This window comes from Clostridium merdae, from assembly GCF_900176635.1.
Lineage (GTDB): Bacteria > Bacillota > Clostridia > Oscillospirales > Acutalibacteraceae > Faecalispora > Faecalispora merdae.
This window is the reverse complement of the sequence record NZ_FXLN01000004.1, coordinates 1,033,289-1,090,467: the sequence shown is the minus strand read 5'-3', so window position 1 is coordinate 1,090,467 and position 57,179 is coordinate 1,033,289. Positions and strand designations below refer to the sequence as shown.

The following is a 57,179-nucleotide window of genomic DNA, read 5'->3' as shown; positions in this document are numbered from 1 at the left end:
GGTATTGCAGGGCAGTTTTGCAAGCAACCCCATAGCGCCAGAGATTGCGCGCGACTTGGAGCTATACGATTTAAAGCTTGCTGAAATCAGCATACCGGCAGGTACAACAGCAATCACCCCGGCACTGATTACTGACACCCGGCTAGATAAAGCAGTATGTGGCATTGTTACTGGCGTGGTTAATCAGGTTGATACGACCACTTTTTACAATCAGATTGCTGCGGATTTGGCTCAGTTTAAATCTACCCAGCAGACTGACTTCGAGGCGTGGTTTGATAATGTTAAGGATATTCTCGACGAGAGTACGGCAGGAAACCTACTCAACCTGATAAACTCCCACACCGCCGACACCACCGCTCACATGACGCAGGCACAGAAAAACCAGCTTGCAGTAGCCATACAATCTGCAACAATTGGTGGGGCGGCAGTGACCAAAAACGGAACAACATTGCAGTTACCAGCTTACCCTACAACTCTACCAGCTAACGGTGGTCTCTCTGCCAACACTACCTCCATTGCCAGTGCTCTCACTGTATCTACCTCAGCACCGTCCTATTACATCGGTGCGGGTAAGATTTGGGGTGTGTACTAATGCCGGAGTTGTGGATACCAAGCGGTGGCGTGAACCGTAAGCAAAAGGAGTTGTGGCTGCCCCAAGGTAGTGTGAACCGAAAACAGAAAGAGCTGTGGGTAGCAAGTGAGAGTGTAAATAGAAAGATTTTCACTAGCGGAGTAGGTTATACAATTAGTTGGCGTACGGTTCAGAACGATTGGAATCTATATGTAGATGATTATGGAAATTTAGTAATGAGTGTATCTCAATCCAATAAAAACAGTGAGATTGATTTTCAGTGTGCTGTGGATTTTAAACTTGATGCTGCAATTAGCATAGAAAAACTACAAGAAGTTTTTAATTTTTATAATTGCACAGTGGAAAAAGATTATGCTGAAGTAGCTATAGGTTTATCTTTTCCGGATTTTCCTCCAACAAGCCCGCCTTATTGGTATAATGGACGAGTCGTAAGTCGTGCGAACTTATCCAGCTCATTTACTTTTAAGAGTGTAAATTACAATATTTATGGAATAGAAAATATTTCTATTTACATCAGTGCAACTCTCAAATCAACAACGTCCCACGGCTCCAGTTTTTACTTTAAATGTCCAATGTTTTTCTTTTTAAATGAACTTGTTACTGGAATTAGTGGAACATTGCCTATTTATCAAACATAAGGAGACTGATTATGATACAGCAAATCATTTTCGTGGATGGCACAATCATTAAAGTGGCCAATATTAACGCGGACGGAATTTATTATCAAGGCGCACAAAGGGACAGTTTGGAAATCCAGCTTGCTAAAGGTGCAATTGCATTTGATGCTTTAGACGCTTTGACCAGCGATAGTACAAAAACCAACCGTCTTACCATTGTCACGCAGGATGGAGACGCGCAGACGCAGGAGTTTTATGACCATTACGTGCTGCGCACAGCGCTGACGCTCAAGCCGATAACGATTACACCAGCCACGGCAGATGCAGCAGCCGTTACCGAGGACAGGCTTTGTATTACATTGGCGCAGCTTACTTACACAGAGGTGCAGCAAGCAACGCAGGCGGCTGAGATTGCCGATATGCAAGCCGCTATTGCTGCTTTGGCGTTCGGAGGTGAGGCATAATGAGTATTTTACTTAAAATTACTTGTCAAGTAATTGCACGTAGAAGGGCAAACGGGGAAGCTTTTGAGGATATAATTAAGGACTACCCCCGCATGGCTACGGATGATGTAGTCCAATTGAGAAAGGAGCTGGATATAAATGTTTAAAGGTATCGACGTTAGCAACGCCAACGAGCGTGTTGATTGGGACAAGCTCAAGAGTAACATCAATTATGCCATCCTACGCTGCGGGTATGGCAGTGATATGGTTAGTCAAGACGACAAGCAATGGGCGCGGAATGTAGCTGAGTGCAATCGGTTGGGCATTCCGTGGGGTGTGTACCTGTACAGCTATGCTATGTCAACTGCGGATGCAGAGAGCGAGGCGGCACATGCCTTGCGATTACTTAAGGGTTTAAAGCCCGCATACCCGGTGTACATTGATATGGAAGATGCCGACGGTTACAAGGCGAAGCGCGGCGGAATTAGCAAACAGATGGCAACCGATATTTGCCGTATCTTCTGCGAGCGCATCACTGCTGCCGGGTATACTGCTGGGGTGTACGCCAACAAGGATTGGGCGGTCAACCGGCTCGATATGAAGCAGCTTTCTAAGTGGACTTTTTGGTTGGCACAGTACAATAACAAAGTAACTTACGCAGGCAAGTACGATATGTGGCAATATTCAAGCGATGGGAGCATTCCGGGAATCACAGGGCGGGTAGATCTCAATTACTGCTACAAAGATTTTACTGCCCCTGCTCCAACTATTACCGGCCTAACGCTCGACACTAGCAGCAAAGACATGGCAGCCGGCGCAAAATATACAGTTCTAGCAAAGTGCCTAACCGAGCCGGTCATATCCGATGTGGTTGGTAGTGATGTAATCCAAGTGGGGAAGCCGTACAAAGACCCCAAGGGCCGGGGCTGGCTCATCGATGTGCAAGGACTACCACCCGCGCCCAAAGTAAGGCATGCACATATCGAAGTGACTGCTGACGGTGTAACCCAGCAGTGCAATTTTAATGTATTGTGAGGAGGATAACATAATGCTTCTATCAGCAAAATCTATGTACTTTTCGGCGCTGACCGCAATTTCCGCGGCCGGCGCCGCTATTCTTTCTGCTCTGGGTGGCTGGGACGATAGTCTGCAGTTTTTAATCGGTATCATGGCTGTAGATTACCTTCTGGGTATTCTGATTGCTTTAGTTTGGCATAAGAGTCAAAAGACCGCAGATGGCACCTTTGAGAGCAACGCTAGTCTCAAGGGTTTGTTCCGAAAATTTAGTGTACTGCTGATTGTATATGTAGCGGTGCAGCTTGATATCGTAGCCAATACCGGCGGGTATCTGCGCACAGCAGTGATTTTGTTCTTTGTAGCAAATGAGGGATTCAGCATAATAGAGAACTTTGGCATCATGGGTGTACCGATGCCGGAGCAGGTGAAAGATGCTTTTGCGGCGATTAAGAGCAAAGCTGAAAAAACCGAATAAAGATGACTATCCCCCGCTAGAAGAAATCTTCTAGCGGGGGATTCTTATTTTATGCTAAATTATCAACAATACAAACCGATATAAATATAGAACAATTGTTTATATTTAACTAAAAGCATTAATGCTCTATAAAAAGAATGGAGAAATAGAAATGAAATTAAATATGAAAAGAGGCTTAGTGTTTTTGCTGATATTAACACTAATGTCATCCGTTATGCCCTTTGCGTTTGCTGTGGAAAGTGAGAAAGGATGGGAATACGTAGCTGATATGTCAATGATCAGAAATAAATACAGTACTGAAACTGTGAACGGAAAAATTTATGTTTTAGGGGGAAGCGACGATAATTGGGTTAACCTTAATAAGGTAGAAGAGTATAATCCAGAAACTAATATGTGGAAAGTGAAAAAGCCGATGCCCACCGCACGGCAAGCAGCGACTTCAGTAGTATTAAATAATAAAATATATGTGATTGGTGGACAAAAATTAACAAAAACTGGAAGTGCATCCTATGGCGTAACTAATTTAGGTTCAGTTGAAGTATATGATCCACTGACAGATACTTGGGAAACTAAATCGCCATTAAAAACTCCGGCAAGCGACATGCATGCGATTACTTATGGCGGTAAAATATACGCTTTAAAAGAAGATGCCAGCGCTCTAGAAGAATATAATCCTGAAACAGATGTGTGGCAATCCAAAACTCCTTCTCCTTCCCCTGAAAAAAAGTCTAATTTTGAGGTTCAAGTACTAAATGGAGAAATATACGTTATTGGAGGAAGCACCAACAAAGCGTTTTCTACAGTACATAAATATAATATTGCTTCTGATACATGGACTCAAATTTCTGATTTAATTAGTCCTCGAAGTTTTTTTAACACCGTGATTATGAATGGAGAAATATACGCTATTGGTGGTACGCAGGGTCAAAAGAAAATATCCAGCGTAGAATCTTATAATGCCAAAACTGACAAATGGGAAGAAAAACAAGCCATGCAATATGCTAGAAGTGATTTTGGAACAGTTATTTTAGATAACAAAATAATTTCTATTGGAGGCATCAAGGCTGTTGGAGGTAATTATTTATCCTCTGCAGAATCTTATGATCCGCTCAGTAATAAATGGACTAATCTTCCATCTATGCAGTGTGCCCGCCGCTCTTTTGGTACAGTTATTATAAATTCGGAAGTATATGTGGTAGGTGGATACGGTGATAAGGGAAATTTAAAGTCTGTAGAAAAACTAAGTATAGATGAAAATCCGAATCCTAATCTGTCACCCACCCTCACCGCCACCGCTACCCCCAACAAAGTAAAAGTAGGCAATCGTTTTACCACAACCGTTGCTATTCATAACGTCAGTAACATCTATGCAGAGGATATTAAAATCGACTATGATGCAGAACGATTTGAATACCTTGGGGCCTCTGCTAAGGATGGCCTAAAAATCTATAAAGAGGATACTTCGAAGCCCGGGTCCGTAAGATTCATCGTTGCCCACTTAGGAAAAGATAGCGGTGCAACCGGAGACAAAGACTTAATCGAGCTTACGTTTAAAGCAAAGTCTGTGGGAATCGGAAAAGTAGATATTACGAAGGGCCGAATTGCCGATAATGATGTTCTGGAAATGGACGTTGCAGAGGAAAACTGCGGCGAAGATACTATTGAAGTTGAGGCCAATAAGGATGTAAACCGTACGGGAGAGTACACTCTTTTGGACTTAGGTATTGACGCTTATTATTATGGGATGCAGGCAGACCAAACGGATACAACCCGCTTTGACACCGATGTAATTCCAGACGGAGTAATAGACGATAAAGACTTAACGGCAATTACACAGTCAATTTTGGATAATAGCAATTATCCGTTTAACTAAGTAAGAGAAAATCCCGTCCTGTATTAAATACAGGACGGGATTTTGTTACAGTGATATTTTTCTGATACTTACTCTATGTTTACCGTTTTTTAACGATGCTACTTTTATCTTAGTGGGTACAGAAGAACTTATGCATTCAGGATGAGTAAGAATATTATAAACCATTTTATAAAAACTTTTAGCTTTCAGCATTTTCCTTCCCGCTTTAAAAGCACATCTAAATAATATTAAAATTATAAGAAATAATAATAATTGGAAAAGGATATAAATAAGTGCATATCTTTGATCAAACCCACTTATAAGAGTACCTAAGGATATATTTATAGGCAAAATCATAAACATAATTGACCATAACGACTTTTCATATGATACGACATTCTCATTATATTCGATTTTTTCCTGTACTGCTACAAGTAGATCGTTTAATATAGGGCTATCTTTGTAAGGCTTTATTACATTAAATACTTCATCGTACGGGCATATATTATTCTTATAACTCAGATATACAGACTCGAAGCATTTATTAAATTGCACTAATATATTATCTACCTCTAAATCTTCTATCATTGAACGACTTTCCACCTTTCAATAACTTCTTATACAATTATTAATCGTACAAATTAGTGTAAATTTTATCCTTGTTTAATAATTATTAATATGCTCTTTTCTCCGCTTACAGGTCTCTATAACAGAAATGTAAAATCTTTTCACATTTTTCTTTTAGAAATACTTTTTTATGATAATATAAAAGAAAAAGGGGCGATTGTCATGAACAATTTAGACTTGCAGCTTGAGCAAATCAATCAAAACCTTAATACCATTATATCTAATCAGTTGCTAATATATCAAAAGCTCGATGCACTCGAAGAGGCCATCAAAAAAAATACGGACATTTGAAGCAACCCTGCATCTTTAATAGGTGCAGGGTTAATTTTATATTCATTTTGCGAAATAGTATTGAATAATTGGATAATAATGGTTATTCTGTAATAAGGAGGGAAGTATATGAAAAGAAACGGATTTAAAGTACTATTATGTGTCTTATCAGCAATCTTTTTTACATCGTGCTCAGGCGCAAACGCACCGGTAACTTCGTCTGCATCTAGTTCTGTGTCTGTGGCCAGCTCAGAGGTAGCGCAAAAATTAACGGCCGCAAGCAGCGCACCGACGGAGGAATCCGCCCCCATACCAAAGGAAGGCGCAAAGCTTAATGTGCATTACATTGATGTTGGACAAGGTGATTCGGAATTTCTGGAGCTGCCGAACGGTCAGACGATGCTAATCGATGCCGGTAACCCTGAAAACGGCAGCCAGATCGTCACCTACATAAAAAACCTTGGTCATAATAAGATAGATTACCTAATCGCGACTCATCCACACGCAGATCACATCGGAGGAATGGCAACAGTCGTAAATGGCCTTGATATTGGCAAAGTTTATATGCCTAAAGCATCCTCCAACACTAAAACGTTCGAAGACTTGCTTACTGCAATCCAGAAAAAAGGTTTAAAAATTAATACAGCGAAAGCAGGCGTGAATATTCTTAATGCAGGTGCGCTCAATGTTGACGTAGTCGCTCCTGTAAATATTACCGGCGATGATCTTAATCAATATTCTGCAGTGATTAAAGCAACATTCGGTGACAACAAATTCCTTTTTACGGGCGACGCAGGGGTTGAGTCTGAAAAACAAATAACCGCAGACGTAAAAGCCGACGTGTTAAAGGTAGGTCATCACGGCAGCAAAACATCGACATCCCAAGCGTTTCTAAGCAAAGTTAATCCAAAATATGCGGTTATCGAGGTCGGCAAAGATAATTCCTATGGCCATCCTACTGCTGCAGCATTAGAAAAACTTCAAAAAATCGGTGCTACAATATACCGCACTGATAAAGACGGCACTATAATATTTACATCAGACTCAAAAACAATCACTGTAAACAAAAAGTCGTCTAGCATTAAAGAGCAGGCTCCCCCGTCTTCAGCTCCTGTCGCAGCAGCCGTTGCCCCGCAAAAAACAGCCCCTGTGGAAAAAACTCCCGAAGTAACCGCGCCGGCAACGGAAAACAAAAGCTATACAGTATATATAACAAAAACCGGAGGAAAGTATCATACAGGTGGTTGCAGGTATTTAAAAAAGAGCAAAATAGCTATTTCTTTGAGTGACGCACAATCTCAAGGTTATGAGCCTTGTTCTGTCTGCAATCCGTAGAATCAAGGAGATAAAATGAAATACACAATTGATAGATTCGAAGGCAATCTTGCCGTTGTAGAACTGGAAGATAAGAGCTTTGTCAATATACCTGTTCAAGCTTTGCCGTTAGAAGCAAAAGAAGGCGACATTATATCGGTAGCGATAGACACTGAAGGCACTGCTGAAAGACGAAAGAAAATTGAAGGCATGATGAAGGACTTGTGGGCTGATTAAATATTGGCAAAAAACACCTTCATCTCCCGGCCAGGAATGAGGGTGTTTCTGTTTGATTTCTTGGGGTTTATTTGGGGTTTATTTGTGCAAAAACCGGCTTATAATCACGAAACTCTACAAAACTTCAAACCCCAAAAACCCGCATTACATCTAGATTCTTTAGCTATACAAGAATCTACAAAAGTTGCTCGGGCAAGTTCAAGTCTTGTCACCCGTACCAAACACACATTACCCGAACATTCACTTAGTAGGTGAAGCGTTCGGGTTTGTGCTTTTATTAAGCTAAAATAAAACGAGGGATAGCCGTTAGGTTATCTCTCGTTTGTTGTTTTTCGGACAAATAAATCTTATTTTTTGTTGCAGTTTTCTATTAGTTTTGTTACGTCTGAATACCGTTTACTTTTGCTTGCTTTTAGAAGAGTTCCTTTACAGGTAAGGGATAAAAATAGAGTTATCATAGGTAGCTGGAGATTAGTGTATACAACAAGATTAGAAAAGCCATAGAAATTTAGTTAATATCCTATTCCGTTACTGTATTTTCGGTAAATTTAAGGAATGCGGCAAGTATATTTTCTACAGTGTCCTTATTTGCCCAAAATGTTCGTTTGGTAATAAAATCACCATTAGTAAATTGAAATGTATCCTCTCCATTCAGTGCTTTGGGGCGAATATGGAAGCCGATATTGCTACTAGAACGAGGGAATTTGGACTCATCTCCTTCTTTAAATGCAGCCACTGTTAAATCATAGGTTTTCTTTACCTTTTCCTCGTAGTCAGCAAATGTAAAGTTTTCAATAAAACGAGCTTTGATTACTCTATTATCTTCATCTTTATCTATTATAAATACAGGATATGTGCGTTTGATTTCCTTAGCGAAAGCAGAGTGCTCAAACTCTAAATATTCAGAGTTTTCCACTGAAACAAGTTCATTAAATGTGCTGCTAGGGAAAGGGAATGCTTCTTTGCATTTTTGATTAAAGCGGCTAATTACTCGGAAATATGGGATATTTATATCATGTGATAATAAAAATTGATTTATCTTTTTTGAAAATGCATAGGAGCTTGTGCTAACATCAAGTTGTTTTACCAAATCAGTGAGTAAAGAGTCTGTGATTATTTCTTCTGATATTGTGCTATAATCGCTTGAATTTGCGTTCAGACGAGAGATTCGATTTGCTAGCATAGTAGTAGATAAATCATCTTTCTTAAACTCACCAAGGCTTAAATCATATCCAGTGGCAAGTAAATCTTTCTCAAATTCTTCATAGACCATCATCAGTTTCGTATCGTCAATCTCTTGAGCATCAACTAGAAAGTTAAGAGCATAAGTACCAAAATAATTTTTCCCATATTGATAGATTGCTTTTTGATATTTATCTTTGATAGAGTCATTCCGTATGCGCTTAGAGTCTTCCCACCATTGATAGACATCTAAAAGCATTTTAAGTTTTTGGACAAATTCTTCTGAGTTTTTCTTAAGTGATTTTTCAATCAAATCTAAAATTTCCTCTAAATTTTTCTTACTGTAATTTTTGCTTTTGCCAGGTTGGTTCTGAATAGTTAGCCAATGCTTTGTAAAATCTAAAACGCTCATCCCACTTTCGCCACTCCAAACTTCACCCTCTTTTATAATTTTAATATGACTCTTATTTATAATTTTATTAATATTCTCAACAGTTGGTGAATTAGCTAATAAATCTTCTTGTAGAACAGGAATTTGTGTGTTTAGACCGTAAGTTATTGAACGCACATAATTAGCATCACCAACTATTATTATTGTTTTCACGAAAATAGCCTTAATGATTTTGTTGAGCAATTCGTTAGAGTCGACTGTTGGTAAAATATTATTTATATTTTTTAGCGCATTCCTTTTTATGGATTCAACCTCGGCAAAGAAATTAGTAAGTGTCTGTGCACCATTTATTACACTCACATTATTTGGTAGTAATCTTACTCTATTTGCAAAAGTTTTGAGATGTTTTGATTTATAACTAAAAATTGTTACTCCATTATGATAAAACCAAAAGTTTTCAGGTAATGAAGGCGTTTCTTTTGATTCTACTGGATTTACGCCTAGTATTTCGATAATTTGTTCTTCAGTTTCCTCATTTAAAACTTTTCTCTCTTTTAATGCTTTATATATAGCAATGCTAATGTACTCTCGAAATTTAGTTTTTAATAAATCACCTGTTGGATGTTTTTTTCCATAGCGTACATTGTTTTCAAACAAGTACGTACCTGTTACATTAAAAACTTTTTTAATTTCAAAAAAGGATATATTATAAATATGCCCATTTAATCCTGTATCTAAATTATTACTGTATTCAAGATAATTTATGCCATCATCTGTAACTTCTAATTCAACCGGCTCAGAACAATCAATATAAATAGATAGTTTTTTTTCGTACCATTCAGAAAATTCTTTCTTGTCTATACCTTTTTTAAGTTTTTCATATTGTGTCCAATATAGTAAACGCTCATTATCCCAATTATTAAATATCATAACTGGCTGAACATCCACCTTTTGCGAGTTAATTGCCTTGTTAACAGTGTTATAGTCAAAACATGAATCTTTTTGTGTGCAATCATATATCAACAGAACCTCATCATTAAAGGTGTCTGCATTAATGCTTTCGAGGTAAGTACAAATTGTCATAACCATCTAGCGCAATTGGGCTAAAGTTAGGCTCTAAATTTTTTCTAGTAATTAAAATATCTAACCATTTTTTTATTTGCATTTTAAGCCTCCCTATAATTAATACTTAGTATCTTAAAATAATCTTCAATCTTTTTAACTAACATAGCTTCATCAACATCCTTAAATAGAGGCGTCTCCACCAATGATTTGAAGTAATTAGTTATATCTGCTTGCTCTTTACGTAATAAACGAAGTGTTTCTTTTTTATAACCATTCTTTTTGACGGAATTTATAAGTTTCAGTTCATAGCTAATTCGATTAAAATAGGTTTCTATTTCATCTTCAACAGAAACCGCTTTACTTAAATATTGATGATTACCAAACTTCTCCTTTGCAACTTTCGCGATTTTATCCTTTTCCGGAAAAATACTTGCATCATTAATTGAAAATAGCATATCTAAGTCATCCAATAGTTGTTGCTTATCTTGTTGTTTTATACATATTTTACGATAATAGCACTCATTTATTGGATAATAATCCGTGCCTGGAAAAAAATAAAACCTCCCTTTTGGGCTTTAATCCTATCATTTGAGTAACTATGGGAAAAAACTTTAAAGTTCTTTGAATATGGAATGTGTCTTCCATCTAACATGTAGGTGTAGAAATCTTCAATATATTTTGAATGAGGTGAATAATGCTCGGGAAAGGCGAAAATAAAAATATAACCATTATTATTTTCATTAGCCTTATTTTCGCAAGCGAAATATAATGCAACCAAAGAATTAAAAGAAATATCCAACATCCTACTAATTGCCGTATAATGTTGAGCTTCTATAGCTTTTTCAATGTTGCTAGAATTGTTTGATACAAAATTGAAGTCACAGAGCAATTCAAATAGATGATGTTCCTTTTTTAAATATTCTAAATTTCTAAAAAGAGATGGCATTAATTTTTTTTGACCGTAATCGCTTGGTTCACCTCGAAAAGCAACCAATATTCCCGCATCAAAATATTGTGAATGATTAAGCTTTAAACCCTCAATTTCTTTTCTAATAAGATTTATATAACTGGATATAATTTCCATATAATCTAAATTCACACTCCTCTATTCTCACAAAAAAATCGGCTGTTTACGACAAACATTTCCCATTAAATACAGTATATACCAAGCACTTAGCAAAAGCTATTTAGAAATAAAAAAACAGCAGAATATATCATCCTGCTGTTTAAACTATTCATTATCAATGATTTCTTCAAGTTTCCGCGCCATTCTGGTAACCATAGGTACAACCAAAGCGTTACCCATTACAAAATATCTAAACTTTTCTGGCATACCAGTATTCGTCCAGTTATCATCAAATCCTTGAATTCGCTCTGCCTCTATCGGGGTAATAAAACGCAATTTTTTCGTTTGTGGATCTTGAATAATATGGGTGCTTCTATTAACTGAGGATTCAGAGGTCAACATTGTGCGTGCCGGCAAGTCAATCGAATCAGGAAATGCTATTCCACCCTCAGAGAAAATATACTCGTGCCCATCCTTACTTGTGCGGTTGATTTTTTTTGGCCCTTTAAGAAACTTCCACTTTTCAAGCTTGTTGCCAAGGTAATATTTTTCGGTAACGTCCTGTTCAAGCAATGCTCGCAAAGGAATGGCTTCCTCTTGGATGGGGGTAACCCGGGTAGTAGATACAACACCGTCCTTCATATAACCAGCATTTTTAAAGTCGAACTCAAATACAGAAGACAGCCCGGGTATGTCTTGATAGTCCAATGTTATTTGCTTAAATATTTCCTTGCATTGCACTGGAAATGTGGTTGCGAAAAAACCAGTTTCAGCGATGATTTGCTGAGGGCTATCTATTAGTTGCCGTCCGTAGCAGGTATCATTTTTATAAGCAAAGATGAATGTACGACGTCTACGTTGACCTGCTCCATATTCGGCGGCATTTATAACTCTCCACTCAACAGAATATCCCAAAACCGCCAGACAAGCTAACATAACACCAAAATCACGACCACGCTGGGAAGCCGGGGATTTTAGTAGCCGATCCACATTTTCTAAGAGTACGAATGGACTTTCTTTTGCTACTAATATATCTCGAATCTGCCACCACAGAACACCTTTCTTTCCTTCTAAGCCACTACTACCGGGTAAAGGTCTGGCTACAGAGTAGTCCTGACATGGAAATCCACCCACTAATAGATTGTGGTTAGGTATAGAGTTTTTGGGAACAAGAGAAATGTCTACCCCTGTATACTTGTTAATATCTCCCCAATGAGCGACGTAGCAATCGTGTGCCCATTGTTTTGTTCTATTCGGCTCCCATTGTGAAAACCATACTGTATTCCACTCTGGGGAGGATTTTTCAAGTCCAAGCCGAAAACCGCCTACACCAGCAAACAGCTCACAGACTGTTTTTTGCATAAAAATTACTCCTGTCCTTGAGACTATGTGATTAATTGCCGTTCAATATATCATGTGATATAATTATTATCAACACTTTAAAACAACAAAATATATTGTATCATATTTCACCATAAAGATCAACAGTAAAATGGAGGTTTGATTATGGAAAATCGACTATACAAAACAAAAGAAGAAGTATTGATGCGTGGGCGAGAAGTAATTGGTATCCCTCTAAAACAAATAGACATAACCAATCGATTAGAAACAGGAAAAGGTGCAGTTGGTAGTGTATTGGAAGAATCGTGGTTTGGGTACAGTATTAATAGCGAATCTGAACCTGATTTTGTGGAGGCCGGGGTTGAGCTGAAAGTTACTCCTTATATTAAGTCTGCAAAAAAAATACGGGCGAAAGAACGCCTAGTATGTAATATTATAAATTACATGGAAGAATATAAGCATACATTTGATACAAGTAGCTTTTGGAAAAAATGTAACACTATGCTTTTAATGTCCTATGAGTATAGAAAAGATGTACCGAAAGGTGACTTTACTATAAATAAAGTAACTTTATTTAGTTTTCCGGAAGAGGATTTATTAATTATTAAACAGGATTGGAAAACCATTGTCGATAAAATAATAGCTGGAAGAGCACACGAATTATCAGAAAGTGATACCTTGTATTTAGGGGCTTGTACAAAAGGTGCCACAGCTGCATCCGTGCGAAAACAACCGTTTTCGCAGCTTCTGGCTAAACAAAGAGCTTTTTCATTAAAACAATCATATATGACATATATTTTGAATTCGTATATTTTTGGAAGAAAAGTTGATGAACACATTATTAAAGATTCATCAGTACTTAAAGAAGTGTCATTTGAACAATATATTATAAATAAAATTAGCCCATATTTTGGAAAAACAAGAGAAGCCCTTCTTCTCGAGTTCAATCTTGCAACTACTGCTAAAAATGTTAATGCTCTCTTATTGGCTCGCATGTTAGGTCTTACTGGTCGATTATCTTCTACAGAGGAATTTAAAAAAGCAAATATTTTGCCTAAGACTATTTGTGTTACAGCAAAGGGGATAGTTAAAGAAAGCATGTCATTTCCGGTTTTTGATTTTAGAAAAATCATTACTGAGAAATGGGAAACTTGTGAGTTGAAACTCTTGTTCGAGTCTACAAAATTTTTGTTTGTTGTATTTCAATATAATAGTAATCAAGAATTAGTATTTGATAATCTGTTATTTTGGAATATGCCAGAAAAAGATTTAAAAGAGGTTGAAGTCGTTTGGAAGCGTACAGTGGAAATCCTAAATAAAGGTGTTGAATTTCATACCGTTGGAAAGAAAGTCTACAATAATTTACCCAAGGCTAGTGAGAATCAAGTAGCCCATGTTCGTCCACATAGTCGTAATGCAAATGACACTTCACTTTTACCAGATGGAAGGACAATGACAAAGCAGTGTTTTTGGTTAAATAAAAAGTATATACAGAAACAAATAAAATAGATTGAGATATAATAATAGTAACTAGTAAGCAATGCGATTGAATCTTACTAGTTACTATTAATTTTGTGTAAACTTAAACAATAGATTTTCTTGCTCTATTGTTTAAGTGTATTATTACATATAATCTGATTTCTTTCCGGTTTCCATCGATTAAATTCTTCTTTCCCTTCTTCACTTTCATAAAAAGCTAGAATTTCAGGGAGCAGGCAGCGAGCTAGAGCTTCAATTTCATGCTCAGGGATTCGGCTTGTGATTTTTGCTTTCTTTGCCATGAAGTAATACCTTTCTAATCCTCGAAAGGGTTTCATTCCTCAGAAAGTTTAGTGTAAATCCAACTCTTTTTTAAGTAATCCTTTGTATCATATTCTTTAAATTCGTTTATGTTGGTGTAAACTCTTACTTTGTGTATACGTCTGATAAAGGCATCCCAAGTTTCTTTGTTTTCATCATAGATTTTACTATATTGTTCAGTTAGATTGATGTTAGAAATAATATACACTTTTGTAAAACAAGCAACTCTATTTACATAGCGACAGGGGAGCTCTACTGGATAGCCGTCAAGGTAGCATAGCATATCTTGAATTTTTAAGCTGGAGCGGAATTCTTCAAATATAATAACATCTTGTCCATGGTAGCTGTCAAAGCCACCATGCAAATAATTAGTCAATCTGAATACATTCTCGTAGCCATATTGCTCCATGACGCTTCTGGTTTTTCCAGTATTAGTAGTCCCCCAGATATAAGTTACTTCTAGAATTCGGAATGTAGTTTTAAATTGTTCTTCACGGATTGTTTGTCTTGTCTTTTCAACCTTATCTAAAACTAATAGATACTCTGGGTTTTCTTCTATAATCTCATAGTTTGTCATGCCGTTTTTAATCATATCATAAAGGTCTGCTAAATCATTTCTTGCACCTTGACGTTCAGCAGGGAGTTCGCCCCATTCCTCTTGGGTATCAGGAAGTTTTGTTCCTGCCTTTTTATCACTTTCCCATTTGCCTTCTTTAAAAACATAATCACGATTTTGAGATGAAGTACCTTTTGCAATCTCAATATGTGCTTTCGAGAATCTGTTTTTGACTGTGGAAAAGCGAACAGCAGAGGAACATACAAAATACAAATGAGTATGATGCGTTTTCTCCTTACCACCGATTTCGTCGCTGATGCAGTAGTAAATAATAGATTTGATTCTTTGGAGCTCTTCTTTTACTCTGTCATGAGAAATGTCCTTTTCAAGAGGATTGTTAATTGTAATTTGCCACTTGCGTGACTGAGTGTCTTTAGAAATAACAATCACCCTCTTTTGGGTTTTGCGATTATGCGACTTTTTATGTCGCATAGCGTTAAACTTAGTTGTATTGCGGTTGCGACTGTATTTGCGACAGAAGTTGGCTAGGTAATACTAGCTAGCCAACAAAGTGTCGCTACGCTGCGGCGTAGCGCGCCCCGGCGCAGCCGATTGGATGTCTTTTGCTTCGCACGACAACCAATCGCTACACGGGGACTATTTAGCGCATTACACCTTGTCTTATGGTGCGGTGTAGCTTGTCCATGTTGTTAACAGTAGGCACGATAACAGGAGTTAGATTTGTGCCGTTAGTGAGCATATAACCAGTTCCTCGCTCTCGGTCTGATTGCATTTGATTTTTGAAGTCATGAAAAAGCATATTTTTACTCTCTTCGCTTAAATTGCCCAGTCCAATTACAAGATTGAAATTGTCCCTTGCTGTTCCAAAATATTGAGCATCAGCTCGTTGCTGGCTTACAATTACATGTATACGGAAGGAACGACCAAGCATAAGTAATGTGGATAGCTTTTTCTTTTCTTCTTCTACCGCTTTTTTATCAAGACTGTTGCAGTAGCTCGCCCATTCATCGAAAAATAAAACCAGCATATTGCTGCTATTATCTTCACCATTTTGGCGTTTCCGAAGGTGTTCATAGAATTGCTGTAATCCATCTTGACAATCCATAAATCGGTAGAATCGTTGACAACCTTTTAGAAATTCAAAGTCTTTGTCGCTTTTGAAATCAAAAACAAAAAGTTGGGATTTTTCTTCGAATAGTGCCAATTTTCCAAGGAGTAGCTTGGAAAAATACGATTTTCCACTTCCCGTGGCTCCGCATATGATTATATGCGGAGATTTTTCTGGCTGCCAGTTTATAGGTTGTCTGATACCAAACTCTAAATGGTTTTGGTTCAATAAAATATTTTTTACCATGGCACTTTAAAAATCCACATCACGTGGAAACGGAGAGGTATTAACATGGTTTTGTTGCCGAACATACGCCTTATTCTCAAGATATTGGCAGAAGGCATCATTCGATAAGGCAACATTGAGTTGAATATATCCCCCAGTGTTCACCACATCATCAATGTATAAAAGGGGGTAAGCTCGCCCGTTATATACATGATTTCGTCCGCTTAGTTCATGAAATTCTCCAGCATTTAGCTTTTGAGAAATTCTCATTTGCAAGCATTCTTTAACTAACTTCAAATCAACTTCATCGGTTTGTTTCATAGCTACAAACTGGCAGAGCATAAAGCCGTTTTGAGCTATTATTCTACTGGGTGAATTCATTTCAGATAGAGTAGAAGGTTTCACTAGGTTAATTCTTTCTGCTTGTTCAGACAAAACAGAGAACAAGCATTGACGAATAATTGCGTAGTTGTTTTCAGCAACTGCACGCTCAATTTCAGCAGATTGTATTTCTTGCTGCCGTTGTATTTGTATTTGTTTAGCTTTTTTCTCTTCACGTTTGGTGTTCCACATGTAAATAACAACACCAGAAATTGATATGATTGTAATAATCAAATCAAATTTAAGAGCCAAAAAGTTAAATAGCATTTCCAGTAACCAGACCAGCAAAAAGATGACACCAGTAAGAACCACAGTAATCAAGAAAATTTGTAGAATGAAATACCATGTTGATGGCTTTTTGCAATATTTCTTGAGTTTTTCGTAGAAATTTGTTATCATCCTAATACCTCCAAAGTAGTAGCTTTTGCAGTAAACTGATATTCGCCACTACGATCACGATAAAACCGACCTTCAAAGCCCTTCGGCTTTACTTTAATGCTACCTTTAGAAGATAGTTCCTCAGGCGTTAAAATGGCTTCTGTTTGCTCAATGCGAATGGCAATTTGCTCGTATTTGTTCATAGGGCAAACACAAACATAGCGATAAGCAACGATTTTGTCTGTGGACTTTCCATCCACAAATTCTTTTACGGGAAAGAAATCTGTCAGCAACAACGTATCTGAATTAGCAATTTGTTGTAAAGTGAAAATCATTTGATTAATTCTTAGCATTTTTTACCTCTTTCTTTAATTGGAAAAATAGGGTGCTATAAAGTTGCGTCCAACTATATAAGCTATATATAAACAAAAGCGCTTTTGACTTTAATTAAATTCTACAATTGACTTTGTTCTAGCTTGTGATTTATATTATACAGAGGTGTATTTATTGAATAAATAGATAATCAAGAATAATATTGAGTGTTTCGTCTATTGACAAATTTCAATAAAGGTGATGTAGTAATGAAAAAACCAGTTGGGCAAAAAAATAAGAGTAAAAAGAATGTTTTTGGTACTTCGCTTGATTCTACTCGCTTATTGATTAGAGAAAGAAAAAGGAATTTGAATTTATCTTATTCAAAATTGGAAGAACTTGCAGGATTAGGTTCAACAACCCTAAGCAAGCAACTTTCATTAAATGCAGTTGATAATCATAAAAAACCACTTTCTCCACAGATTGTAGAAAAGATTGCTCCACATTTAGGTAAACCAGCATCATATTTTTTCGTAAAAGACAGTAAACGAAGTATAGAGCAGGGTTGCGCTATTGCTTCAGAGTTGATTTTCATTTTATATAATGAAGAGAAAGAGGAGGATGAAGGAGAACTAATAGAGCGTGAAGATAAAAATGAAATAATAGCTCTTGACGATGCAGTACAAAATCTTAAAGAAGTTTATTTCACACTTCAAATTAATCAGTGCTATTTATTAACAAAACATTTTTCAGTATATACACTCTTGCCATCAGAGGCATGGAAATTTCTTTATTATTTCACTGATATAAGCCCACAATCAAAGGTAGCTCTTAAATTAATTTTGCAGGCACACTTAATGATTTGCGATAATACTCTACATAAAGATGAGAATGGAATTCCTATACATACTAGATTTTCTCCTTTGCTTAAAGAATTAAAAAATAGTATCTTAGGTATTGAAATAGCGGAAATACAAACAAAAGAGAGCCTTTGGCTTGAATTAAATAAGCATATAGCGACCGCTAATCCCACCTATTTTTCAAATGATATAGAAGTAGTTACTGGTGGATTAGAGGAATCTCTAACAATAGATGAATATGATATAGATATGCTTTTGCTATTTATACCTTTTTATGGTTCGAACTATAATGAGTTAAATAATATTTTAACAACCATGGAGATGATTCTGCGAAGAGAAAAAAAGCAAGATAGTATTTGGTAATTGGACTTTATATTGTTTATGTAATAATAAAGTTACAAATCGAGACTTTGATTGATACTTATAAAAAAATCAGCACAGCAAAAGCTGTGCTGATTTTTTTATTGAAAATTGATGGCAAGTTTTCTCGGATTATAATATGTATTATATTTTATTAATTACTTGAACTTCCTTAATTCCTTGACTGCTATCAAAAGAGTACAGTGCATTACTTATATTTTTAGCATTTTTCATATGAGTAAAAATGAAGGGTTGTATCCCTAATGATTCTACAATAATATCATCGCTACCCAAACTTGTAAGAAGCATATTGCTTCGTGTACGAACGTTTCCTTTAAAATAAGAAGCCTTATTTTCCAGAGTTCTTAATTTGAAAGCCCCTTGTCTGCCTCGTAATCTTAAATTAGTTAAAACAAGCTCCGTATTTATAAATTCTAATATAGTTGGCGTAATAAATCCGAGCAAAATGACAAGAGAGAGTATGGGTGATAATAGTAATGCTAAGAGGGAGAGAAAAACACCAAGTATGTTTCTTTTACTGATAAAAATAGTCCAGTTCTTTTTGGAGACAGCTAAAACCTTCTCTCCGGGTATCAAATCATTTGCAAAACTCATTCTTAAACCTCCACTGTTTCTGTTTACGTTTTAAAAAGCACTGATATGAATTATTTAATGTTTTATCGATGCTTTTTAAGTCATTTATATTATACGATATCGCCATTACAATGTAAAGAGCAATTAGAAAATATTGGTGGTGAATGGAATATGTCAGAACGCAAGGAATGTACTGGATTTTCTTCGCTTGGTGAAGATATTAAGAAAGCTCGAATGGCAAAGGGGATTTCTCGAAGAGCCTTGGCAGAATTGGTCAATATTGTTCCTCGATACCTTGCGAATATAGAAAACAGCGGATCTTTGCCCAGCTTACCGGTTTTGTATGATTTAGTATCCATTTGCAATCTGCCTATTGAAAACTATTTCTATCCACAGCTAGAGACAGATTTGAATCCTCAAAGAGAGAGAATAGAACAAAAGCTCAAAGTATGTGATACACAGTATTTATCAGTGCTAGAAGCTGCTTTAGATGAATTAATAAAATTAACAGAAGCAAAGAACGATTAATTTCGTCTTTGCTTTTTTTTACCGCAATTAACTCAATAAAAGAATTGACAAACAAATCTATATATGTATAATTAAGTTGAGTTGAAGGAGCGATAGTATGAAACAATTAGCAAAAAGATTAAAGATATTAAGAGAAACCATTGGAGTATCTCAAGCCAAGCTTGCTCAAATAGCTGGATTAACACAAGCTAGTGTGAATCGTTATGAAAACGCTCAATCGTCACCACCTTTAGAGGTTTTATTGTGGTATGCAGATTTTTTCGATGTATCAATGGACTATATCTTTGCACGCACCGAACAGCCAGAAGGTAAGTTATATCAAAATGAACCCAAAGTGATTGAATCAATAACGCAAGATAATCAGGAGTTAAAGCAGTTTGTAGATATGTGTTTTGATCCATCTTCACCTGTTAGCCAAAAACTAAAGAATATGCTTGTTGATATGATGCAGCAGGAGGGGGAGAAATGAAAGCAGTCATTTATGCCAGATATTCTTCTGATAATCAGCGAGAGGAAAGTATTGAAGGACAGCTTCGAGAATGTAAAGAATATGCTGAGAAAAATGGAATTACGGTTTTGGCTACCTATATTGATAGAGCATTATCTGCAAAAACAGATAACCGACCCGAATTTCAGCATATGATTCGAAATAGTGCAAAAGGTTTGTTTGATATTGTTCTTGTTTGGAAGTTAGACCGTTTTGCTAGGAATCGTTATGATAGTGCTCACTATAAGGCTACCTTAAGAAAAAATGGGGTAAAGGTTGTATCTGCAACCGAAGCGATTGCAGAGGACAGCACAGGAATATTACTGGAAAGTCTTTTAGAGGGGTATGCTGAGTTTTACAGTGCTGAACTTTCTGAGAAGGTAATCAGAGGATTAACAGAGAATGCTTTGAAATGTAAATATAATGGCGGTGGATTGCCAATTGGATATAAAATAGACAGTGAACAGTATTTTGAAATTGACCCTTTAACTGCTCCGATTGTCCTTGAAACGTTTAAAATGTATGCAGAAGGAACTACGGTCAAGCAGCTTGTAGATTTTCTGAATACGAATGGAATCCAAACCTATCGGAATAAACCCCTTAGAATTGATTGTGTTAAACGCCTACTAAGAAATCGCCGCTATATTGGTGAATACAAATATCGGGATACAATTACACCGAATGGTGTTCCAGCCATTGTGCCGCAAGAACTGTTTGACAGAGTAGCTGAAAAATTAGAAAAAAATAAGAAAGCCCCTGCACGTGCAAAGGCAAGAGAAGAAATGTATTTACTTACAACTAAACTATTTTGTGGGTGCTGCGGTGCTTATATGTGTGGAGAGAGCGGCACAAGCCAAAATAATACGGTCTACCATTACTATAAGTGTGTTACTGCTAAGAATAAGAAAGCCTGTCATAAAAAGACTGTAAAAAAGGATTGGATTGAAAAACTGGTGATAGATCATACTATCAGAATGCTGTTTGACGATCGTTTAATGAATGATATAGCAGAAAGAGTAATTGAGTTGCAGGGGAAAGAGAATACTATTCTTCCTATGTTGAAACAAAAACTAGCCGAAGCAAATAAGGGGATAGAAAACATACTCAATGCGATACAGCAGGGTATTTTCACAAGTTCTACAAAAGGGCGGTTGGATGAATTGGAAGAAGCGAAAAGCAGAATTGAAATTAGCATTTTACAGGAAGAAATGGAGAAACCTCTACTGACGAAAGACCAATTGTTGTTTTGGCTATATCGTTTTCGTGACAGTGATATAAAGAATCCTAATCACCGGCAACGATTGGTGGATAGCTTTGTAAATGCAATTTATCTTTATGATGATAAGATTATTCTTACATTTAACTTTAAGGAAGGTAGTAAAACTCTGGATTTATCAGACATAGAATGTTCGAGTTTAGGGGCGTGTGGTGTACCAAAAACACAAACCCGAACATTCACTTTATAGGTGAAGCGTTCGGGTTTGTGTTTTTATTGAACCAAAATAAAATCAACAAACTCTTGAATAGATTTGGAATGGTCACTTGCTACGATAAAGAGCAAGAAGTACTATATAAGATTTTCCCCAGAAAATCTTCCCCAATGAGTCAAAAAACATGCAGGTTCAAATCGCTTTTTCTTAGTGCTTAATATCGTTTTAAAGAAACTTGTATGATTTCATGCAAGTTTTTTCTAGTTAATCCCTTAGTTATGAAAAGAATTTTATCTTTATCATAACTAAGGAGTGGCTAATTGTGACAGAAGAAAATTATAAATACCGTACAAGTCCTTTTTTTCTCCGCAATCAATTTTCTGGTGAGGGGAAACTGGTCAGGCCTACAATACCCAAATTGAATTTTAGTGAAGATGACTTTGCTGATCTAAGGCTAATCGGTTTTGATAAAACCAGTTTGGAAAACAATTACTATTTAAATAGGATGGTACACTTCTTTCTATATGACTACAAATTTGAACGAGTGTGGAAAAATCCAGATAATAATTTAGAAAAGCTAAGATGATATCGAGCGGTATTAACACCAGATTTCAGTGTTTACCGAGAGATGGCTCCGATCATGCAGCTTTATAATACCTTTCGCAACCGCTGGTGTGGAGCTTATTTTGCTTCAAAAGGGATTCGCGTCATCCCATCAATAAGCTGGGGGGATGAGAATACATTTGATTTTTGCTTTGAGGGAGTTTCTAAAGGCAGTGTAGTAGCCATATCTACCTATATGGTATCTGAACATAATAATCACAGTGATCAGAAGGAATTTTTCCTAAAAGGATACAACGAGTTGATGCGTCGTATTGAACCAGAAAAAATCATATGCTACAATGAACCATTTCCAGAAATGCAGGGAGATATTATTTTCGTTGATTATGACTTAAGTTCATGGCGATATATGAATGATGATCCTTATGTACCGTCTAAATATGTGTCTTATATTACAGGGGAAAGACCGTTACCCCCAAACAGCAAAATTATAATCAAAAGTGGATTAGTCATTCGCGATGATGTATTATTAAAAGGAATGGGTAGTGCCTTTGGTGGAGAGTGGAGGCCGAAAAAGCCGGATGATGAACGCCTTTTAGGAAAGCCTGGAGAAATAAAGGAAACCATCTCTAGAGGTGGGTATCGTAGACTCACAAAAATTGGAGCAGATGGCCGAGCGATAATAGAACGCCATTATACAGACAAACCAAATTCAAAATATCACACGAATCCCCATGACCACAGTATTGATTGGTCTAGTGGATTCCCCAAGCTCAGCCCCCCGATTAATTATTACGACACTATCCCAGAATTTAAAAGTTTTAGAAAGGTAGATCGTATGACTACATTTACAAGAATAAATAGTGAGGAAGATGATTGCTTTAAATCAATCAGCGATTTTAAGTGGTGTATTAACTCAGGCGGTGAAGTCGTGTTTATTTGGAGCGGTAAGACCTATGGAATTTCCTCTAAACTAAAAAAATCACCAGAGTCACCAGAACAAATTTTAATCTCACAAATTCTGATTGAAAATCAAGAGGAAACGGAAATGTGGTGTGATTCGCCCGATGAAGCTTTAGAATATCGAATTGATGGTGTTCGTCTACGTGAAATTATCACAGAAGTCGAATTAACAGACCGTACAATTTAAAACATACGGCTGTGATGAGCATCCGCATAAATTTAATGATGATGTATTATTAAGAGGAATGGGAAGTGCCTTTGGTGGAGAGTGGAGGCCAAAGAAGCCGGATGATGAGCGCTTTTTAGGAAAGCCTGGAGAAATAAAGACAACCTATGACAAAAGAGGGTTTAGAATTGATACCAAAATAGGCGAAGATGGCCGAGCGATAAGAGAACGCCATTATACAGACCATAAAAGATCAGATATACATTCAAATCCTCATGACCATATCATTAATTGGAACAGTCCCAAACATGGTAAGCCTAATTTTGAAAAGCCTCATATTAATTATTGGGATGGAGAAATTCCAGAGTTTAAATATTTTAAGGGGGTGGGATATATGCCAAATAGCATAGAAGATAATCGCTTTCATACAATCAGTGATTTTGAAGATTGCATAATTCGAGGTGGAGAGGTCGAATTTATATGGAATGATGTTACGTATACTATTACCCATCCAGAAGGAAGGATTAATATCAGCGAAGCATATAAACCAGAAACGGAAAAATGGTGTGACACTGCTAATCAAGTTTTAGAATATATAATTAATGGAAAAAAACTACGCGATATTATTACAAAAATTGAGGTTATCTTTAGATCAATCTAATGGATTTTAATGGATTTTCTATAATGCAACAGTTTATAAGCATACCTGTAAACTCATAAAATACCAGAGTTCAAAACTTTTCATGGAGGGGAGACCAGACGTATGAGTGTGTATAATCTAGACGATATTTATCGTTTTTATACTATCAGTGAGTTCAAAATGAGTATGTGTTACGGTGCTGAAGTTGTAATAGAATGGGATGGAAAAGAATATGGCATTTGGTCAGAGGAAGGTAGCATCCGAATAATATGTACCAATGAGCCGGAGAAAGAATCCATTTTTTCAACATCGGATGATTCACTTGAATATATTCTTGGTAATGACCACCTGCAAGATGTGATTACACAGGTGACAGTCATTAAACGAACCATTTAGAGGAAATAATGCTCATAGATTACTAAATAATTTTTGATACTTATCATTACACTATTCTTTTCCACTTTTAATCTTATAAGGGAGTACTAAATATGCGGTATATGATTGGAGCAAACACACTGGAAGAAAACCGTTTTAAAACTATCAGTGATTTTAAATGGTGTATTGAAAGGGGCGGTGAAGTAGAGTTTTGTGTAGGAGAACGGGTCTTTGGTGTTTTTCCCAAATTGAGGCGTGCTCCGGAAGCTCCGATGCAAATTTTGATTTGCGAAAAATTTGTCGAAGATCAGCAAGCCACAGAGCTATGGTACAGTACTGCCGATGAATCCTTAGAATATCGAATTGATGGTATCCGTCTGCGTGATATAATCACAGAAGTCGAAGTAACTGACCGTACAATTTAAAACATAAGTCTGTGATGGACATCCGCGTTAATTTAATATTAAATAGCCTAGTATACTTATACCATTACAATGTTCGGAGGTCATCTATGCCACACACATACCTCACCGCAAACGTTTTTTGTCGTCAGATGTTTGGCGAAAAAGTTTATAAGCTAGCGCTATCTGCCTCGACGAGCTGCCCCAACCGGGATGGTACGGTGGGCGTGGGCGGCTGCACGTTCTGTTCGACGGGTGGCTCTGGGGATTTCGCCGCTCCATCTGCGTTTCCAGTTTCGCGACAGATTGACGAGGCGAAGCGGATACTTGGCGCTAAGGGCGAGGGACTCAAGTATATCGCATACTTTCAAAGTTACACCGGCACCTACGGTGACCTTGTTCTCCTTGAGCGTATCTACACGGAAGCGGCAGAGCATCCGGATATTGTTGGACTGTCTATTGCAACAAGGCCAGACTGTCTTGAGAGTGATGCATTGGCAATGCTGGAGCGACTGGCGGCAAAAAAGCCCCTCTGGGTGGAGCTGGGTTTGCAGACCTCGAATGAGGAGACAGCAAAACGCATCAACCGCGGTTATTCCCTTTCGGCCTATGAAAAAGCAATGGCGGACTTGAAAGTGCTGGGCGTCCATCGAATCACCCATGTCATCCTCGGGTTGCCGAATGAAAGTCGGGCAGATATGCTGGCTACCGTCAAACATGTTGCACGGTATACGGATGGAATCAAGCTTCAGCTGCTCCATGTTCTTGAGGGGACAGCGCTGGCAGAGAGCTATCGCCAGGGCGAGTTTCGAACGTTAGAACCGGACGAGTATTACGAATTGGTAGCCGACGCATTGGAGCTGCTGCCAGAAAATGTGGTTATTCATCGTCTCACCGGTGATGGCGCTAAGCGGGATCTAATCGCCCCAAAATGGAGCGGCGATAAGAAACGTGTTCTCGCGGGCCTAAATCAGGTACTGCGTGCAAGAGAAATTCAACCGACGAAATTCTCAAATACTTTTTGATTGACAAGATAAAATTAAGTGGTAAAATAAAAGCAATTGAATAACATCTTCAGGGCAGGGTGCAATTCCCTACCGGTGGTAAAGCCCACGAGCCGCAAGGCATGATTCGGTGAGATTCCGAGGCCGACAGTACAGTCTGGATGAAAGAAGATAACAGCTACAGTTTTCTGTGTGTCTGCATTTTTTTGCTCTGGAATATTTATATTCCAGAGCTTTTTATTTGCAGCAGCATAGTTTTGCGCCTGTGGTAGAAAGAATGCCCTGAACTTTTTGTTCAAGGCATTCTTTCGTTTTATGGAGGTGCTGTATGAACGATACAGAATATATGCGCCTTGCGATTGAGCTCGCAAAGCAAGGCTGTGGCTGGGTAAACCCCAACCCCATGGTGGGCGCGGTGATTGTTAAGAATGGCAGGATCATTGGGCGGGGCTATCACCAGAAATATGGGGAATTCCACGCAGAGCGAAACGCACTATCCAACTGCCAAACATTGGCTACCGGTGCAACGCTTTATGTTACGTTAGAGCCCTGCTGTCATCATGGCAAAACACCGCCCTGTACGAAAGCAATCATTGAAAGTGGAATTAGCCGCGTGGTAGTTGGTTCTTCTGACCCCAATCCGCTGGTTGCGGGGAAAGGAATTGCTATTTTGCGTTCTCGTGGTATTGATGTGATGGAACATGTTGCAAAGGATGAATGCGACAAGCTCAACGAAAGCTTCTTCCATTACATCCAAAATAAAACGCCCTATGTAGTCATGAAATATGCAATGACCATGGACGGAAAAATCGCTACGCGCTCTGGGAAATCCCGATGGATTACCGGAGAAAAGGCACGGCACCGTGTGCATGAGGAGCGGCATCGCTACACTGCCATTATGGTTGGTGTAGGCTCGGTTCTTGCAGATGACCCCATGCTGACCTGTCGGCTGGCGAAAGGCAGAAATCCCCTGCGGATAGTCTGTGATACCACTTTAAGAACACCGCCGCAGGCAAAGCTTGTTACTACCACCAATATAGCTCCTACCCTCATCGTTACGGCTGTAACCGATATTAACCGCCATCGGCCGTATCTTGCCTCAGGTTGCGAGGTTATGGTAGTGCCGCCAAAGTCGAATCACATTGACTTGAACATCTTGATGAAAAGACTCGGTGAAAAGCAGATTGACAGCCTCTTGCTGGAAGGAGGCGGCACTTTAAATTGGTCGGCACTGCAGTGTGGCATTGTGAATAAAGTACAGGCATATATCGCCCCCAAGCTGTTTGGCGGTAGCGGAAAAACTCCGGTAGAAGGTTTTGGAATTGATTCTCCAACGGACGCTTTTCGATTAAGTGCACCGGTTATCACACAGTTGGGCGAAGATATTTTATTTGAAAGTGAGGTGATTCGGTGTTCACAGGAATCATAGAAGAGGTGGGTAAAATTCAGAGCATTCGAAAAGGTGCGAGCTCAGCGATGCTGTCGATTCAGGCATCGGACATTATGCAGGACATTCACCTTGGGGATAGCATTGCAGTCAACGGTGTTTGCCTTACGGTTACCTCTATTTCCTCGAACAGTTTTACCGCCGATGTGATGCACGAAACCCTGAACCGTTCTTCTCTTGGCAACCTGCGGATAGGAAGTTCTGTTAATCTGGAGCGTGCCATGGCGGCAAATGGCAGGTTTGGCGGCCACATTGTTTCTGGGCATATTGACGGCACCGGAGTAGTTTCGGGCATTCACAAGGATGATAATGCCGTTTGGTACACAATTAAGACCCCCTTACCTGTTCTTCGGTACATCATTGAAAAAGGTTCCATTGCCATTGACGGCATCAGCTTAACTGTGGCTAGCGTGAATAAAGATAGCTTTCGTGTTTCCATCATTCCGCATACGGCATCACTGACAACGCTATCCAACCTGCGAGTGGGTGATTCAGTTAATCTGGAAAATGACTGCATCGGGAAATATGTGGAGCGCCTGATGGGGAAAGAAAGACAAAATAATCATATTACAGCCGGTTTTCTTGCGGAACACGGTTTTTAGGAGGAAGCAAAATGTATGAATTTAGCAAAATTGAAGAGGCGTTAAAAGACCTTCGCCTTGGGAAAATCATTCTGGTTACAGATGATGAGGATAGAGAAAACGAGGGGGACTTTATTTGCGCCGCTGAGTTTGCAACCACCGAAAACGTTAATTTTATGGCGGTGCATGGAAAGGGCCTGATATGTATGCCTATGAGCGAAGCACTCTGCCAAAAGCTACAATTCCCTCAAATGGTCAGAGACAATAACGATAACCACGAAACAGCGTTTACAGTATCTGTTGACCATGTGGATACCACTACTGGAATTTCAGCCGCAGAGCGCAGCATCACCGCAATGAAATGCGTAACGGAGAATGCGAAGCCGGAGGATTTCCGTCGCCCTGGCCATATGTTTCCACTGCTTGCAAAAAGGAACGGCGTACTGGAGCGAAATGGACATACCGAGGCAACTGTGGATTTAATGCGGCTGGCGGGTTTGAAAGAATGCGGCCTTTGCTGTGAAATTATGAGGGACGACGGAACCATGATGCGCACGCCGGAGCTCATGGAGTTGGCACAAAAATGGGGTCTTACAATGGTTACAATCAAGGCCTTGCAGGAATATCGCAAACGAAATGACAAGCTCGTGGAGCAGGTGACCTGTACCTCTATGCCAACAAAGCATGGTGAATTCATGGCCTATGGATACGTCAGCAAGCTCAATGCCGAACATCATGTGGCGTTGGTCAAGGGTGAAATAGGGGATGGCGAAAACCTGCTATGCCGGGTTCATTCTGAGTGCCTAACCGGGGATGCATTTGGTTCTATGCGCTGTGACTGCGGCCAGCAGTTTGCAGCAGCCATGAGCCAAATTGAAGTGGAGGGGCGGGGTGTACTGCTTTACATGCGTCAGGAAGGGCGTGGAATTGGTCTAATGAATAAGCTGCGCGCCTATGAACTTCAGGATCAGGGTATGGATACTTTAGAGGCGAATCTTGCACTTGGTTTTCCAGCAGATATGCGCGAATATTTCATTGGCGCACAAATATTGCGTGACCTTGGAGCCAAGACGCTACGATTGCTTACCAATAATCCAGATAAGGTCTATCAGCTTTCTGGGTTTGGCTTAGAAATCATTGAGCGCGTTCCCATTGAAATGGATGCGTCTGATTATGACCGATTTTATCTTGAAACCAAGCAGAACAAAATGGGCCATATCTTACATTATTAAATAAAAGGGAGATTCCAATAATGAAAACATTTGAAGGTAAACTTGTATCGAAGGGCATTCGGGTTGGTATTGTCGCCGCACGGTTCAATGAATTTATTACAAGCAAGCTGCTTGACGGTGCTCTAGACGGACTAAAACGGCATGAGGTCAGTGAGGACAGCATTGAGATCGCCTGGGTTCCGGGTGCCTTTGAAATTCCCCTCATCGCCTCTAAAATGGCGAAAAGCGGTAAATATGATGCGGTTATTTGCCTTGGTGCAGTAATTCGCGGTAGCACGACCCACTACGACTATGTGTGCAGTGAGGTCTCCAAGGGCATTGCTCATGTATCCCTAAATAGTGATATACCAGTAATGTTCGGTGTGTTGACAACAGAAAACATAGAGCAAGCAATTGAGAGAGCCGGCAGTAAGGCCGGTAATAAGGGGTTTGACTGTGCGGTTGGTGCAATTGAAATGGTGAATCTAATTCGAGAGATTCAAATTTAATATACTTCAGCCCATTATTGCCCATATATCTAATTGCTTCTCATAGTTTTCTATGCTAATATTAACTTTGAGGTGTTATGTATTATGGTAAAATTACCGCTTTGCACTGTCTTTGCTCCGTGCATGGTCTGATATAGGACGGTAATTGCGCGGAGCGGTTTTCCTTTTAATAGGAGTATACCGTCCGAATCGGGCTGTGCTTCACTTACAACTACTTATATTGTAAGGAGCAAAGCCATGAGGAGTAACTTATTTTCAGGCCTTAGGGATTTTTTTATCCTATGGGGTTCGCAGTTCGTATCCACTTTGGGTACGGCTATGACCAGTTTTGCACTCGTTGTTTGGGTATATGGGCAAAAAGGCACAGCTTCTAGCCTTACGTTATTGTCGGTCTGTTCGCTTTTGCCTTCCATTCTATTTAGCTTTGTCGCCGGTACTATCGCTGACCGCTGGGACAAAAAACATACCATGCTAGTAACAGACTCCTTTGCAGCACTTGGAACAATTACGATTCTGGTGCTGTATGTAACATCCTCTTTGCAAATTTGGCATTTGTATATCATTAACTTTCTGCTTAGCTTCATGAATGCTTTTCAAGGCCCGGCATCGTATGTAGCAACAAGCTTACTTGTTCCCAAAGAGCAATATGTTCGGGTGAGCGGAATGCACGCATTTTCGGGCTCTATTATTACCATATTGGCTCCGGCGCTGGGGAGCGCGGTGCTCGCTTTCGGCGGACTAAAAGCAGTTTTAATAGTTGACCTAACTACCTTTTTAATTGCTTTTTTAACATTACTACTTTTCATAAAAATACCACCGTTAAAACGCAATACAGAAGAAGTGAAAGAGTCGTTTCTAAAATGCTGTTTGTCCGGTGTCCGCTTTCTGAAAGAGCATACGGCGCTTTTGCGTATCATCTTGTTCTTTGCTTTTATCAATTTTATTGCAAAGATGGGCAGTTATGGGATGTTGCCCGCGCTAATTTTGAGCCGAACTGGCAACGACCAAGTCTCGCTCGGCATGGTAGAAGCCGCCGTGGGTTTCGGAGCACTCTTCGGGAGTATTGTTGTTGTGTTAACAAAGCCTGCAAAAAGCCGGGTGAGTGTGATATTCTTTGCTTGCGGTATCTCTTTCTTATTGGGTGATGTGGGGATTAGTTTGACGCACACGTTACCACTTTGGATTATTGTGGCCTTTGCCTCTAATGTGCCGATGGCGTTCTTGAACGCTAATTTGACTGCGATTATGCGCACGAATGTACCAATCGAAATGCAAGGTCGTGTTTTTTCGGCAAGGGATACCATTCAGTTTAGCACGATTCCCGTTGGGCTATTTTTGGCAGGCGTGTTGGCAGACTATATTTTTGAGCCGTTCATGACCACGACGTCAAGCACACAGCAAATATTATCTTTATTTTTTGGCATTGGTAAGGGAGCCGGTATCTCAATTCTATTCTTTATTGTGGGTATAATAGGATTTGTGACAAGCTTATTATGCCTAAAAAAACCTCTGTATAGGGTTCTGGACGAAGACAAGTAGGCGGCGTCTAACTTTTAATCAGTATTCTACTATATAAAACGAAAACGGATATCTCATATGGGGTATCCGTTTTTTATGTATGCTTTTACCGGAGAGTAATCTGAGTGTAGCTGCAGTAAGGTGATACCGTGTACGAAAAATTGTTGGCTTTGCTATGAATAGATTGACTTTGAACTTTGTGCGAAGTACAATGAATCTAACTTGTTGAGCAACAAGTTAAATTCATTCTAAAGGATGTTTTTTATATGAAGAAAGTATTCTTGGGGTTCTCTGTTCTTGGCACGATTATTCCATTTGCTATTTTTGTGCCATGGCTTCTTGTGAATGGGCTAAATGTATCTCTGTTCATTAGTGAGTGGCTCTCCACACCAATCTCTAAATTTTTTGCTGCCGATTTTATTATTACATGGTTGGTCTGGTTGTTGTTCATTTTTGTTGACCACAAGAAAAAAGGCATTACATTATGGTGGATTCCTTTTGTGGGTAATTTTTGCATCGGTTTATCCTTTTCGGTACCATTCTATCTGTTCTTGCGTGAGCAGAAGAGAGGATGAATAAAGCCATGCGAGATGCCGAAAGTACAAAAAACAAGATACTAGACTCCGCAGAGCAATTGTTTGCAACAAAAGGATACAACAATACAAGCCTTGTAGAAATTGGCGAGCATTCCCATTTTTCAAGAGCTACACCTACGTTTCATTTTAAAAATAAAGATACATTATATCAAGCGGTGCTGCTGCGTTTAATGGATGACGAAAGAGATTTTGTTAAGCGTACGGATTTATTAGACAGTGATGACATTGTGGGCCGTATAAAGAAGCTGCTTTGCGCGCATATCGATTTTATTTTTCTGCGACCAACATATGTTCCGTTGATTTGCAGGGAGGCTCTTGATAACAACGGCTTCCTTTTATCCACACAAAACTTTTTAGCGGTCGTAGAACAGGGGAAAGAACTAATAGAGCTTGCACGTAAACGAGGATTTATCGTCAACGAAGACAGTGACAGTATTTTAATGTATTCTCTTTCCATAACCTGGTTTCCTTTTTTACAGAAAGATTTGATTGCAAAGTCACTTGGAATTGACCCTTTTTCAAAGAGTTTTCTACAAAGGCACAAAGATTTTGTTACAACAACGTTCATACAAAGTTTGTTGTAAGTTGTAACACTCGCTACTAGGGTTGCACCTTTATGACTATATTTGAAACCAGCTAAATATCTGGGTGAAAATGCGGCGACTGCGATTGCTAGTGAGCCAAATCCAATATTATAAAAGGAGATTAACCATGGCCATAGTCATTAATCCCCAAAGTCTTGATGAAATCACCGAAGACCGCGAAGTTACCAAGCTATTAAGGCAGCAAATCGTACCTTTTGAAGAGACTTTTCAAAAGGAAGTCTGGATTTATTGCAAGAAATTAGGCAGCTTTGTTCATGCTCCCGTTTCCTTAAATGATTACAAAAGAATGCTTCCTTTTGCAGAGAATAAACCTTTGGTGAATGAGGTTTTTGCTATGCTTCAGACTTACGAATTGCCCAATGATACTTTAGATGAAAGAAATGATGTGATAGGCTATTTTTATAGTATTGCACTTATTTCTGTTGCAAAAGAAAATCGTTCGGAGCATATCGCATTCCTTGAAGAATTGGCGGATAAATTCAAAAAAGAGAATAGCCGTTATGTAGGGGTTCTCCATAGAAATATGAAGCGATTATGCAAAGATTACCCCGACTTAAAACCCATACAATTATCATTGGAAGCGCAGTAACATACATAAATAAATTTAGAAAGCTGCTATACAACGGCGGAGAAAGATTTACTTGGATAAAAACGGTGCAAGCCTTCCAATAACAGCCTTGATAATGATACACGCCGCGATGGTAAATAGCGCAATTTTGGGGTTATGTATAATGGGAATACTCCACTTCAATATTTGCGTTATGGTAGCGAATAATGCGATTGTTCCTAAAATGTAACCGATAAGGGTAAGCGGATGAGCGGGTGCGGTGCTGATGAATTTACCGATTGTCGGCATAATCATGCACATAGCAAAGCCGATTGCCCCCAAAGTGATAGCAGCAGACCTTGTTCCACTAATAAACAAAATTTGCTTGCCTGATAAACCTGCACAAACGATTAAAATAGTGATTAGGCACTCTGCCGCCAGTACTCCAATCCCTTTCATTGTCTTTCGCTCCTTCTATAAATTTTATTAAATTGTGTGATGTGTTTTTCTAAAAACGATAGTGCTTCGTCGTATTTATCTGGCTGACCATCATATTTACACAGCAGTACATAAAGTGGGGAATAGAACTGTAAGGCCATTGTCATTGGGTCGGCGTCGATATACACCTTTTCTTTTATTAAGTTCACAAATATGACGGAGATATAATCTAGGCCGTTGTTTAGAATTAGTTCCCTAAAAAATTCACCAGCCTCTGAATTTCGATATTGCTCCATGGTCAGCATTCTACGCAGCTGTGAACCATACTCCGTTTTTAGATAAAATTGAAACATTGAAAGGCTGATACGGAATAGTTCTTCTCTTGTATCGAATTTTCCGGAGAGAATATGCGAGATGCTATCTGGGGGAGTGAAACTGGATGTCATTTCTTGATAACGACGTTCCACATCCTTTAAAATGGAGTCAAAAATATCCTGCTTGCTATTAAAATGTTTATATAGGGCACTTTCCCGAATACCAATTTCTTTTGCGATATCTCGAACGCCAACTCCCTCATAGCCTTGTTCCGAAAACAATTTTAACGCGATTGTTAAAATGACTTCCTTTGTATCTCGTGATTCTTTTTTTGGCATAGTAACCTCCCATGTGTTTTTGGTGAACAATTGCTCACATTTATTATAGTGAACGTTTGCTCACTAGTCAAGAGCGGGATTAGATTGTCATATCAAAAATTATAAAAGAAATACAACCGTTTTGCTCAAGGAAAAAAGAATGTAATTTTAATAATAAAACATGCAAATAAATCCCCGCAGCCTAATTTTACTTGAGCTGCGGAGGATTTTTCTTTTCCTATATAAAACTTTAAAGTAGCTATTGGAGCGCTAGTCTACTCATTCTCCCAGAGGGAATTTGAGGTACTTTTTCGTAACAGCAAGTAAATATACAACAAGAAAGCACTCTCATTTCCAGCCTGGAAATAAGAGTGCTAGTCTTTCCCCTCCACAAACCATCGGTCTTCTTCAAGCCATACATAGCGCTCTTGCCCCCGAATGCGGCATAAATACCGTATTCCCGTACCACCTGCTTTTAGAGATGCTGCCTGCCGAACATCTAAGATGCGGTCAATCTCAAAAAGCTGTTCCGGTGACCAGCGAACGGCAAGTGGGATGATTTGTCCATCCTCTGTATATCGTACTATCATATCTACATACTTCTTCATAGTTTACCTCTGGCCACAAAAATTTGAAGCGAAGGGAATTCATCCTTACATCAAGCCATTATAATCTCATTCATTTGTATTCTATGAAACTATAATAGAATATATGTTCGAATTTATCAATGGAAATTAATTGCAGTGTTAATCAATGGCCTTCTTGTTAGTAGGATTTTTCAGGAATGGTAAGTACATAATAAGCAAAAAAGGAGGTATTTTTCATGGCTGTTGCAAGGCGAACAATGATATCCTTTGGGCTAGTAGCGATTCCCGTTGCTTTATACACTGCAACGCAAGACAATGATATACACTTTAATCAACTTCATAAGGCTGATCATTCACGCATCAAATATAAAAAGACATGCTCCCACTGTGGGCAGGAAATTACCGCAGATGATATAGTAAAAGGCTTTGAGTACGATAAAGAAAAATATGTAATTGTTACGGATGAAGAGGTAGAGAAGATAAAAACGGAGAAGGAAAAATCCATTCAAATTCTTCACTTTGCAAATTTAAATCAAATTTCCCCCGTGTACTATGAGAAGACCTACCAAGTAATACCGGAGGCCGGCGGGGAGAAAGCCTTTGAGCTTTTACGAAATGCACTTATGCAAGAGCAGAAAATAGCGGTTGGTAAGGTCGTGTGGGGTGCAAGCGACACGCTTATGTGCATTATCCCCCGTGAGGATGGTATGATTATTGCAACCATGTACTATGCTGATGAAATCAAGGAGCTTCCCAAATCCTATACAAAGCCGGAGGTAACGGAGCAAGAACTAAAAATGGCAAAGGCGCTTATAGAAAGTATGGATACTCCATTTGACCCGGCTGCATACCACAATGAATATCAATCCAAATTAAAAGAGCTGATTGAAAGCAAAATCAATGGCAAAGAAATCGTTGCACCGAAAGAAGCAGCAACCAATAATGTAATTAGCCTAATGGATGCCTTGCAGGCCAGCCTTGAAAAAAATAAGGCTGGGGAGGAGAAAGCGCCTAAGAAAAAATCTGGCCGTAAGACCAAGGGTGCGTAATGGATATCTTCGAAGAAAAAAATGCGAAGCCTATGCTCATTGCTGAAATGCAGGAGCCATTTGACAGCGCTGATTATATTTATGAACTAAAGCTGGATGGTGAGCGCTGCCTTGCGTATTTGGATGACAGCGGAGTCTATTTGCAAAACAAGCGCGATTTTATATTAAATCCACGTTTTCCAGAGTTTAGTGACCTTCATAAAAACGTAAAGGGCAGATGTATTCTGGATGGAGAAATAACGGTACTTGTAGATGGCAAACCAGATTTCTCTGAGGTGCAGCGTCGTGCAATTCTTTCAAATCCATTCAAAATCAAACTGTTGGCCGAAAAATATCCCGCTAGCTTTACCGCCTTTGATTTGCTGTATTACCAAGAAAAACAAGTGACGAATCTCCCTTTAATGGAACGAAAAAAGATTCTAGCCCAAGTGGTAAAAGAGAACCATTTGCTATCTATATCTCGATATATTGAAGAAAAAGGAATTGATTTATACCAAGCCGCAGCGAGCCAAGAGCTGGAGGGTGTTGTTGCCAAAAGAAAAGATAGCCTTTACACCATGGGTAAACGCTCAAAAGACTGGATAAAGTTTAAAAATTTGAAGGATGATGACTTCGTAATATTGGGTTACATTGAAAAAGAAAACAATGTAGTCAGCTTAATTCTTGGGCAATACCAAGGTAGTAAGATGCTGTATAAAGGGCATGTTACAATGGGAGTTTCACAGGCGGAATTTAAGCAAGTGGAAAAAGCAAAGCGTGTAATGCCTCCCTTTGTGCCGCCAAGGGGAAATGAAAATGCAATTTGGATTCACCCTGACCTTGTGTGTACGGTAAAATATATGGAGATTACAGGAAAGGGTGGCTTGAGGCATCCCATTTACAAAGCACTGCGGGATGATAAAGAGCCAAAGGACTGCATTGCTTCGGTAAACGATGCTGCTGCCGCTCTTACACTGAAAGAAGAGGATCCGCCGCAATAGCGAACGGTCCTCTTTTCTTGTAATTAGTAGATTTGGTAAATACTGTATCTAACCATTCCAATAGTGAAAAAGATTGATTTATTCAAATATCGATGCTATCCTAAAATAAGAATAAATTTTTTTATTAGGCAGATGATCGCATGTGCAGAGAAAACTGTTCTCTGACTTAAAATAGTTTAAAAGGATAAAAGGGTGCGTATTGGTGAAGTTTCGTAAATCTCCTCCCAATATAGTAAAACTACGGTTTGAAGAAGAATTGGAATACCAGGTTTGGGGCAACCACCTGCTGGGGTTAACTTGGGTGCTAGTAGCAATGGTATTCGCCGTAGAGTTGGCAGTTTTTTTATTAAAGGAATGGATCGGCGGTATAGAAAACGCGGAAGAATATTTAGTAATGTACGTAGTTATTCCAAGTACAGTGAATGCAATTGTTTTACTGGTAACCCATATCATTTCTCGAGGGCTATTGGCCAAAGGAAAGTATAGTTTACAGGCTTATTTATTTCTATTTAATTTATCCCTACTTTGTTTAAATGTGGCGATTGCACATAGTAATGTACCGGTTGTCTACGTTATTTTTAGCTTTCCGATTCTATTATCACTTATTTATATAGATGATAAATTATTGCTGGGTGTTTTCTGTTTGAATACATGCTTATTTTCTATTTATATTGCAATCTTGTATTATGCAGAGCCGTTTTGTGAGAGTAATTACAAGCCGGACGTTACCTATGTTATTACCTCTCTTTTTCTTATATTCGCATGCTATTTAACCTCCAAAATGAGCTTGCGTAGACAGAATAGCCTGGTGTACAGCATTATTTGTGCGCACGAGCGTACAAAGCTGGATTCTCTCACCGGCTTGTACAACCATGCTACTTTTTATGATACGTTAAGTGCCCGTATTCAAGAGTACCACCATAGCCCTAAGCCGTTTTCTTTAATTATTATGGACATTGATGATTTTAAGCAGGTCAACGACCAAAACGGCCACGACGCGGGTGATGAGATTATTTTAACGCTTGTAAAATGTATAAAAGACAACCTAGGTGAAAATGAAGTTGCTTATCGATATGGTGGTGAAGAATTTACCATTATTACAAACCGAGTACCGGAGGACGACGTTGCACTTGCGGAATCCATTCGCTTGTGTTTTGAAGAGGATGCTTCAAAAATAGGAAATATTACGAATGCAACGGTTAGTGTAGGTATCGCTCGTTATAATGCGCAGAGGTTTGGTGCTCAACGCGAGTTTTTTGCTGCGGCGGATGAAGCACTATATTCCGCGAAAAGAAGTGGCAAGAACCATACTTTGGTTTGGCATGAGGGAATCTCGTCGTTATCACTATAATTGCTTATACAAGAATCAAACAAAAAGAAGCCAGAATGAATTCATTTTCATTCTGGCTTCTTTTTGTTTTTTAGAATAGTTGTTTCCGAAAACAAAGGTGGCTATTTCAAGAATACAGCGAAGATTATCAAGCCAAATGCTAAATGCAACAAAAATTTCACAAAAGAATTTGTGGTTAATATTCAAAAATAACAAACAAAACAGTCAAAAATAGTTTATTTTATTTCAACGCCGTTCTTATATAATGGAAATAGAAGAAACCGCAGATACAAAAAATCGTATAATGCGACAAAAAGCAAAGGTTTATTCATGCCTTTGCACCTTAATTTTGAATGCTGCTTACATAAATTCAGAGGGCGCAAACCACCGTAACTCAGCACTAGCTTACAGGTTTTAAAAAAAAATCACTAAAAAGTTTTGAGAAAATTTGAAGAACTAATGATTTGATAGTGGTTTGGTTTTTGGGGAAGACCGGTGAGTTAATGATATGTTTTTTTTGAGGAAGGAGATTTGTTTATGAAAAAAGGGTTGAAAAAAGGCTTAGCACTCACATTGGCATCCGCAATGCTTATTTCAGCAACGGCATGTGGAGGTTCTACGGCAGGTAGCTCTGCTGCACCGGGAGGCGCCGCCTCTGGAGCGGATGGCGATGCACTCAAGGGCGAGCTGCGTGTTACAACACAGGCGTGGATGATGGGTAAATACGATTTTGAGGGGATTAAGGCTGACTTTGAAAAGAAGCACCCCGGTGTAACCGTAGTTTACAACAAGGTCGACAATGCAGACGTTACCACCAACATGCTGCAATGGTCTCAGGGAAAAACGAACTGCGACATTGCAATCGGCGGCAGCCGTGAGCACGCCGTACAGTACGCCGCAAAGGATTACATTGTTGAGTTCGGCGATGACTTCTTTACCGGTGACAACGCAAAGGATAAGTTCTTCCCGGCGTTCCTTGAGCTAGGTAACGTAGAAGGCAAGCAGTACATGATTCCCGTTACCGGTGAAGTCATGTTTATTGTTGCCAACAAAGACTTAATGAAGAAGGCTGGCCTTACCGATGCAAATGGTAAGGTAGAAGCCCCCAAAACATGGGATGAACTATACGATTATGCGAAAAAAGCAACGATTACAAAGGATGGCAAAACCGTGCAGACCGGTCTCTCTATTGACTGGGGCACCAACTTTATGACCTACTCGTACCTCTCTGCACTGCAGGGGATTAAAGGCAATTTTTATGAGTCCGATGGCAAAACCATCGACTTTACTAGCCCAGAGTCGAAGAGCCTGCTTACGAGCTGGAACAAGCTGGTAAAAGACGGCTTTACCCCAATTGATACCTTTGCCGACATGGATGCCGGCCGCACCAATTTTAAAGCCGGTAAGGTAGCCATGCTCATGACCGCCGCTTCCCGTTGGATTGAGTGCCAGCAGAATGTAGGCAAAGACAACACAACGGTTATCCCGGTTCCTGGAACCGATACACACGGCTCATTGGTTTACATTCATGGTGCAGTGATTCCAAAGGCTTCCCCGAAAATCGAGCTGGCAAAGCTCTTTATTCAGGAAGAACTGCTTAAGACCGAATTCCACGTAAAGGCGCTGAACACCTACGGCAAAATGTCTCCGTTGCTTGCACACTACCAGGGTCTTGAAAATGCAGATTGGCCGACGGTTGTAGAGGCAACCAAATCTGCCGTTACCACTCCCTTGTACAAAGATTTCTCGAAGCTCGACACCAGTGTGCAGGTTGAACTGCAAAAGTGCATTAAGGGTGACCAGAGTGTAGAAGATACACAGAATAACCTGAAGAAACTAATTGGTACGTTAGATTTAACAACCGGACTCAATAAGTAACATACGCAATTCCGTTCTGGGAGTTTGTACAGGGGAACATTGTTCCCCTGTACAAATAACCGAATCGGGTATGGCTGATTTTGCTTACGCTTTACATGAAATCGGCGGAGGTATGAAAATGAAGAAAAAGCTTTCACTCAGCCTCAAAAAACAAGTTCCAGGCTATGCATTTATGCTTCCAGGTTTTCTTTTTGTGGCATTGTACATGGGTTACCCTTTATTCCGTTCTCTTTATCTTAGCTTCACACAGTACAATTTTAGCTTCGACCCGAATCCCATTTTTATTGGCTTTAATAACTTCATAAAAATGTTTTCGGATACATACTTTATGGCGGCTCTTTGGAATACGTTTATTTTTACCATAGCATTTTTACCGGGCGTTATGATTATCTCTTTAATCTTGGCAATGATGCTCGATAAGGGCGTAAAAGGCTCTGGGTTCTTCCGTACCTGTATTTTTTTGCCCGTGGTAGTGCCGCTTTCACTTACCGGTATTATCTTCCAGTGGATTTTAAACGAGCAGTATGGCCTATTAAACTGGTTTTTGGCAGATGTTTTGCACCAGAATGCTTGGGCACAAAACTGGTTGGGCGAAGGTAACTGGGCAATGGTAAGTATTATTGTAGTCAGCCTTTGGAAGAACATTGGTATGCTGGTGATTTTGTTTATGGCAGGGCTTCAGGCAATCTCGAACGATATTATGGAGGCTGCTCGAGTGGATGGAGCAAATGCGTACCAGCGCATCGTACATATTACACTTCCTAATTTAAAAGAAAGCTACGTAATCTGTGGTATCTGGGCAATTATTCAGGCGGTAAAGGTATTTGAGCAGCCCTTTATTATGACGCAGGGCGGCCCTGGTACATCTACCTTAGTGCTGTACCAGTACACATGGATCAACGCGTTTAAATATTTTGAAATGGGGTATGCCTCCTCCATTGCTTATTTCATGGGTGTGGTTATTTTGCTGCTCTCGCTCATTAACATGTTCCTGAACAGAGGGGACGATGCAAAGATAAAGAAGGTGAAGGTATGAAAGAAAAAAATCTAGCCGTCAATTTCATCCTTTTTGTTATTTTACTCTTAACGGCGTTTGTCTTTATCATACCGTTCTTGTGGACATTTCTTACATCACTCAAAACCAATGATGAGATTTATGCGGCTACCCTAACCATTCTCCCAACAAAGGTAACATTTGATCATTACATTAAGGTAATCACTCAAATGGGAGACTTCCTCAAGTATTTTCGCAATTCGGTAGTGGTTTCACTTTGGAGCGTGCTCGCAACGGTAGTATTCAGTGCATCCATGGGCTACGCTTTCTCTAAAATGAATTTCAAATTTAAAAATTTTTATTTGGGTTTTGTACTGTTTATTCTAACATTACCCTATGTTATTTACTTAATTCCCATTTATATTATGGAATCGAAAATGGATTTAATCGATACCTCATGGGGACTCATTCTACCTTACATCGCAACGAACCTCCCCATGTCTGTATTTATTATGCGTGGTCAATTTAACAATGTTCCCAATACCCTTGGTGAAGCCGCTACAATTGACGGCTGTAACAACTGGCAGGTGTTTTCTAAAATAATGCTCCCGGTTGTAAAGCCTGGTATTGCTACGGTCATCATCTTTACATTTATTAATGTGTGGGGTGAGTTTACGTATGGTAGAACGCTTACGGCCACCTCCAAAGCGCAGACACTGCCAGTTGGTATTACATTCTTAAGGGACGAAGCTGCCTCATGGCAGTACGGTACCTTAACGGCAACCATTATCTTATCTCTCATTCCGCTGCTAATTATCTTTTTGAGCATGCAGAAATACTTTATCAGCGGAATTATGGAGGGCGCCCTTAAGGGGTAATGCGGATGACGTTACAGCTAAAAACACAAAGGTTTTATCAACAGGGGATCACCGTTTAAGAAAGATAGGCAATAAGAAAACGGTGATTGCAGGAAAACATCTGCAGTCACCGTTTTCATTCATAGCCAGAGCGGCTTTCGTTCATTTCAGGATATTTCGCCCTCATAAAAAGACAGGTTGCTTTTCATTATGATTATCGGCTCAATAAAAAGGCTGTCGCTCACAGGGGTCTCGTTCTTTACCAGAAAATCAAACAAGGTTTTGCAACCGAGATACCCATACTGAAAAGGCTTTTTGTAAAGAATGGCGTTCATTACATTTTGCAGCAGCATCTCTCGGTTTTCTGAAAATAAGTCGCTTCCTATCACCGTAATTTCATCCTTGCGGCCAGAATCTAAAACGGCTTTGCATACAGGTGGCGTATTGGTGGCGGTACAGGAATAGATTGCACGAATCTCCGTATCTCTTTTTAGTAGCTCAAGCAAATCTTGGTACAAAAATTCGGGCTCTCTGCGGTTATAGATTGTCGTAATTACCATGTTGTTTTCCACTCTGGAAAGATACTGCTCAAACCCACTTACATTCATGTAGTGAGTTGAAACAGCAATATCGCCCGAAACGACTAGAGCCTTGCCCTGATTCCCGGTAAAACCAGAAATCAGTTCGGCTGCCATACTACCTGCCATTAAATCCTGTGCACGCACACAGCAAAGTCGCTTTACTTGTGGTAAATCCGATACAACGAAGACAGTGGGTATGTTTTTTCTGCTGAATTGCTCCATAAAATAAGTAAATGCAGGGGTCTCTACTGCAAGTGTAATAAGGCCGGAGATTTCGTCGCTGTGGTTTAGGTACACTTCCTCCAGCATTTTAGGCAGATTGGTAAGAGGCCCTGAAAAGCCAAAATCGAGAATTTCAATATTGAATTCAGCAACCTCTGCCTGAAAAGCACGCATACCCTTCCAAATATCGCAGTAAAAATAACGGTTTGTACCGTTTGTAGGTAGCGGTAATACAAAGGCTATTTTTAATGGCTTTCTTTTGAGGGAAGAGGCTACATAATTGGGCTTATACCCCATGGCATCTGCAATCGCAAGAATTTCTTGCCGCACCTTTTCACTAATGCCAGTTTTGTTGTAAAGTGCTTTGTGCACCGTGGAAAGAGATACATCTGCTTCGGCAGCAATATCTTTTAAGGTTGCTTTTTTATCTTTCATACCGATTCCTTCCGCAGAGCTTTCAAACTAGCTCTTAAAATAAATAAAGTCGGTAAAAGGCCTTAATAGGCAGGTTCACCGCTGGTTTTAAGCAAATAGCGTTGGAGTTATATACAAAATATAACATAAATAAAGACAGAAAGAAAGGAATTTGGTGGATGCAACGAATTGTTCCTTTCTAAGTAACTTTTGGTAAACCCTAATTTTAATAGAAAAATAGCTTTTATTAAAATTAGATTACAATACAATTGACTTCGATTAAGCAGAATGCTAGAATAGTGGCGAGATAGGGAAAACGTTTTCCTTATTGCCCGATGAGAAAGGCGGAGCAAAATGAAAATCGTAAAATTTGAATCATGGTGGGTAAAACGAGATCAATGCCTATTTGATGAAAAAAGAAGAGGCGGCGGAAAAATGCCCTGGGATGTTGTTGTTATTAAACTGACGACTGATACCGGCATTGAGGGAATTGCAACGGCGATGGCGGCACGCTCTGGGCAGGTGACGGAATCGTATTTATGCGAAACCGTAGCACCAATGGTAATGGGTCGCTCCCCGTACGATCGAGAGAAAATCTTCTACGATTTTTGGAATTTAGACCGTCACGAGGCGTTTTTTCCCGTATTTCTTCCCGGCTCTGTTGACGTAGCTCTTTGGGATATTTGCGCGAAAGCGGCGGGACTCCCGCTTTACCAATACATAGGCGCTTACCGCGAAAGCCTGCCGGTTTATGCAAGCAGCCTGTTTTACGATTCGGTGGATACCTATGTAAATGAGGCACTTTATTATAAGAATAAAGGTATTCCCTTCTACAAGGTGCACCCGCCGGGCCCCTATGAGTTCGATATGGAAATTCACGAGAAGCTCAGAGAAGTTCTAGGGCCGGAGATGGGTCTAATGTCTGACCCCGTAGGCGAGTACAGCCTCGACGAAGCCATTGTAGTTGGCCGCCAGCTCGAGAGGCTCAATTACCTGTGGTTTGAAGAGCCCTTCCGTGATTTTGAGCTTTATAAATATAAAACTCTTTGTGAGAAGTTAGATATTCCGATTGCTGCAACCGAAACAACGCGCGGCGCTCATTGGGGCGTTGCTCAGGCTATTAATCAGCGTGCGGCAGACATTGTACGTGCGGATGTTTCTTGGAAATGCGGCATTACTGGTACACTGAAAATCGCCCATTTGGCAGACAGCTTCGGCTTGCGCTGTGAGGTGCACACCACCACCATGACCTATATGGATATGGTGAACCTGCACGTTTCTTGCGCCATTCGCAATTGCCGTTTCTTTGAGTATTTTGTTCCGGAAGAGAGCTTCCAGTTCCCCATGAAGGGAACTCTCCCCATTGATGAACACGGCATCATTACCGTTCCCAAAACACCGGGCATTGGCGCCGAATTGGATTGGGAATTGATTGAACGCAACTGCGTTTCTTATAAAGTATTAACTCTGTAATATACAAAGATTGTCATCTCCTCTTTTGTGGAGGAGATGACACCTGTGCTTATTTTGAATGGGAAATTGAAAGGGAGATTAAGCGATATGATGGACTATAATAACATATTTTCACTAAAAGGGGAGCGCGCCGTTATTACCGGAGGAGCAAGCGGATTAGGGCTCGCAATGGCAAGGTGCATGGTTGCAGCAGGAGCCGAGGTGATTCTATTAGCCAGAGATGAAGAAAAGCTAAAAAAAGCCTGTGAGGAGCTGGGCAGCAGTGCCAGCTATTACTGCTTTGATGTAACGGAAAGTGACCGTGCACAGGAGATTGCTGAACAAATAAAGCGGGAGCACGGTGAGGTTACCATTTTATGCAACAATGCGGGTAACCATTGCAAGAAGCCGATTGAAGAAATGTCTGTTACCGATTTTACAGATGTTCTAAACGTTCATGTGGTTGGCTCTTATGCCATCACCCGTGCCTTTGTTCCTCAAATGAGAGAAAATAAGAAGGGCAGCATTTTGTTTACCGCTTCCATGACCTCCTTTATCGGTATGCCTTATGTAATGGGCTATGCAGCGGCTAAATCGGCGTATCTTGGCATGGTTCGGTCACTTGCCGCAGAGGTTTCGGCAGATGGGATTCGAGTCAATGCGATTGCACCTGGCTGGATTGATACGCCTATGTTCCATAAAGCAGTAGATAACGACCCCCCACGCCAGCAGAAGATACTGGGCAGAACCCCAATGAACCGCTTTGGTGACCCGGAGGACATTGGCTGGGCTGCCGTATACCTTTGCTCTGCCGCCGCTAAGTTTGTAAATGGAGTAGCACTCCCCGTGGACGGCGGCGCTTTAATTGGATTTTAATTCACAAAATAGGGAAATATGGGCATAAAAACTTGGGAGGGTTTCGTAATGGCACAATGGAAGAATGACAAGGAGCTGTTCGCACTCGTAAAGGAACGCTTATACACTCCTGTTGTGGGAGATATTTTGGACGCCCTAGGCTGTTATCATCAATTTCTCCCGCAGGAGGTACGCCCTCTTCGGGATGATATGAAGCTGGTTGGCAGAGCAATGCCGGTATTGATGATTGATGTATTTGGCCCGCAGAAAAAGCCATTTGGCCTGTTAACAGAGGCACTTGATCAGCTAGAAGAGGATGAAATTTACATTGCAACCGGAGGAACCAAGCGCTGTGCATATTGGGGTGAGCTGCTCACCGCCACCGCCAGAACCAGAAAAGCGGCGGGAGCGGTTGTGAATGGCTGGCACCGCGATACCCCACAGGTGCTAGAGCAAAATTGGCCGGTATTTAGCTGTGGCTGTTACGCACAGGATTCCTCTGTTCGTACACAAGTGGTCGATTTTCGTTGCCCCATTGAGATTGGTGATGTTTGGGTGAATTCCGGAGACATCGTGTTTGGGGATATGGACGGCGTCTTAATCATCCCACAAAAATACGAGACCGAAGTGTTTGAAAAGGCTTTGGAAAAGGCCGCAGGAGAAAAAGTGGTGCGTAAGGCCATTGAGGGTGGCATGACCGCAACCGATGCATTCGCTAAATTTGGCATTTTATAAGAGGGGGAGTAAGCATGAGCGGGCAGGCTGTTTTTCAAATAGATAAGGCAGACAACGTGGCTACCGCGCTCGAAGATTTAGAGCCGGGAACTGCCGCCGTTCATGGCGACCCGGTTCAGGAAACTATAACCGTTGCAGAAGAAATACCCACCGGGCACAAGCTTGCGCTCTGCAACATTGCAAATGGGGAGACCATTGTAAAATATGGTGTGGTAATCGGCTGTGCTACCAAAGATATTTCAATTGGGCAGTGGGTACATCTTCATAATATGAAAAGCCTGTACGACGCCAGATCCTCCAGCTTAGACGTTGTAACCGGTGCCCCTACGGATACACATTATGAGTAACATTCATAGCAAAGAACCCCTCATGCGAGTGGGAAAGAACGGATACCAGTTAAATTTTCATTAGTAAAGCAATGTTTGGAGAGAGTGGACAATGAAAGAGTATGAGAACATATGCTGGAAAGGTTACCTACGGCAGGACGGCAGAAAAGGAATACGCAATAAGCTATTGATTGTGTATACGGTAGAGTGTTCCGCTCATGTTGCAAAAGAGATTGCTCTTCGTACCGGCAACAAAGATGTAGAAGTGGTTGGCTTTGACGGCTGCTGCGACAACGAGTATGCGGTACGCCTGCTTTTGGCTCTTATTCGTCACCCAAACGTAGGGGCTGTACTTGCGGTTGGGCTTGGCTGTGAATATGTACAGCCAAAGTATCTTGCTGAAAAAGCAAAGGAATCCGGCAGGGTAGCGCATTGGTTTTTTGTGCAGGAGCAGGGCGGTACAGAACCATCCATTGCCTATGGTTTGCGCCAAGCAGCAGCTTTGTTAGAAGAGCTTAAGCGTACTCCCGTTGTTCCCATGGGCTTTTCCGACTTAGTAGTAGGTGCAGAATGCGGCGGCTCTGATTATACCTCCGGGCTTGCCGGCAACGTAATTGTTGGGCGCTTTTACGATAAACTTATTGATTTGGGTGGTACTGCCGTGTTTGAAGAAATTGTAGAGGCAATCGGGCTCAAAGATCTGCTTCTAAAGCGTGCGGCGAATACCAATGCAAAGGAGCAATTGGAGCACACCTACAACAAAGCCTTGGAATACTGCAAATCGGTTCGTCAATATTCTGTTTCTCCGGGAAATTTTGCTGGTGGGCTTTCATCCATCGAAGAAAAAAGCATGGGTGCCGTGATTAAAAGCGGAAGTCGCCCAATAAACGGAGTGATAAAGGTATCGCAGCAACCGCCAGAGCAGGGGCTTTGGCTGCTCGACAGTACGCCGGACCCTTATTGGATGGGGTTTGGGTACACTAATCCCAATGACAACGAGGGGCTTATGGATTTGATTTCTTGCGGCTGCCAGTTGGTGTTTTTGGTAACAGGGCGCGGGAATGTGGTTGGTAGTGCAGTAGCGCCTGTGTTTAAAATTACGGGCAATAACGCCACCTTTCTTCGTATGAGGGGGGATATGGACTTTAACGCAGGGCCAGCACTCAGCGGCGAAGTTTCACTGGAAGAGCTTTGCAAGGATTTGTGTAAGAATGTAATAAAGATTTGCTCCGGTGAACTGACGAACGCGGAGCGACTAGGCCATACAGAATATTTCATCCCCTATAAATACCAAGAAAAAGAAGTCGTAATCAAAAAGAAATGTGAATAGGCGCTCTCGCCGTCAAAGTGTTCACGCAATCGAGTGTTTGCAAGGACTTTGGCGGCTTTTTGTGTGTGAAAAGTAAAAATAGAAGCTCAGCGTTTGCTATCAAATTTATTAACTGAACCACAAAACTTTTATATTTAATTGACAAATTCTTTTAAGCTTCTATAATTATCTTAAGCTATCATTTTACATAAAGGGGGAGTCTATGTGAGTAAAAGGTTGAAAAACGTCACATATTCTTTCCCGTTTTCTATTTTATTCCGCCAAAAGAAGGAACAAAACAGGCTCCCCAAAGCCGCTTTTTCCCTTTTGGGAGTGTTTGCCATGCTGCTTAGCGGCTGTTCTGGTTCTGCTACCGTTCCTCCCAGTGAGAGTGCTGTGAGCAGTACCCCTCAAACTACGGTCAAGTTTTGGACCTATTGTTCCACACCGGAACGTGACCAAGATTTTATCCGTTTTCAGCAATTACTCAAAGAAAAGAATCCCGAAATCAAGCTGGAGTATTTGGGACTTCCGGGGGATTCATCCACCTTTATGCAGAAGCTGGATGTTGCAATTGCGTCAGACACTGCGCCGGATTTTACGGATTTTTACGATTCCAAATACATAAAGTATGGTTTTTATGAACCATTGGATGCTTTTTATAATACTTGGAGTGAACGGAATTCTTTGAGCAGCGCTGCCATTGCGCAAGCGCGTGCGTACGACCCCAAGCAGCACCAGCTCTATACACTCCCGTTCTCCATGCAGCCGTGGGGTATGTGGGTACGGCCAGACCTATTGCAGTCTGCGGGGCTTTCTGTTCCACAAACGTGGGAAGAATTTTTTACGGCAACGCAAACACTGACGAACCGTGAGAATGACCAGTATGGCATTGCACTGCGCGGCGGCCCGGGCAGCAGTAATACGTTAGAGGCTCTTATGTATGCGTATTCGGGTATACCGAATTACTTCGATAAAAACGGCAAATGTACCATCAACAATCCTCGCAATGTTGAGTTTGCCCAGCAATACCTTGGCCTGTATAATCGCTATTCCGCACAGGATGATTTGGTGAAAGGGTGGACGCAGCTCACGCAGTCCTTCCAAGCAGGAAAGGCGGGTATCATTTTTCACAACTTTGGTTCGGGAACCTCGATTGCAATGGCGTTTTACGGAGATAAAACACGGTACCGTGCGGCGGTATTCCCTAAATCAAAAGAGAGCGGACAGCAAATGCGCTTTGTTGCTATGCGCTCCGTAAGCATGAATTCCAAGTCGAAGGTAAAAGACGCTGCCTTTCAGGCAATGACGTTGTATTGCGGTGCAGAAGTGCAGATTCCCCGCTGTAAAACCCAAGGGGAGGTTCCTGTGAGTACAGAGTTGAGTACGGTTTATTCTGATTATCGCCCAGATTACTTATTACTGGCAGAAAAAATAGTAGAAGGTAAAGATGGCTCGGCTCAGATTCTGGCTCCGGTTTACTTGCCGCAATACAGTGATATTCAAGCTCAAATGGAACCAAAGATACAAAAGGTGATGACCGGGAGCCTCTCAGCAAAAGAGATGCTCGACCAATGGGCAAGCCTATTGGAATCTGCCAAAAGGGACTTTGATAGAAGTTAACCTATTCTATTCATTGTAAAAAACGTTAGGTAGAGCGATTTTAAAAGGGGCGCTGGGTCTTGAAAAAGGTGTTTCAAAAGCCAATTAAAAAGCAGATTATGCTCCTTTTTTTGCCGGTAGTATTAGCCGCTGTGCTAATTATCGGTCTATTTGCGTACTTTTTTGAAACCAATAATATTAAAAAGAACGCCTCTTTCTTATCGCAGAGTATGGTAAGCCAAATTTCAGTTCTGCTGAATGATAAAATGATGACCGCTTTCACTCAGATGTTGAATCTTTCAAATAGCCCTGCGGTAAACACGCTTCTCCTTAGCGAAAGCTCGGCGGAGGAAGATTTTAAAAGTCTGATGGCTTGCTATGGCAGTATGGAAGAAATCTACCGCAATTACGATCAAATGGTAGATTCCCTATACTTTTGCAATAACAGAGGGGTAGAAGTAAAGTATTTTGTAAATGACGTTCCAAAGCACATTGGGCTTTCTTTGCCGCAATGGATGAAAAAGTACAATTCATCCCCTCATGGGGTGTATTGGCTCAATGAGCACCGAGATGATGTGTTCCAAACCATGGTGCCACATAAGGTCATTTCTGTGTTTCGCTTGATTGGCTCTCCGCAATCATCCTCCAGCGGAATTTTACTGTTTAATTTAAATAGCAGCTATTTCTCAGCCATACTCGATAACGTTCATGTGTCCGAAAACGGGTACATGATGCTCATTAGCAAAGACGGTACACTCTCCTCAGCCTCTATGCAAAATCGGTATTGCCTAACGCTTTCCGCAGTAGAAAAGCTAAAAGAGCATTTTGGCTCGAGTGGCAGTATGGCTTTGCAAAGCGTAACCAACCAGCGAATGATTGTTACCTACCAGAGCATTGAGGCAAACAATTGGATTGTAGCTGCCGTAATGCCGGAAAGTGACCTTTTAAGCACAGCCGGAGAATTTAAATACATATTGCTGGTGTTGGTGCTAGCGCTTATATTTCTGGTTGTTTGGCTTTCGAATGTACTTGCTAAAAGTATTTCAAAACCCATTGAGTACCTTTCGGATCAGGTCATTAAGTTTGATAATGGAGATATGAGCGTCAGCTTTCAGGTGGACGCCGGAAATGAAATTGGTGTGCTGGCACATGGCTTGTCTTATTTAAAGGTAACGGTTACAGAGCTTCTTGCACAGGTGCGCCGTGAACAGGAGCAGAAAACAAAAATGCAGCTTTTGGCTCTTCAAGAGCAAATCAAGCCGCATTTTTTGTACAATACCATTGGCTCTATTCGTCAGCTTGTAAACATGCGCAATAACAATATGGCCAGTGATATGTGTGTGGAACTCGCACGCTTTTACAGGCTAGGGATTAGCGGTGGAAAAGAAATCGTAACGCTCAAAGAAGAGCTGGAGCACGTAGCAAGCTACCTTGAAATACAGAAAATGCGCTACGGTGACGATTTTGAATATGAAATCAATGTAAAAGAATCCCTCTTATCCACACAAATATTAAAGCTGAGCCTTCAGCCCCTTGTGGAAAACGCAATTTACCACGGGATTAAAACAAAGGATGGTATCGGCATGATTTTGGTCAGCGGTGAAATACAGGAGACCAAGATTATGTTGACCGTATTTGATGATGGCGTGGGAATTGAGCCTGAGTGTCTTGAAGATTTGCGCAGTACACTGCGGTTGCCCCCAGAGATAAACCATACCAAGTACTTTGGTCTACGAAATGTAAATACGCGCCTAAAGCTGTACTTCGGGGAGGAATCTGGAGTAGAGCTGGAAAGTGTACCGGGGGTTTATACGCAGGCAAGTCTTGTAATACCGCTCGCGAAGGGTGAGAAAGGGGAATCGTTTGATGCATAGGCTTCTCATTGTTGATGATGACCAGATTATTCGAGCGGGGATGAAGCAGAGCATCCATTGGAAAGAAAATGGCATTGAAGTGGTAGGCACAGCGAGCAACGGCAGAGAATGCCTGGAGATGATACCGAGCTGCCTGCCCGATATTATCCTTAGTGATATAAAAATGCCGTTTATGGATGGCGTAGAGCTTATGGAAGCGGTGTACCGCCTGTATCCACACATTAAGGTGGTTTTATTGACCGCATACGGCGATTTTAAATATGCGCAGCTGGCTTTAAATTATAAGGTTTGCCAATATGTAATGAAATACGAGCACAATTCAGAAGTGCTCAAGGCGGTGCTTAAGGCGGCGAAAGAGTCGGATGACCAGAAAGATAATGTAGAGATGATTAATCGCAGCCGCACCTTGCTTAAAAATAAGTTTTTCTACGATTTAGTCGTCAATTACCAGAATGAATCGGATTTTGCAGAGCGTGCAAAGCGGCTTCATATTCAGTTTATCAGCCCCGTGTTTTGTGTTGTGTGTATTCATGTTGGGAAGCGCAGTGAGCGTGAGGCAGAGATATTGCTATGGCAAAAAAAACAGCTTTGCAATAAAATTGGGGAGCTGCTGCAAAGCAGCCTTAACCAACCAACGATTGGCGTTTATTATTTTGTGGGAGATATTTATTTGAACTTGGTCGTGAATTTTTCAGAACAGCTTTCGGAAAGGGAGCAACAAGAATTCTTCACCCGTTTGGAGGAGCTATTTCAACAGGTAAGGGAAAACCAAGGTGTTTCGCTGGCGGCGGGTGCAGGTTCACTTTGCAATAGCTGCGCTAACCTATTAAAATCATATACAGAAGCTACGCAGGCATTGGAAATGAAAAATATGCTCGAGTCTCATTTACAGGAGGGACAAACTCTTGTGCGCTTTGAGGAACTGAAGAATAGCAGTGTATCTCATGCTGCCGTTTTGCGGCAGGTGCTATCGTTTATTGAGTCGAATTTTCATCAGGAGGATTTGTCACTAAACCGAATTGCAGAGGAGGTTCACCTTACACCAAGCTATATCAGCACTCTTTTTAAGAAATACCAGGGCGTTAATCTCAGCGATTACCTCATGGAGCTGCGCGTGAAAAAGGCAATGAGCCTGCTGGTAGAAACAGAGTTTAAGACCTACGAAATTTCAGAAAAGGTTGGTTATAACAATCCGCAGTATTTCAGCGTGGTTTTTAAACGGATTGCAGGCTGTGCCCCGGGGGAGTACCGAAAGCTCAATCGGAGTATTACCTAACAGTTAGAGGCCTAAAGCTTTGAAAGCAATAGGTATAATGCAGTCGATTGATAATGACATTATGAAAGAAGATGGCATGAAGCTGGTGCTAAAAGAATAGGACTTATCGAGCAAAATATCCATAAAAAGCGGGTGATTTACTATTGGCCAGCAAATTGCTATGCTTTAATTAAGAGGTAGTAACATGTTAAGAGACGCGGAAAAAACAATTGGTAATATGATTGATAAACAGAAAATTGCTTACATTAGTTCCGTAGATGAAAATGGATTTCCCAATACCAAGGCAATGCTTTCGCCAAGAAGAAGAGAGGGAATTCGTACTTTTTACTTTACGACGAATACATCTTCTATGAGAGTGGCGCAGTATCGTATGAATCCGAAAGCGAGCCTCTATTTTTGTGATAAAAGATTTTATCGCGGAGTCATGCTGATTGGTACGGCAGAGGTGCTGGAGGATGCTGCAAGTAAAGAAATGATTTGGCAGAACGGAGACACATAGTACTACCGGGGTGGCGTTACTGACCCTGACTATTGCGTTTTAAAGTTTACGGTAACCGCAGGGCGCTATTATTCTAATTTTCATTCGGAGAGCTTTGAAGTGAAAGAATAGCATAAATGGTTTGTTTCGGTCTTGGTGCCAAACTACGCCTTATTTTGCAGTAAATGAGCATGTTTGGGGAAGAAAAAAGTGGCAGTACCTCTTTTCTAAACAGTTTTCATAAGTTTAGTGAAAAAACTCTCGTAAGATATTCCGGATTGATTTTCATAAAATGGTGTGATATTATTTTAGTAATTTAATTCAGTGATTCGGCAAAGAGGCCTCATTCATGGTGCAACCAGCACCGCGAGTGAGGCCTTTCTTAGGTGGTTGGCCGGCGATCATCCAAAAGGAATTGCTGCGATATACGATTTGGTTCTCATTACAAGTGTATGCAATTCTTTGCAAGTGTAAGGAGTGCCAGAGACGCAATCGAACAATTATGAGGAGGAAAACGAATGAATACAGTAAACTCAGGGGACATCTCTTGGATGCTAACCTCTTCCGCTCTTGTTTTAATTATGACACCCGGTCTGGCTCTTTTTTACGGCGGTATGGCGGGTCGCAAAAATATAGTAAATACCATTATGTCATCTGCTTTTATACTGGGGCTTGCTTCCATTTTATGGGTTTTGTTCGGCTTCTCCCTGTCTTTCAGTGGGGGAGCCGGTGGAATCATAGGTGATTTAAGCTGGTTTGGTATGAATTTTACAGAGGATTCTGCGGCAACAGCGTATGCACCAACAACGGTTTGCTTTGCCGTATTCCAGATGATGTTTGCCATCATCACTCCGGCTTTGATTACCGGCGCACTCATTGGTAGAATGCGTTTTTCCGCACTGATTCTTTTTATCACCCTATGGTCCATTGTGGTTTACTACCCACTGGCACACATGGTTTGGGGTGGCGGCTATCTCATGGAGCTGGGAGCAATTGATTTTGCTGGCGGCACGGTGGTTCACATCAGCTCTGGTGTTAGCGCTCTTATGGCGGCCATTTGGCTCGGCAAACGCAAAAAGACTGAAATAGAAGAAAGCCGCGCGCATAATATGCCTCTCGTATTTCTTGGGGCGGCACTCTTGTGGTTTGGCTGGTTCGGCTTTAACGCAGGCAGTGCGGGGGCGGCAAACACCTTAGCGGTTCACGCATTTATGACGACCAATACCGCTTGTGCGGCCGCACTTCTCTCTTGGATGCTGATTGAAAAAATGCACAAGGGGAAAACGACACTCTCCGGTGTTTCAACTGGTATTGTGGTGGGCTTGGTAGCCATTACGCCCGGTGCAGGCTTTGTACCCATTTGGGCTTCGCTACTAATTGGTGCATTGGTTAGCCCAATATGCTATTTCTTTATTACCGTTGTAAAACCTAAGTTTGGGTATGACGATTCTCTCGATGCCTTTGGCTGCCATGGCATTGGCGGCGTTTGGGGTGCAATTGCCACCGGTGTTTTCGCGGTAAAAGGTTTTAACCCGGACCCCAGTGCAGATGCAGTAAAATGGAATGGCTTGTTCTTTGGTCAGACCGAATTGTTAGTACGCCAGCTTATTGCGATTGGAATTACACTGGTTCTTTCTTTGATTGGCACCGCTATTGCCTTAGGTGTAACACAGTTGATTTTCAAACGAATTCGTGTGACCCCCGAGGAAGAAGTGCTTGGACTCGATGTTTGCGAACACGGCGAGCCCGCCTACCCGGCGTTTGATGGCGTCGATTCCCCAGCTGTTGGCTATACTTTTTCGGAAGAAGTTGCGGCGCATACTGAAAAAGACTACCGAACAGAAAGAAAAAGCGCCGAAACGGTTGGAGGATAAATCACCTTGCATTCGCAACTTAACTGTGAAATCTATCATTATACTGCGGCTCATAAAAATGAGCCGCAGTATTTTTATATTTAGAGAGAAAAAGAAAGAAGAGGTATTCGAATACGTTATTCGGAAATAATAACCGTGTAAGCGAATCAACTCCACAATAGTAACGACGATTTGGAGGTATTATGAACAACGAGAAAAAGAATACCGTGAAAAACAGCAGTGCAAAAGAGCAACAGATGTCCGTAAAAAACGCTCAGCAAGCAGTAAACCCGAGAATGGAATCTTGCATTAAACCACCAAGGCAGGATGACAACAGGCACTAAAAAGCATACCCAAACGGACAAAAACACTTACGGAACCAACCGCATTTCTAACCGGATGCGGTTGATTCTGTTTTTAGCTTTAGAGTAGCTTTTCAAAACGATGGTTCCATCTAATTTTTCAAGGGAAACGAAGTAAAGTGGGAAGAAATATGATAATATGAATATATTCCCCCAATAAAAAACAAGGTGGAAAGTTGTGTGAATAAAATCATGGATACGAATGTGATTTCTCTACGTTCCGTAAAGAAAAGCGATCTATTAGCAATAGAGGTATGGCTTAACAAAGACTATATTCAAAAATGGTATGGGGAACCAGAAGAATGGCTGTTTGAAATACGAAATGACAACGGCAAATTTGAATGGTTAAACCATTATATCGTTTTGTATGATGCAATGCCGATTGGTTTTTGCCAGTATTATGATTGTTCGAAAACACCACAGGGATTTGAATGGGACAATGAGCCGCAGGGTACATTTTGTATTGATTACCTAATCGGGGAAGAACCTTTTCTCAAAAAAGGTCTGGGCAGTATAATTGTTCAGCAGCTGTGTCAACTTATTTGCACACTTGAAAGGCCGGTGCAAATCGTTGCGGACCCTGTTCCAGAAAATTTTGATTCCATAAAATTGCTGAAGCGAAATGGGTTTGTTTTGGATTCTGCTACTGGTTTATATAAGCTTCCATTAAATTTGTAATTTAACTACACCATATTTCTAACGCTTTGAGTAGGCTTTTTAAATATAGTAGAGAAAACGAAGGAAAAGCCAGTGCCATTTTGACACTGGCTTTTCCAAATGCTTGATAGGTCGCTTTTAAATTTCCTAGTATGGGTTGTGATTCTTCTTTGTATTTACTACATTTTTTCTATATTTTAGGGAAATATACTACGTAAAGCAGAGTGGGCGAAAAGGTGGGGAAATGAAGATGAATGGAGTGCGTATATCGAGTATATCTCCCAATATGCAAAGTCAATTGCAGTAAATTAAAGTGCGACTCCTTATGTGTGTACGCCGTCAATACCGGTTCCACACATATTGTTATATCGTTGTGCCGCTGCACCAGCCATAAGGAAATACGAAAAGCAGTGCATTTGATACTTAATATTAATTAAGTGAGAACGAGAGGGAAGAATATGCCGATATTTTCAGAAATGATAAGTATAACCTATGCGTGGGCAATTGGACTGGGCATATTGGTAGGTACCATTGCCCGTGCCATAACACTGGTGGTGGATTACCGGCAAACGCCTACCTATCCAGACGGCCAGTTTATTCATTTGTTCGCTGGTTTTATAGCTGCCGCACTGGGTGCAGTTGCGATTCCCGCTTTGTTGGAAAAGGACTATGCCGCCTTTACCTTTTTGGCGTTGGCAGTTCAGCATTTTCGAGATATTCGCAAAATGGAGCAAGAGAGTTTGGATAACCTCGAGTCCTCCGGCTTCGCGCGCCGCGGGAATGCGTACATTGATGGAATTTCGAAAACCTATGAGGCGCGAAACTATATCTCCATGATTTCATCGATGATAACGTCCTCGGTGGTACTTCTTACCGATACGTTCTCTCGCTCCTATTCCATTATCGCTTCTGTTATACTCGGCATGCTTTCTATCTTTTTGCTCAAACGATTAACCAAGGGGAAGAGCATTGGCGATATTTGTGAAGTAAAGCAGGGAGAAATTCATATAGAGAGCGGCTCGATTCTGTTTGTGGATGAAGTGTATGTAACGGGGGCAGCTGGTTCCCCCGTCGCAACGGATTTACTGCTAAACCAAGGCTTGGCCGTAGTTCTTACCCCGAAAAAAGAGCAGTTTCGCGCTACGTTAGAAAACGCCGGGCAGCGACAGGCTATTTTGTTTGAAGCTGCTAGTGCCTTGGGCGTGAAAACCTACCACTATATTAAGCGTAGTATCGAGCACGATAAAATGGTAATCGCAATGGTTCCGGTAGATCGCGACATTGGGCGAATGATTGCCGCAATTAAAAATACCCCTGTGCTTGAAAACAGCCGTAAAGTGCGTAGAATCATGAGTCGCTGAGGCTTCTGAGAGGAGAATAAAAATGACCAATGACCCACAAATTCTGGTGTATTTTTCAAATAATCCAGACCAAATTGTAGGAGGCGACCCGTTGTGCCTTCATATTGAAGATTTGGCACAGCGAGAGCAAATGATAGTGCAAATGGCGAAAATGTTCGAAGCGGGAATCGCCCGCTTGCCGAATGGAGATACAATGATTGTATTGGGAGTCTAGGTTTATTTTAAAAAAAAATATGATTGATATAAATTAAAAAGGAGACCATACAAATGCCTGAAAAAGATAAGCATGCTCGTATTCCAGTAGAACGCCACGACACAGCACCTTTGGCAGAGATTCATAAGGTAAAGCACATTTCACAGGTTACAATTCCCTCAAAGCCAGACATTGAACACGCAAAAGACTATGTGGATACGAATGAAAAAT

Annotated in this window: 60 protein-coding genes, 2 pseudogenes and 1 riboswitch (2 of these 63 running past the window's edge); of the genes and pseudogenes, 47 read left to right on the top strand and 15 right to left on the bottom strand. The window is 40.5% G+C overall.

The window, feature by feature from the left end:
- The 6 genes from CAN90_RS10845 to CAN90_RS10820 all read left to right on the top strand — a co-directional run.
- On the top strand, positions 1–592 hold the 3' portion of the coding sequence (locus CAN90_RS10845) for a hypothetical protein (RefSeq protein ID WP_085833836.1). The gene continues 299 nt to the left of window position 1, outside the view; only the last 592 of its 891 coding nucleotides appear in the window; the start codon falls outside the window, past its left edge; its stop codon occupies positions 590–592.
- Positions 592–1,230: a hypothetical protein gene (locus CAN90_RS10840; RefSeq protein WP_085833835.1), complete on the top strand. Its 639-nt coding sequence runs from the start codon at positions 592–594 to the stop codon at positions 1,228–1,230. The genes CAN90_RS10845 and CAN90_RS10840 overlap by 1 nt, the downstream gene beginning before the upstream one ends.
- A gap of 11 nt (positions 1,231–1,241) precedes the next feature.
- The gene (locus CAN90_RS10835) at positions 1,242–1,673 is read left to right on the top strand and encodes a hypothetical protein (RefSeq protein ID WP_085833834.1); all 432 of its coding nucleotides are present in this window, start codon (positions 1,242–1,244) and stop codon (positions 1,671–1,673) included.
- Between the two features lie 138 nt (positions 1,674–1,811).
- On the top strand, positions 1,812–2,687 hold the full coding sequence (locus CAN90_RS10830; protein WP_085833833.1) for a glycoside hydrolase family 25 protein: 876 nt from the start codon (positions 1,812–1,814) through the stop codon (positions 2,685–2,687).
- Positions 2,688–2,700: 13 nt separating this feature from the next.
- Positions 2,701–3,144, top strand: coding sequence for a phage holin family protein (locus CAN90_RS10825; RefSeq protein WP_159450374.1), 444 nt, complete (start codon positions 2,701–2,703; stop codon positions 3,142–3,144).
- 151 nt (positions 3,145–3,295) lie between these two features.
- Positions 3,296–5,017, top strand: coding sequence for a Kelch repeat-containing protein (locus CAN90_RS10820; protein ID WP_159450373.1), 1,722 nt, complete (start codon positions 3,296–3,298; stop codon positions 5,015–5,017).
- Between the two features lie 45 nt (positions 5,018–5,062).
- On the opposite strand, the gene CAN90_RS10815 is transcribed toward CAN90_RS10820, so the two are convergent.
- Entirely contained in the window at positions 5,063–5,584 is a 522-nt protein-coding gene (locus CAN90_RS10815; RefSeq protein ID WP_085833830.1) for a hypothetical protein, read from the bottom strand.
- A gap of 438 nt (positions 5,585–6,022) precedes the next feature.
- Here CAN90_RS10815 and CAN90_RS10810 point away from each other — a divergent pair, with 438 nt between their 5' ends.
- Together CAN90_RS10810 and CAN90_RS10805 are read left to right on the top strand one after the other, a co-directional pair.
- The gene (locus CAN90_RS10810; protein WP_085833829.1) at positions 6,023–7,228 is read left to right on the top strand and encodes a ComEC/Rec2 family competence protein; all 1,206 of its coding nucleotides are present in this window, start codon (positions 6,023–6,025) and stop codon (positions 7,226–7,228) included.
- A 15-nt stretch (positions 7,229–7,243) separates the two neighbouring features.
- A complete protein-coding gene (locus CAN90_RS10805; RefSeq protein ID WP_085833828.1) occupies positions 7,244–7,444 on the top strand; it encodes a DUF3006 domain-containing protein in 201 nt (66 codons plus the stop codon).
- A gap of 520 nt (positions 7,445–7,964) precedes the next feature.
- On the opposite strand, the gene CAN90_RS10800 is transcribed toward CAN90_RS10805, so the two are convergent.
- From CAN90_RS10800 to dcm, 4 genes are all read right to left on the bottom strand, one after another.
- Positions 7,965–10,040 (bottom strand): AIPR family protein, encoded by a 2,076-nt coding sequence (locus CAN90_RS10800; RefSeq protein WP_159450372.1) that lies wholly within the window; start codon positions 10,038–10,040, stop codon positions 7,965–7,967.
- Between the two features lie 143 nt (positions 10,041–10,183).
- Positions 10,184–10,537, bottom strand: a complete 354-nt coding sequence (locus tag CAN90_RS10795; RefSeq protein WP_085833826.1) for a hypothetical protein — start codon at positions 10,535–10,537, stop codon at positions 10,184–10,186.
- Positions 10,538–10,605: 68 nt separating this feature from the next.
- Positions 10,606–11,181, bottom strand: coding sequence for an FRG domain-containing protein (locus tag CAN90_RS10790; RefSeq protein ID WP_143750824.1), 576 nt, complete (start codon positions 11,179–11,181; stop codon positions 10,606–10,608).
- Between the two features lie 132 nt (positions 11,182–11,313).
- Positions 11,314–12,510 (bottom strand): DNA (cytosine-5-)-methyltransferase, encoded by a 1,197-nt coding sequence (gene dcm, locus CAN90_RS10785; RefSeq protein WP_085833824.1) that lies wholly within the window; start codon positions 12,508–12,510, stop codon positions 11,314–11,316.
- Positions 12,511–12,654: 144 nt separating this feature from the next.
- Here dcm and CAN90_RS10780 point away from each other — a divergent pair, with 144 nt between their 5' ends.
- Positions 12,655–13,998, top strand: coding sequence for a Sau3AI family type II restriction endonuclease (locus CAN90_RS10780; RefSeq protein WP_085833823.1), 1,344 nt, complete (start codon positions 12,655–12,657; stop codon positions 13,996–13,998).
- Positions 13,999–14,093: 95 nt separating this feature from the next.
- Here the strand turns inward: CAN90_RS10780 and CAN90_RS13750 are convergent, their stop codons facing one another.
- The 5 genes from CAN90_RS13750 to CAN90_RS10755 form a co-directional block, all read right to left on the bottom strand.
- Positions 14,094–14,270, bottom strand: coding sequence for a hypothetical protein (locus tag CAN90_RS13750; protein WP_187138329.1), 177 nt, complete (start codon positions 14,268–14,270; stop codon positions 14,094–14,096).
- 32 nt (positions 14,271–14,302) lie between these two features.
- A complete protein-coding gene (locus CAN90_RS10770) occupies positions 14,303–15,295 on the bottom strand; it encodes a replication protein (RefSeq protein WP_242953634.1) in 993 nt (330 codons plus the stop codon).
- Positions 15,296–15,506: 211 nt separating this feature from the next.
- Positions 15,507–16,220 carry an ATP-binding protein gene (locus tag CAN90_RS10765; RefSeq protein WP_085833820.1) on the bottom strand — a complete coding sequence of 238 codons (714 nt, stop codon included), beginning with the start codon at positions 16,218–16,220 and terminating at the stop codon, positions 15,507–15,509.
- Between the two features lie 6 nt (positions 16,221–16,226).
- Positions 16,227–16,979, bottom strand: coding sequence for a hypothetical protein (locus CAN90_RS10760; protein WP_085833819.1), 753 nt, complete (start codon positions 16,977–16,979; stop codon positions 16,227–16,229).
- Positions 16,976–17,311, bottom strand: coding sequence for a hypothetical protein (locus CAN90_RS10755; protein WP_085833818.1), 336 nt, complete (start codon positions 17,309–17,311; stop codon positions 16,976–16,978). The genes CAN90_RS10760 and CAN90_RS10755 overlap by 4 nt, the downstream gene beginning before the upstream one ends.
- 228 nt (positions 17,312–17,539) lie before the next feature.
- Between CAN90_RS10755 and CAN90_RS10750 the strand changes: the two genes are divergently transcribed.
- Positions 17,540–18,493, top strand: a complete 954-nt coding sequence (locus CAN90_RS10750; protein WP_085833817.1) for a helix-turn-helix transcriptional regulator — start codon at positions 17,540–17,542, stop codon at positions 18,491–18,493.
- 141 nt (positions 18,494–18,634) lie between these two features.
- On the opposite strand, the gene CAN90_RS10745 is transcribed toward CAN90_RS10750, so the two are convergent.
- Positions 18,635–19,105 carry a hypothetical protein gene (locus CAN90_RS10745; RefSeq protein WP_085833816.1) on the bottom strand — a complete coding sequence of 157 codons (471 nt, stop codon included), beginning with the start codon at positions 19,103–19,105 and terminating at the stop codon, positions 18,635–18,637.
- A 45-nt stretch (positions 19,106–19,150) separates the two neighbouring features.
- Between CAN90_RS10745 and CAN90_RS10740 the strand changes: the two genes are divergently transcribed.
- The 16 genes and pseudogenes from CAN90_RS10740 (at position 19,151) to CAN90_RS10660 (ending at position 32,695) form a co-directional block, all read left to right on the top strand.
- Positions 19,151–19,612: a helix-turn-helix transcriptional regulator gene (locus CAN90_RS10740; protein ID WP_242953633.1), complete on the top strand. Its 462-nt coding sequence runs from the start codon at positions 19,151–19,153 to the stop codon at positions 19,610–19,612.
- Positions 19,613–19,709: 97 nt separating this feature from the next.
- Positions 19,710–20,081 (top strand): helix-turn-helix domain-containing protein, encoded by a 372-nt coding sequence (locus tag CAN90_RS10735; RefSeq protein ID WP_085833814.1) that lies wholly within the window; start codon positions 19,710–19,712, stop codon positions 20,079–20,081.
- Positions 20,078–21,565, top strand: coding sequence for a recombinase family protein (locus CAN90_RS10730; protein WP_085833813.1), 1,488 nt, complete (start codon positions 20,078–20,080; stop codon positions 21,563–21,565). Before CAN90_RS10735 ends, CAN90_RS10730 begins: the two co-directional genes overlap by 4 nt.
- A gap of 286 nt (positions 21,566–21,851) precedes the next feature.
- Positions 21,852–23,240: pseudogene (locus CAN90_RS10720) on the top strand (DUF4417 domain-containing protein).
- Positions 23,241–23,298: 58 nt separating this feature from the next.
- Positions 23,299–23,880 (top strand): hypothetical protein, encoded by a 582-nt coding sequence (locus CAN90_RS10715; RefSeq protein ID WP_085833810.1) that lies wholly within the window; start codon positions 23,299–23,301, stop codon positions 23,878–23,880.
- Positions 23,881–23,982: 102 nt separating this feature from the next.
- Entirely contained in the window at positions 23,983–24,255 is a 273-nt protein-coding gene (locus CAN90_RS10710; RefSeq protein ID WP_085833809.1) for a hypothetical protein, read from the top strand.
- Between the two features lie 92 nt (positions 24,256–24,347).
- Positions 24,348–24,659, top strand: a complete 312-nt coding sequence (locus CAN90_RS10705; protein ID WP_085833808.1) for a hypothetical protein — start codon at positions 24,348–24,350, stop codon at positions 24,657–24,659.
- 86 nt (positions 24,660–24,745) lie between these two features.
- Positions 24,746–25,660 carry a tRNA modification radical SAM protein MnmL/YtqA gene (gene mnmL, locus CAN90_RS10700; RefSeq protein ID WP_085833807.1) on the top strand — a complete coding sequence of 305 codons (915 nt, stop codon included), beginning with the start codon at positions 24,746–24,748 and terminating at the stop codon, positions 25,658–25,660.
- 41 nt (positions 25,661–25,701) lie between these two features.
- A riboswitch (FMN riboswitch) is annotated at positions 25,702–25,816 on the top strand.
- 151 nt (positions 25,817–25,967) lie between these two features.
- Positions 25,968–27,068, top strand: coding sequence for a bifunctional diaminohydroxyphosphoribosylaminopyrimidine deaminase/5-amino-6-(5-phosphoribosylamino)uracil reductase RibD (ribD, locus tag CAN90_RS10695; protein WP_085833806.1), 1,101 nt, complete (start codon positions 25,968–25,970; stop codon positions 27,066–27,068).
- Positions 27,050–27,688 carry a riboflavin synthase gene (locus CAN90_RS10690; RefSeq protein ID WP_085833805.1) on the top strand — a complete coding sequence of 213 codons (639 nt, stop codon included), beginning with the start codon at positions 27,050–27,052 and terminating at the stop codon, positions 27,686–27,688. The genes ribD and CAN90_RS10690 overlap by 19 nt, the downstream gene beginning before the upstream one ends.
- A gap of 11 nt (positions 27,689–27,699) precedes the next feature.
- Positions 27,700–28,899 (top strand): bifunctional 3,4-dihydroxy-2-butanone-4-phosphate synthase/GTP cyclohydrolase II, encoded by a 1,200-nt coding sequence (locus CAN90_RS10685; protein WP_085833804.1) that lies wholly within the window; start codon positions 27,700–27,702, stop codon positions 28,897–28,899.
- Between the two features lie 20 nt (positions 28,900–28,919).
- Positions 28,920–29,387, top strand: a complete 468-nt coding sequence (gene ribH, locus CAN90_RS10680; protein WP_085833803.1) for a 6,7-dimethyl-8-ribityllumazine synthase — start codon at positions 28,920–28,922, stop codon at positions 29,385–29,387.
- A 237-nt stretch (positions 29,388–29,624) separates the two neighbouring features.
- A complete protein-coding gene (locus CAN90_RS10675) occupies positions 29,625–30,926 on the top strand; it encodes an MFS transporter (RefSeq protein ID WP_085833802.1) in 1,302 nt (433 codons plus the stop codon).
- Positions 30,927–31,171: 245 nt separating this feature from the next.
- Positions 31,172–31,480: a DUF2834 domain-containing protein gene (locus tag CAN90_RS10670; protein WP_085833801.1), complete on the top strand. Its 309-nt coding sequence runs from the start codon at positions 31,172–31,174 to the stop codon at positions 31,478–31,480.
- A complete protein-coding gene (locus tag CAN90_RS10665) occupies positions 31,477–32,085 on the top strand; it encodes a TetR/AcrR family transcriptional regulator (protein ID WP_085833800.1) in 609 nt (202 codons plus the stop codon). The genes CAN90_RS10670 and CAN90_RS10665 overlap by 4 nt, the downstream gene beginning before the upstream one ends.
- A gap of 127 nt (positions 32,086–32,212) precedes the next feature.
- Positions 32,213–32,695, top strand: a complete 483-nt coding sequence (locus CAN90_RS10660; protein WP_085833799.1) for a hypothetical protein — start codon at positions 32,213–32,215, stop codon at positions 32,693–32,695.
- 48 nt (positions 32,696–32,743) lie between these two features.
- On the opposite strand, the gene CAN90_RS10655 is transcribed toward CAN90_RS10660, so the two are convergent.
- The 3 genes from CAN90_RS10655 to CAN90_RS10645 all read right to left on the bottom strand — a co-directional run bounded on the left by CAN90_RS10655 (position 32,744) and on the right by CAN90_RS10645 (position 34,331).
- On the bottom strand, positions 32,744–33,112 hold the full coding sequence (locus CAN90_RS10655) for a hypothetical protein (protein ID WP_085833798.1): 369 nt from the start codon (positions 33,110–33,112) through the stop codon (positions 32,744–32,746).
- Positions 33,109–33,744, bottom strand: a complete 636-nt coding sequence (locus CAN90_RS10650; protein WP_085833797.1) for a TetR/AcrR family transcriptional regulator — start codon at positions 33,742–33,744, stop codon at positions 33,109–33,111. Before CAN90_RS10650 ends, CAN90_RS10655 begins: the two co-directional genes overlap by 4 nt.
- Before the next feature lie 353 nt (positions 33,745–34,097).
- Positions 34,098–34,331 carry a hypothetical protein gene (locus CAN90_RS10645; RefSeq protein WP_085833796.1) on the bottom strand — a complete coding sequence of 78 codons (234 nt, stop codon included), beginning with the start codon at positions 34,329–34,331 and terminating at the stop codon, positions 34,098–34,100.
- Positions 34,332–34,546: 215 nt separating this feature from the next.
- Here CAN90_RS10645 and ku point away from each other — a divergent pair, with 215 nt between their 5' ends.
- From ku to CAN90_RS10610, 6 genes are all read left to right on the top strand, one after another.
- Positions 34,547–35,359, top strand: a complete 813-nt coding sequence (gene ku, locus CAN90_RS10640; RefSeq protein ID WP_085833795.1) for a non-homologous end joining protein Ku — start codon at positions 34,547–34,549, stop codon at positions 35,357–35,359.
- Entirely contained in the window at positions 35,359–36,339 is a 981-nt protein-coding gene (gene ligD, locus CAN90_RS10635) for a non-homologous end-joining DNA ligase (protein ID WP_085833794.1), read from the top strand. The genes ku and ligD overlap by 1 nt, the downstream gene beginning before the upstream one ends.
- 202 nt (positions 36,340–36,541) lie before the next feature.
- Positions 36,542–37,690: a GGDEF domain-containing protein gene (locus tag CAN90_RS10630; RefSeq protein WP_085833793.1), complete on the top strand. Its 1,149-nt coding sequence runs from the start codon at positions 36,542–36,544 to the stop codon at positions 37,688–37,690.
- A 516-nt stretch (positions 37,691–38,206) separates the two neighbouring features.
- Entirely contained in the window at positions 38,207–39,547 is a 1,341-nt protein-coding gene (locus tag CAN90_RS10620; protein WP_085833791.1) for an ABC transporter substrate-binding protein, read from the top strand.
- A gap of 118 nt (positions 39,548–39,665) precedes the next feature.
- The gene (locus CAN90_RS10615; RefSeq protein WP_085834348.1) at positions 39,666–40,583 is read left to right on the top strand and encodes a carbohydrate ABC transporter permease; all 918 of its coding nucleotides are present in this window, start codon (positions 39,666–39,668) and stop codon (positions 40,581–40,583) included.
- Positions 40,580–41,419 carry a carbohydrate ABC transporter permease gene (locus tag CAN90_RS10610; RefSeq protein ID WP_085833790.1) on the top strand — a complete coding sequence of 280 codons (840 nt, stop codon included), beginning with the start codon at positions 40,580–40,582 and terminating at the stop codon, positions 41,417–41,419. The genes CAN90_RS10615 and CAN90_RS10610 overlap by 4 nt, the downstream gene beginning before the upstream one ends.
- 146 nt (positions 41,420–41,565) lie before the next feature.
- Here the strand turns inward: CAN90_RS10610 and CAN90_RS10605 are convergent, their stop codons facing one another.
- Positions 41,566–42,636: a LacI family DNA-binding transcriptional regulator gene (locus tag CAN90_RS10605; protein ID WP_085833789.1), complete on the bottom strand. Its 1,071-nt coding sequence runs from the start codon at positions 42,634–42,636 to the stop codon at positions 41,566–41,568.
- A 333-nt stretch (positions 42,637–42,969) separates the two neighbouring features.
- Here CAN90_RS10605 and CAN90_RS10600 point away from each other — a divergent pair, with 333 nt between their 5' ends.
- The 15 genes and pseudogenes from CAN90_RS10600 to CAN90_RS10535 form a co-directional block, all read left to right on the top strand.
- Complete coding sequence (locus CAN90_RS10600) at positions 42,970–44,088, top strand: enolase C-terminal domain-like protein (protein WP_085833788.1); 1,119 nt, start codon at positions 42,970–42,972, stop codon at positions 44,086–44,088.
- A gap of 87 nt (positions 44,089–44,175) precedes the next feature.
- Positions 44,176–44,943: an SDR family NAD(P)-dependent oxidoreductase gene (locus CAN90_RS10595; protein ID WP_085834347.1), complete on the top strand. Its 768-nt coding sequence runs from the start codon at positions 44,176–44,178 to the stop codon at positions 44,941–44,943.
- Positions 44,944–44,991: 48 nt separating this feature from the next.
- A complete protein-coding gene (locus tag CAN90_RS10590) occupies positions 44,992–45,657 on the top strand; it encodes an RraA family protein (RefSeq protein WP_085833787.1) in 666 nt (221 codons plus the stop codon).
- Positions 45,658–45,671: 14 nt separating this feature from the next.
- Positions 45,672–46,004, top strand: a complete 333-nt coding sequence (locus CAN90_RS10585) for a UxaA family hydrolase (RefSeq protein ID WP_085833786.1) — start codon at positions 45,672–45,674, stop codon at positions 46,002–46,004.
- 91 nt (positions 46,005–46,095) lie between these two features.
- Positions 46,096–47,313, top strand: a complete 1,218-nt coding sequence (locus CAN90_RS10580; protein WP_085833785.1) for a UxaA family hydrolase — start codon at positions 46,096–46,098, stop codon at positions 47,311–47,313.
- 204 nt (positions 47,314–47,517) lie between these two features.
- Positions 47,518–48,915, top strand: coding sequence for an ABC transporter substrate-binding protein (locus CAN90_RS10575; protein WP_242953632.1), 1,398 nt, complete (start codon positions 47,518–47,520; stop codon positions 48,913–48,915).
- A 68-nt stretch (positions 48,916–48,983) separates the two neighbouring features.
- Positions 48,984–50,768, top strand: a complete 1,785-nt coding sequence (locus tag CAN90_RS10570) for a sensor histidine kinase (protein ID WP_242953668.1) — start codon at positions 48,984–48,986, stop codon at positions 50,766–50,768.
- Positions 50,761–52,044 (top strand): response regulator transcription factor, encoded by a 1,284-nt coding sequence (locus tag CAN90_RS10565; protein WP_085833783.1) that lies wholly within the window; start codon positions 50,761–50,763, stop codon positions 52,042–52,044. Before CAN90_RS10570 ends, CAN90_RS10565 begins: the two co-directional genes overlap by 8 nt.
- A 184-nt stretch (positions 52,045–52,228) precedes the next feature.
- A pseudogene (locus tag CAN90_RS10560) lies at positions 52,229–52,654 on the top strand (pyridoxamine 5'-phosphate oxidase family protein).
- 386 nt (positions 52,655–53,040) lie between these two features.
- Positions 53,041–54,396, top strand: coding sequence for an ammonium transporter (locus CAN90_RS10555; protein ID WP_085833782.1), 1,356 nt, complete (start codon positions 53,041–53,043; stop codon positions 54,394–54,396).
- Between the two features lie 182 nt (positions 54,397–54,578).
- Positions 54,579–54,719, top strand: coding sequence for a hypothetical protein (locus CAN90_RS13605; RefSeq protein ID WP_159450370.1), 141 nt, complete (start codon positions 54,579–54,581; stop codon positions 54,717–54,719).
- 198 nt (positions 54,720–54,917) lie between these two features.
- A complete protein-coding gene (locus CAN90_RS10550) occupies positions 54,918–55,415 on the top strand; it encodes a GNAT family N-acetyltransferase (RefSeq protein WP_085833781.1) in 498 nt (165 codons plus the stop codon).
- Between the two features lie 437 nt (positions 55,416–55,852).
- Positions 55,853–56,755: a YIEGIA domain-containing protein gene (locus tag CAN90_RS10545; protein WP_242953631.1), complete on the top strand. Its 903-nt coding sequence runs from the start codon at positions 55,853–55,855 to the stop codon at positions 56,753–56,755.
- A gap of 22 nt (positions 56,756–56,777) precedes the next feature.
- Positions 56,778–56,969, top strand: a complete 192-nt coding sequence (locus tag CAN90_RS10540) for a capping complex subunit for YIEGIA (RefSeq protein WP_085833780.1) — start codon at positions 56,778–56,780, stop codon at positions 56,967–56,969.
- 53 nt (positions 56,970–57,022) lie between these two features.
- On the top strand, positions 57,023–57,179 hold the 5' portion of the coding sequence (locus CAN90_RS10535) for a CDIF630_02480 family spore surface protein (protein ID WP_085833779.1). 2 nt of this gene lie beyond the right edge of the window; the window shows 157 of its 159 coding nt (coding positions 1–157); its start codon is at positions 57,023–57,025; only part of the stop codon is in view: it crosses the right edge, with 1 base visible at position 57,179.

What these genes read in the sequence shown, in the direction of transcription:
- CAN90_RS10840 (WP_085833835.1), top strand. Translation starts at nt 592, where the DNA reads ATGCCGGAGTTGTGGATACCAAGCGGTGGCGTGAACCGTAAGCAAAAG.
- CAN90_RS10835 (WP_085833834.1), top strand. Translation starts at nt 1,242, where the DNA reads ATGATACAGCAAATCATTTTCGTGGATGGCACAATCATTAAAGTGGCC.
- CAN90_RS10830 (WP_085833833.1), top strand. Translation starts at nt 1,812, where the DNA reads ATGTTTAAAGGTATCGACGTTAGCAACGCCAACGAGCGTGTTGATTGG.
- CAN90_RS10825 (WP_159450374.1), top strand. Translation starts at nt 2,701, where the DNA reads ATGCTTCTATCAGCAAAATCTATGTACTTTTCGGCGCTGACCGCAATT.
- CAN90_RS10820 (WP_159450373.1), top strand. Translation starts at nt 3,296, where the DNA reads ATGAAATTAAATATGAAAAGAGGCTTAGTGTTTTTGCTGATATTAACA.
- CAN90_RS10815 (WP_085833830.1), bottom strand. Translation starts at nt 5,584, where the DNA reads ATGATAGAAGATTTAGAGGTAGATAATATATTAGTGCAATTTAATAAA.
- CAN90_RS10810 (WP_085833829.1), top strand. Translation starts at nt 6,023, where the DNA reads ATGAAAAGAAACGGATTTAAAGTACTATTATGTGTCTTATCAGCAATC.
- CAN90_RS10805 (WP_085833828.1), top strand. Translation starts at nt 7,244, where the DNA reads ATGAAATACACAATTGATAGATTCGAAGGCAATCTTGCCGTTGTAGAA.
- CAN90_RS10795 (WP_085833826.1), bottom strand. Translation starts at nt 10,537, where the DNA reads ATGCTATTTTCAATTAATGATGCAAGTATTTTTCCGGAAAAGGATAAA.
- dcm (WP_085833824.1), bottom strand. Translation starts at nt 12,510, where the DNA reads ATGCAAAAAACAGTCTGTGAGCTGTTTGCTGGTGTAGGCGGTTTTCGG.
- CAN90_RS10780 (WP_085833823.1), top strand. Translation starts at nt 12,655, where the DNA reads ATGGAAAATCGACTATACAAAACAAAAGAAGAAGTATTGATGCGTGGG.
- CAN90_RS13750 (WP_187138329.1), bottom strand. Translation starts at nt 14,270, where the DNA reads ATGGCAAAGAAAGCAAAAATCACAAGCCGAATCCCTGAGCATGAAATT.
- CAN90_RS10765 (WP_085833820.1), bottom strand. Translation starts at nt 16,220, where the DNA reads ATGGTAAAAAATATTTTATTGAACCAAAACCATTTAGAGTTTGGTATC.
- CAN90_RS10760 (WP_085833819.1), bottom strand. Translation starts at nt 16,979, where the DNA reads ATGATAACAAATTTCTACGAAAAACTCAAGAAATATTGCAAAAAGCCA.
- CAN90_RS10755 (WP_085833818.1), bottom strand. Translation starts at nt 17,311, where the DNA reads ATGCTAAGAATTAATCAAATGATTTTCACTTTACAACAAATTGCTAAT.
- CAN90_RS10750 (WP_085833817.1), top strand. Translation starts at nt 17,540, where the DNA reads ATGAAAAAACCAGTTGGGCAAAAAAATAAGAGTAAAAAGAATGTTTTT.
- CAN90_RS10745 (WP_085833816.1), bottom strand. Translation starts at nt 19,105, where the DNA reads ATGAGTTTTGCAAATGATTTGATACCCGGAGAGAAGGTTTTAGCTGTC.
- CAN90_RS10740 (WP_242953633.1), top strand. Translation starts at nt 19,151, where the DNA reads ATGAATTATTTAATGTTTTATCGATGCTTTTTAAGTCATTTATATTAT.
- CAN90_RS10735 (WP_085833814.1), top strand. Translation starts at nt 19,710, where the DNA reads ATGAAACAATTAGCAAAAAGATTAAAGATATTAAGAGAAACCATTGGA.
- CAN90_RS10730 (WP_085833813.1), top strand. Translation starts at nt 20,078, where the DNA reads ATGAAAGCAGTCATTTATGCCAGATATTCTTCTGATAATCAGCGAGAG.
- CAN90_RS10715 (WP_085833810.1), top strand. Translation starts at nt 23,299, where the DNA reads ATGGGAAGTGCCTTTGGTGGAGAGTGGAGGCCAAAGAAGCCGGATGAT.
- CAN90_RS10710 (WP_085833809.1), top strand. Translation starts at nt 23,983, where the DNA reads ATGAGTGTGTATAATCTAGACGATATTTATCGTTTTTATACTATCAGT.
- CAN90_RS10705 (WP_085833808.1), top strand. Translation starts at nt 24,348, where the DNA reads ATGCGGTATATGATTGGAGCAAACACACTGGAAGAAAACCGTTTTAAA.
- mnmL (WP_085833807.1), top strand. Translation starts at nt 24,746, where the DNA reads ATGCCACACACATACCTCACCGCAAACGTTTTTTGTCGTCAGATGTTT.
- ribD (WP_085833806.1), top strand. Translation starts at nt 25,968, where the DNA reads ATGAACGATACAGAATATATGCGCCTTGCGATTGAGCTCGCAAAGCAA.
- CAN90_RS10685 (WP_085833804.1), top strand. Translation starts at nt 27,700, where the DNA reads ATGTATGAATTTAGCAAAATTGAAGAGGCGTTAAAAGACCTTCGCCTT.
- ribH (WP_085833803.1), top strand. Translation starts at nt 28,920, where the DNA reads ATGAAAACATTTGAAGGTAAACTTGTATCGAAGGGCATTCGGGTTGGT.
- CAN90_RS10675 (WP_085833802.1), top strand. Translation starts at nt 29,625, where the DNA reads ATGAGGAGTAACTTATTTTCAGGCCTTAGGGATTTTTTTATCCTATGG.
- CAN90_RS10670 (WP_085833801.1), top strand. Translation starts at nt 31,172, where the DNA reads ATGAAGAAAGTATTCTTGGGGTTCTCTGTTCTTGGCACGATTATTCCA.
- CAN90_RS10665 (WP_085833800.1), top strand. Translation starts at nt 31,477, where the DNA reads ATGAATAAAGCCATGCGAGATGCCGAAAGTACAAAAAACAAGATACTA.
- CAN90_RS10660 (WP_085833799.1), top strand. Translation starts at nt 32,213, where the DNA reads ATGGCCATAGTCATTAATCCCCAAAGTCTTGATGAAATCACCGAAGAC.
- CAN90_RS10655 (WP_085833798.1), bottom strand. Translation starts at nt 33,112, where the DNA reads ATGAAAGGGATTGGAGTACTGGCGGCAGAGTGCCTAATCACTATTTTA.
- CAN90_RS10650 (WP_085833797.1), bottom strand. Translation starts at nt 33,744, where the DNA reads ATGCCAAAAAAAGAATCACGAGATACAAAGGAAGTCATTTTAACAATC.
- CAN90_RS10645 (WP_085833796.1), bottom strand. Translation starts at nt 34,331, where the DNA reads ATGAAGAAGTATGTAGATATGATAGTACGATATACAGAGGATGGACAA.
- ku (WP_085833795.1), top strand. Translation starts at nt 34,547, where the DNA reads ATGGCTGTTGCAAGGCGAACAATGATATCCTTTGGGCTAGTAGCGATT.
- ligD (WP_085833794.1), top strand. Translation starts at nt 35,359, where the DNA reads ATGGATATCTTCGAAGAAAAAAATGCGAAGCCTATGCTCATTGCTGAA.
- CAN90_RS10620 (WP_085833791.1), top strand. Translation starts at nt 38,207, where the DNA reads ATGAAAAAAGGGTTGAAAAAAGGCTTAGCACTCACATTGGCATCCGCA.
- CAN90_RS10615 (WP_085834348.1), top strand. Translation starts at nt 39,666, where the DNA reads ATGAAGAAAAAGCTTTCACTCAGCCTCAAAAAACAAGTTCCAGGCTAT.
- CAN90_RS10610 (WP_085833790.1), top strand. Translation starts at nt 40,580, where the DNA reads ATGAAAGAAAAAAATCTAGCCGTCAATTTCATCCTTTTTGTTATTTTA.
- CAN90_RS10605 (WP_085833789.1), bottom strand. Translation starts at nt 42,636, where the DNA reads ATGAAAGATAAAAAAGCAACCTTAAAAGATATTGCTGCCGAAGCAGAT.
- CAN90_RS10600 (WP_085833788.1), top strand. Translation starts at nt 42,970, where the DNA reads ATGAAAATCGTAAAATTTGAATCATGGTGGGTAAAACGAGATCAATGC.
- CAN90_RS10595 (WP_085834347.1), top strand. Translation starts at nt 44,176, where the DNA reads ATGATGGACTATAATAACATATTTTCACTAAAAGGGGAGCGCGCCGTT.
- CAN90_RS10590 (WP_085833787.1), top strand. Translation starts at nt 44,992, where the DNA reads ATGGCACAATGGAAGAATGACAAGGAGCTGTTCGCACTCGTAAAGGAA.
- CAN90_RS10585 (WP_085833786.1), top strand. Translation starts at nt 45,672, where the DNA reads ATGAGCGGGCAGGCTGTTTTTCAAATAGATAAGGCAGACAACGTGGCT.
- CAN90_RS10580 (WP_085833785.1), top strand. Translation starts at nt 46,096, where the DNA reads ATGAAAGAGTATGAGAACATATGCTGGAAAGGTTACCTACGGCAGGAC.
- CAN90_RS10565 (WP_085833783.1), top strand. Translation starts at nt 50,761, where the DNA reads ATGCATAGGCTTCTCATTGTTGATGATGACCAGATTATTCGAGCGGGG.
- CAN90_RS10555 (WP_085833782.1), top strand. Translation starts at nt 53,041, where the DNA reads ATGAATACAGTAAACTCAGGGGACATCTCTTGGATGCTAACCTCTTCC.
- CAN90_RS13605 (WP_159450370.1), top strand. Translation starts at nt 54,579, where the DNA reads ATGAACAACGAGAAAAAGAATACCGTGAAAAACAGCAGTGCAAAAGAG.
- CAN90_RS10545 (WP_242953631.1), top strand. Translation starts at nt 55,853, where the DNA reads ATGCCGATATTTTCAGAAATGATAAGTATAACCTATGCGTGGGCAATT.
- CAN90_RS10540 (WP_085833780.1), top strand. Translation starts at nt 56,778, where the DNA reads ATGACCAATGACCCACAAATTCTGGTGTATTTTTCAAATAATCCAGAC.